This window comes from Amycolatopsis sp. NPDC004368 (genome assembly GCF_053602515.1).
The window spans coordinates 1-54244 of record NZ_JBSGDT010000049.1 but is presented as its reverse complement, the minus strand read 5'-3'; the positions used below and the strand labels follow the sequence as shown (position 1 = coordinate 54244).

The following is a 54244-nucleotide window of genomic DNA, read 5'->3' as shown; positions in this document are numbered from 1 at the left end:
CTGGACGGTGCGATCGGCCGCCAGGCCGATCCGACCGTTCAGCCGAAACGCCGGCTCAAAGGCGATCTCGCACGCCCTGCCGGAGGCGGGCCAACAACACAGCGATCTCGCACGCCCCGGCGGAGCCGGGGCCAACAACACAGCGGGGCAGACGTCACAGCTCGATGCCGAGGAGCGCGTCAGTGGCGAGTCGGAGGAGCCCCGGTGCGGTGGTGTCCGTTCCGTCCCGGCGCAAGGCCGCCGCGACCCAGGCGTCGATGGCTTCGAGAGCCTTCGGCGTGTCGAGGTCGTCGGAGAGGTGGTCGCGCAGGCGGGCGAGCGTTTCCGTGGCGTCGGGGCCCGCGGGCAGGGCCACGGCCTCGCGCCAGCGGGCGAGGCGTTCCTGGGCTTCGGCCAGCAGCGCGTCGGTCCACGGCCGGTCCTCGCGGTAGTGGCCGGCGAACAGGGCGAGGCGGATGGCGGCGGTGTCGATGCCGTCGGCGCGCAGCCGCGAGACGAAGACGAGGTTGCCGCGCGATTTCGACATCTTCTCGCCGTCGAGGCCGATCATGCCGGCGTGCACGTAGTGACGCGCGAACGGGTGCTCCCCCGCGGCCGCTTCGGCGTGGGCGGCGCTGTACTCGTGGTGCGGGAAGATCAGGTCCGATCCCCCGCCCTGCAGGTCGTAGCCGAGGCCCAGCCGGTTGACCGAGATCGCGCTGCACTCGATGTGCCAGCCGGGGCGCCCGGGGCCCAGCTCCGACTCCCACGACGGCTCACCGTCGCGCGCGGCGCGCCACAGCAGCGCGTCGAGCGGGTGGCGCTTGCCAGGGCGGTCGGGGTCGCCGCCGCGCTCGGCGAAGAACTTCGCCATCGTGGCCTCGTCGTAGTTCGACTCGTACCCGAATCGGCCGCTCGCCGCGTGGTCGAAGTACACGTCCGGGTGGTCGGCGTCGTCGACCCGGTAGGCGCTGCCGTTGGCCAGCAGCTTCGCCACGACCTCCACGATCTCGGGGATCGCCGCCACGACACTCACGAACTGCCGCGGCGGCAGCACCCGCAGCGCCTCCATGTCCTCACGGAACAGGGCCGTCTCGCGCATCGCGAGCACCACCCAGTCGTCGGAGTCGCGCTCGGCGCGCTCCAGCAGCGGGTCGTCGATGTCGGTCACGTTCTGCACGTAGTGGACCTCGTGCCCGTTGTCCCGCCAGATGCGGTTGACCAGGTCGAACGCCAGGTAGGTCGCCGCGTGGCCGAGGTGCGTCGCGTCGTAGGGCGTGATGCCGCAGACGTACATCCGGGCGGTGGCGCCGGGTGCCGTCGGGCGGATCTGCCCGGTGGACGTGTCGTGGAGCCGAAGCGGGCGGGGCGTGCCCGGCAACCGGGGCACGTCGACGGAGGACCAAGTCTGCATACCTCGACTGTAAACGGGACAGACGTCCGCTTTCCCACCCGGTGAGAAATCGAACGTTGTGACCTTGGCCCAGCTCCGCCGGCGCGATCTCGCGTGGTGTCGCTTCCAGCGGAGCCGGAGCCAGGTCAATCCCTTCGGTTGCGCAGGTAGTCGCCCACCACCGCGGCGCCCAAGCCGTCCAGGTCGGGGGCCACCACGCGGCCGCCGGAGCGGCGGGCGATGGTGTCCACGAACGCTTCCAGCCGCGGGTCGTCGCCGAGGCGGAAGACCGTGACCGACGCGCCCAGCTTGGCGATCCGGTCCACTTCGGACAGTGTCTTGTAGAGGGTGCGCGGGTCCGGCGGGTAGTCGAACACCGCTTCACCGTCGGGTTCGAGGTGGGCGGTCGGCTCGCCGTCGGTGACCATGAGCACCACGGGCTGCGCGTCGGGGTGGCGGCGCAGGTGGCGACCGGCCAGGAGCAGCGCGTGGTGGGCGTTGGTGCCCTGCTCCCACGTGCCTTCCAGACCGACGAGCTCCGGCAGCTCCACCGGCATCGCGTAGCGGCCGAAGGTGATCAGCTGCAGCGCGTCGTTGCGGAAGCGCGTGCTGATCAGCTGGTGCAGCGCGAGCGCGGTGCGCTTCATCGGCAGCCAGCGGTCCTCCTGCACCATCGACCACGACGTGTCCACCAGCAGCGCCACGGCCGCGCGCGAGCGGTGCTCGGTCTCGACGACCTCCACGTCCTCGACGTCGAGCGTCACCGCGCGGGAGCCGACTGACGTCGAGCGCAGCACCGCGTTGCGGACCGTGCGGGGCACGTCCCACGGCTGCATGTCCCCGAACCGCCACGGCCGGCTCGAGCCGGTGGGCTCCCCCGCCGCACCGGCCGACTCGGTCTCCCGTTCGCCGGCCTTGCCGCGCAGCGCGTTGACCACTTCGGACAGTGCCGTCTCCCCCAGGCGCCGCAACGCCTTGGGCGAAAGGCGCAGCGAGCCGTCGGCCGCGCGTTCGAACAGGCCCTGGCGGCGCAGCTCACGCTCCAGTTCGGACAGTCGCCGCGCGTCGACGCCGGCGTCCGGGCCGAGCTGGCGCTGCAGTGCCTCGAGATCGATGTCCTCCAGGCTCGCACCGGGGTAGGACTGGCCCAGCTGCTCGGCCAGCCCGTCGAGCTCGGCGAGGTCCTGCATCGCCTGCGCGCCCTCGCCCATCCCCAGCGGGTCCCGGCCGCGGAAGCGCTCCGAGCCCTGCCAGTCCTCACCCGGCCGCAGCGCCTGCAGCTGAGCGTCCAAAGCGGACAGCTGCTGGGCGATGCGCGGGTCACCGAACGCCTGCTGCGACAGCTCCATCAGCTCGGCACGCTGCTCGGCCGACATCGAGTTCATCATGCGCTGCGCGGCGGCCGAGCGGGCCGCCAGCGCGTCGATGAGCTCTTCGACGTTGCGCGGGTTCTCCGGGAAGAACTCGCCGTGGCGGCGCATGAACTCCGCGAACCGCTCGTCGATGTCGTCGGCGCCCTGCGCGTGGGCCGCCAGCAGCGCGTTGAGGTCCGACAGCATCTGGTTGACCTGCTCGACGTCTTCGGGCCCGGCGTTCTGCAAGGCCTGCTTCATGCCCTGGAACCGCGCGTCGAGCGCCTCGCGGCCGAGCAGATCGCGGATCTGCTCGTATTTGTCCCGGGCCTCGGACGAACGCCAGTCGTACTCGCTGAGCTCCCGCACGGCCGCGGCGGTGCCCGGAGGCAGAGCGTCGAGCTGCGCCTCGCGGAAGCGCGCCTCGTCGTCCGGGTCGGGGAACAATTCGCGGCGCTCGGCGGTCAGCGCCTCGCTCAGCAGCTGCTGCACTTCCTGCAGCGTGCCGTCGAGCCGGTGGCGGCGCTGGATCTCCGAGCGGCGCTGCCACAGCCGCCGGGTGAGCTCGTCGAGCCCCGCCGTGCGCTCGGTGCCGCGGCGAAGCAGTTCCTCCAGCGCCGAGCGTGGCGAAGCCCCGGCCATCACGTCGCGGCCGATCTCGTCGAGCGCGTCGCGCAGGTCCGCCGGCGGCGCCAGCGGGTCAGGCCCGTCGTGCCACGGGCCGTAGGAGTACCCCTCCGGAATGAGCGGCATTACTGGCCGTACACCGTGGTGTTCTCGTCGGAGTCCTTCGCCAGCCGCCTGGAGAGGAACAGCGACTCGAGCGCCAGCTCGACCGCGGCCGCGATGCGGCCCGCCGGCTCGTCGGAGGACACCCCGGCACGCTGGGCGACCTCGTGGAGCACCGGCAGCTCCGGCAGGGCGGCGAGCACGTCCTTGCCCGGCACGCGCTCGCCCGTGGCCACCAGGTGGCCGTCGGCGACCGCGTCGGACAGCGGACGCAGGTCGAGCCCGGCGAACCGCTCTCGCGCGGTCTCCGCGACGGCCCGGCGCATCAGGTGCACGAGGTGCTCGACCTCGCGGCCCTCCTCGCCCGGCTCGAATTCGATCTTGCCGCGCAGCACTGTGGGCACCGCGTCGAGGTCCACCGGCCGCGCGACGGGCGGCTCCTCCCCCGTGAGGGCCGACCGGCGCAGCGCCGCCGCGGCGACGGTTTCGGCGGCGGCCACGGCGAAGCGCGCCGACACACCGGAGCGCTGGTCGATCACCGGCGACTCGCGCAGGTTGCGCACGAACCGGGCCAGCACCTCCAGCAACGGCTCGCCGACCTCGGCGACGAGGTGCGCTTCCTGGCGCACCACGGCCACCTCGGCCTCGACGTCGAGCGGGTAGTGCGTGCGGATCTCCGCGCCGAAGCGGTCCTTCAGCGGCGTGATGATGCGGCCGCGGTTGGTGTAGTCCTCGGGGTTCGCGGTGGCGACGAGCAGCACGTCGAGCGGCAGGCGCAGCGTGTAGCCGCGGACCTGGATGTCGCGCTCCTCCATCACGTTGAGCAGCGCGACCTGGATGCGCTCCGCGAGGTCGGGCAGCTCGTTGATCGCCACGATGCCGCGGTGGGCGCGCGGCACGAGCCCGAAGTGGATCGTCTCGGGGTCGCCGAGGCTGCGGCCTTCGGCCACCTTCACCGGGTCGACGTCGCCGATCAGGTCACCGACGGACGTGTCCGGCGTCGCGAGCTTCTCGGTGTAGCGCTCGCTGCGGTGGCGCCAGGCCACGGGCAGGTCGTCGCCGAGCTCGGCCGCGCGGCGGATCGAGGCGGGGGTGATCGGGTCGAGGGGGTGTTCGCCGAGCTCGGAACCCTCGATCACGGGGGTCCACTCGTCGAGCAGGCCGGCCAGCGTGCGCAGGAGGCGGGTCTTGCCCTGGCCGCGTTCGCCGAGCAGGACGACGTCGTGGCCGGCGAGCAGCGCGCGCTCGAGCTGCGGCAGGACGGTACGGGAGAAGCCGACGATGCCGGGCCACGCGTCGCGGCCTTCACGCAGGGCGGTCAGCAGGTTGTCGTGGATCTCCTGTGCGATGGGGCGCGGGGTGTACCCGGCGGCGCGGAGCTCGCCCGCGGTACGGGGAAGTGAGTCAGGGACAACGGTCACGACATCGACGCTACTTACCGATTCGGTGTACGTCGACGTGGAGCGACTCCAGCGTGGGCGATCGTTCGCGAAGTGCGGACTACCGGTAAAATAGGGCGTCGTGTGCCGTCCCAGTGCGACCCTCGCCGTCTGGTCCTCCGCGTGGCTCAACGGAGCCGCGGCTTCCGACGATGTGCTCGACGCCCTCGCTGCCTGGGGCGAAGCGCACGACGTCGTCGCGGCCGACGCCCCCGCCGCCGAAGCCTTCGAGCTCCCCCTGGCGTTCCACCGCGCCGCGACGCCGGTCCAGCTCCTCATGGCCCTGCGCGCGCAGAGCACCAAAATGGCCCAGCTCGTGCTGCCCGTCCCGGGTGACGTCCGCGGTCTCGGCGGCGGCCCGTTCGCCGAAGCCGCCCTGCGCTGTGGAGACGCGGTGGTCCTGACCGAGCTCGGCTTCGGCCTCGTCCCCGAGCCGATCGCCGAGGGCTTGATGCGCTGGACGGTCTACTCGCTCGCCGCCCCGGTCACGCTGGAGTACCAGTCCCTGCCCGACGCCGAACACGGGCTGACGGATGCCATCCGCGCGAGTGCGGGTGCCCTGCAGGCGCTCGACGTGGCCAGCGACCGCCCCGGCGTGCGCGCCGAACTGTCCGCGCACTTGCGCTCGCGACCGCAGGTGGAGTGGCCGGCCGGCACCCCGGCTCGGGCCCTGCGCGTGTTGCAGCGGGCGGAGGAGATCTCCGCGATCCTCGCCATCGCCGGCTCGGACGACCCGGGTGGCGCCCTGTCCGCCTCGGCGGCCAGCCGTCGTGCGGAAGCCCTGCGCCCGCTGTCGGATGCCGTGCGGACGGCGCGGACGGCCTCGGTCAACGAGGCGGTGCGGGTGTTCGCGGAGCAGGCCGACCGGCAACCGTGAGGGTGTTCGCGGTCGGCTGAAGGGCGACCGACGCGAGCACCTGCGCCGTCAGCCGTGGCGAACGCCGACGACCGACCCATGCGGCTTTTGTCGGGATCTCGCGCGTTCGAGCACATCGGCTCGGCCGCACTCGTCGCCGGTGCCGCAACGGTCACCGTGCCGTCGGCCGCTCTTGCCGCGACGCCCACGTACAGCTACGCCAGCGACGCCGACAACTACCTCGGGCAAGGCGCCAGCGAGCGGTTTTCAGCGCCCGCCTATGATTTCGAGCTGCAATCGATCCCGGGCAACCGCAGCATCCGGTTCCTGGTGCTCGGTACGCCGAACGGGCCTTACGGCCCCGGACTCGTCTGGGAAGTGGTGTTCGTGCCGCCTGAGGGCGAGAACCTCCACGAGGGCCACTACGCCGACGCGACCGACAACCCGTTCGCCGACCCGTCGGTCGCGGAGCTCCGGGTCGACGGTGAAGGCCGGGGCTGCGGCACCACCCACGGCGACTTCACCATCCAGACCCTCACCTACGACGCCGCCGGCACGCCCACGCACCTGGCCGCCACCCTGACTTCGCACTGCGACTTCCCCGACGGCCCGGCCTACACCGCCTCGGTCAGCTACTGACCCGCGCGCGCCGGGCGGTTCGCCGGTTCACAACACCCGACCGCGCAAGGCGCCCCGTTCACCGTGCAGCCGGCAGCCGGGAAGGCCGACAGCTTGCGCACCGGGGCGTCCGACACGTGTTCGCGCACCAGCTCCACCACGAGCTCCGCGAAGCGCGGGTCCACGTCCGGCGTCGCGGCCCGGGCGAAGGCCATGCCGTGTTCGGCGGCGCGCTCGGCGGCCTCGTTGTCGAGATCCCAGATCACCTCGAGGTGATCGGACACGAAGCCGATGGGGCTCACCACCACGGACGTCACACCGGCTTCGTGCAGAGCGTCGAGGTGGTCGACGATGTCGGGTTCGAGCCAGGGCACCTGCGGCGGCCCCGAGCGCGACTGCCAGACCACGTCGTACTCCGCGATGCCCGCCTCGGCGGCCACGAGCCGGGCGGCTTCGGCGATCTGGCGGGAGTAGCGGTTGCCGCCTTCCGTGGGTGGGCCGGCAGCGACGTCGGCGCTCACCGGGACCGAGTGCGCGGTGAACACCGTGCGCGTGTCCGGCCGGTCGCCAAGGCTCGCGTGCGCGGCGCGCACCGCGTCGGCGACCGCGGAGACGAACAGCGGGTGGTCGAAGAACTGGCGCAGCTTCACGATTTCCGGCGCGTCGGGACCAGCCGCCGCGCGAGCGCGCTCGATGTCCTCGTCGTACTGGCGGCACGCGGAGTAACCGCCGTAAGCGCTCGTGGGGAACGCGAGCACGCGCCGGACGCCGTCGGCCTTGAGCTGCGCCACGGTGTCCTCCACCAGCGGCTGCCAGTTGCGGTTGCCGAAGTACACCGGCAGGTCGAGCCCCTCGGTGGCCAGCTGCTTCTCGACGGCGGCGATGGCCGCGCGGTTGAGCCGGTTGATCGGCGAAACCCCGCCGAAGTGCTGGTAGTGCTCGGCGACCTCGAGCAGCCGCTCGCGCGGCACCCCCCGGCCCCGGGTGACGTTCTCCAGGAACGGCATCACCTCGTCGGGCCCCTCCGGACCGCCGAACGAAAGCCATAACAACGCGTCGTAACCCACGGTGTCATCTTGCCCCTGTGGCGGCGCGCACCACGGAGCGACCCCTGGACGCGCGAGCAAAGCCGCGGTCCAGGCCGGAGTTCACGAGCGCGGGCATTGCCCGGTCTTCGGCCTGCGGTGGTCGCTCGGAAATCATCACCATCTCGTCGGCGAACCGGGGCGTGCGCGGGTCCGGTCGCCTGCGTGGTGTGCCTCGGGTGCGCCCGGGGCCGTGTCATGGCAACCGTGTAAGCCACGGATGGACCAAGATCAGGTCGCGTTCTGCGATCCAGGAAGCGCCACGGGAAGACGACCTGATCGTCGGCGCCTGCACCGAGTCCGAGATCGTGACCCTGGTCGAACGCTCCACCCGCTACGTCATGCTCGGGCACCTGCCCGGCGGGCACATCGCCGAGGAAGTCCACGACATGCTGATACCGCTGATCCAGACCCTGCCCGAACACCTCCGCGGCTCGCTGACCTCGAACCAAAGCTGCGAGATGGCCCCGAGAATCTGCCTGTCCGTTGTGGACAAAGGGGGCTTTCCGCGGGAGTGGTTACCGCTCGTCGCTGTGGATCACGGACGCGATCACGTCGTTGAACGCCTCCGTGGACGACGGGTGCGTGTAGATCGCCTCGCCGAGCCGAGCGGCCTTGATGCCGTGGCGCATCGCCAGTGCCACGGTGTTGATGAGCTCCTGCGCGTCGACGCTCAGCAGCGCGGCGCCGAGGATCTCGTCGGTGTCGAGGTCGATCACGAACTTCATCACGCCGCGGGTCTCGTCCACGACGTAGGCGCGTGGCATCGCGATGATCTCGGCGACCGGCTGACTGGACACCTTGATCCGGTGGCCCGCCTCGCGCGCCTCGCGTTCGGTCAGGCCGACCATCGCGAGCGGCGGCGTCATGAACAACGTCCGCGGCACGGCGACCCGGTCGGTCGTGGTGCGCTTGCCCTCGCCGGTCAGCTGGTCCAGCACGATGCGGCTGTCGTCGAGGGAGACGTAGGTGAACTGCGGCCCGCCGTTGACGTCGCCGAGGGCGAAGATGTGCGGCCGGCTCGTACGCAGGTGCTCGTCGACCTCCACCGCGCCGCGGGCGGTCACGCGGACGCCGGCCGCGGCGAGCCCGAGGCCCTCGGTGGCCGGTTTGCGCCCGGCGGCGGCCAGCACCGCGTCCGCGGCCAGCGTGCGCTCACGGCCGTCGTGCATGTACCGCACGATCGCCTCACCGGCCCCGTCCTCGACCCCCGTCACGTTCGCGCCGGTGACGATCTCGATGCCTTCGTCGACGAGGATCTTCTCGGCCACGGCCTGCACGTCGTCATCGAGGTGGTCGAGGATGCGCGAGGTGGACTCGAAGAGCGTGACCGCCGAGCCGAACTGCCGGTAGATCGCGGCGAACTCGATGCCGAGGTAACCCCCGCCGACGATGGCGAGGCGCTTCGGCAGCTCGGTGCGGTGGATCAGGTCCGTGCTCGTGACGAGGTACTCGCTGTCGCGCAGGCCCGGCAGATCGGGGATGACCGGGGTCGATCCGGTGTTGATGAGGATGTGCTCGGCCCGCACGGTGACAGGCCCGTCCTCGGTGTCCACGAGCACGGTGTCGGGCCCGGTGAACGTCGCGTGCCCGGTGAGCACGGTGGCGGCCTCGGCCATCCCGTCGAAGTTGCCCTTGCGGAACAACGACGTGATGGCGTGCACCTCGCCCACCGAGCGCTCGTACCACTCCTGTGGCGAGTCGGACGGTCGGCGGTTGCGGGAGCGGTGGACCAGGGCCTTGGTGGGCACGCAACCGACGTTCGGGCAGGTGCCGCCGTACATCTGCGCGGACTGCTCGACCACGATCACGCGCTTGCCGAGCCGGGCCATGGTGGCGGCGGTGATCTTGCCGCCCTTGCCGAAGCCGATCACCAGGAGGTCGGCGGTGAGTGAGTTCTCGACGGTTTCCATGATTCAGGCCCTTTGCGCACGAGTGTGGACGACACGATCCGGGCCGACCCTGCCCGCGCGAGGCGCGTCGTCGCATCGAGGAACACCTGAGCCGCGTACCCTGGCCGGTCCACGGGCGCGGCCCGGGATGTCCGGCCGGCGCGGACATCCCGGGTGCCGGGCTCAGCTCACGTCGATGCCGGCGGGGCTGCCGAGCGCGCTGAAGTCACTCGGCGCGTGGTCGCCGTTCACGGTCTGGGGCAGGCCGCCGAACTCGCCGATCTTGGTGAGCTCGCCGTTCGCGCCGATCGACCAGGCGGCGAGCTTCCCCGAGCCGGGCAGGACGTTGTAGAGGTAGTGGCCGTCGGGGCTCAAGCCGAGGTCCAGCGGCGTGCTGCCCTGCGAGTTGGCCGACTTGTCCGTGGTGCCGGCGACCTCGTGCAGGAGGGTGAGGCTGCCGTCGGGGTGCACCTGCCAGCTGGAGATCGTGCCCGAGGTGTAGTTCGACCCGAAGGCGTACCGGCCGTTGTTCACGACCCAGCAGGTGTCGATCTGGTGGTCGGCCACGGCCGTGCTGATCGGGGTGAGGTGCCCGTCGCGGCCGAGGCGGTAGCTGCCCGCGGCTCCGGTCGGGTGCCCGTCCTCAACCCCGCCGCCGACGAACTCGGCCAGGTCGACGTTGCCCGCCTTGTCGAAGGAGAACCCGAACGGACCGCGGTTGGCGAAGTCCGTGCGGACGAAGTCCTTGCCGGGCCGGCCCGTGTGGTCGACGTCGAAGGTCAGCACGCGGCCCGGACCGGTCGGGTTCGCGCCCGGGATCACCGCGTTGGTCGGGCCGTCCTTGACGGACACCAGCAGGTGGCGCCCGTCGGGGCTGAAGGCGACCTGCGTCGGGTCCTTCAAGGCGTCGGGAGCGAAGCGGTCCTGGTTCGCCCGCAGCTGCCGGGTCGAACCGGGGATCGGGGTGAGCCGGCCGCCGAGGCCGAGGCGGAAGCCGGTGATGCTGCCCTGGCCCGACGCGTTGAGCACGTAAACGACGTTCCCGTGCTGGGTGACGCTGTTCGGGAACCGCTGCGACAAGGACCCGTCACCGGTGGGCACGACGTCGACCACCTGCAGGCGATCCGGCAGGATCCGCAGCACCGAAAGGGTATTGCTGCCGGCATTGGTCACCAACAGAAAACGGTGGTCCGAAGTGAGCCGCACCGAATTTCCGGAACCGAGACCGTCACCCGCGAACCGCTGCCCCGGACCCGAGCCCTGCCCGCCGGTCGCGAAGGTGCCGACGAGCGTCAGCCTGCCGTCGCCCCCGCGGTGGTAGTAGGCGATCTGGTTGCCCGGCTGGCTCGGGTCGCTGCTGTTGTTGTGGTTGGTACCCACGAAAACCGAGCCCGGCAGGCTCGAGTGGGCGGTGGGGGCGGCCGAGGCGGCGGGACCGGTGAACACCGCGGCGAACGGCACCAGCGCCGCGGCCGCCAGAGCCGTGCGCACGACCCTGCGCGACGATGACCTGCTCATGAGAAATTCCTCCCTTGCCCACGCCACCCGAATGTTCCGGCGCGGCTGGGCCCGACTTTATGGGTGACGGGAAAGGCCGCGGAAGGTTACGAAAGGAACGGTAATATATTACCGATTCCGAAATTGTTCCAGCCCGCGTGAATGGGCGATGATTCGCACCCGAAAGACTGTGACCCGGGTCACGGAATGCCGGACGATCTTCGGCGCTACACAGGGAGAACACCTGTTCCGACCCGAGGGAGAGACATGACTGCTTCCACCGCACCCGAGCAGCCCGCGCTACCTGTGCCCGCGCTCGACGACTTCGACTTCGAGCTCACCGACGGTGCGGCGTGCCGCATCGACGACCCCGACTGCGAAGCCTGCCAGTAGGGCCGGGCCGGGCCGGCGATCCGTGGGGTTCGTGGGTCGCCGGCCCGGATCGGTGACAATGTGTCCGCGTCCGTGTCCGTCCGAACTGGGAGCCGCCCGTGCCCGAACTGCCCGAGGTCGAGTCGGCCCGATCGGTGATCGACCGGGCCGCGCTGGGCCGGTCGATCGTCGAGGTCGACGACACCGATTCGTACGTGTGCCGGCCGCACCCGCCCGGGCAGATCCGCGAAGCCCTCGTCGGGCGGCGGCTCACGGCCGCCCACCGGCGTGGCAAATCGCTGTGGTGCGACACCGGCGACGGCGGTCCCGCGCTCGGTGTGCACCTGGGCATGTCGGGCAAGATCGTGATCGCCGACGCCGACGGCACCGAGATCGACGGCGGTGACTACTGGGAAGGCCGCCGCCTGCAGGGCGACTACCGCTGGTCGCGTTTTTCGCTGACCTTCGACGACGGCGGCCTGATGATGCTCGTCGACCCGCGCCGCCTCGGCCGCATCACGCTGGACCCGCCCGTCGAGCTGCTGGGGCCCGACGCCGCGTCGGTCACGCCCGCCGAGTTCCGCGCCGCGGTCACGAAGGGCACCGCGCCGATCAAGGCGCGCCTGCTCGACCAGCACGCCCTGGCCGGCATCGGCAACCTCCTCGCCGACGAGATCCTGTGGCGCGCCCGCGTCCACCCCGCCCACCGCGTCGACGAGCTCGACCGGCCCGAGGTCGACCGGCTGCTGCGCGCCACCCGCGCCTCCGTCTCCGCCGCCCTCGACCACGGCGGCGTGCACACCCTCACGGTGATCCCCTACCGCAAGCCGGGCGCGACCTGCCCGCGCGACCACGCCCCGATGGCACGGGGCAAGGTCGGCGGGCGGACGACGTGGTGGTGCAGCGCGGAACAGCTGCTGCCCCGCTAGTCCGCCGGCGGACTCGGCAGAATGGGACCCGTGGGTGTCCTTCTGGGGTTGTTGTCCGCGCTCAGCTACGGCGCTTCCGACTTCGTCGCGGGCGTCGGGGGCCGGCGTGGCGACCCGAACGCGGTGACGGTGCTGGCGCAGCCGTGGAGCCTGCTCGCCGCGCTGGTGGCCGTGGTGGTGATGGGCCCGCGGGCCCCGCTGCCGGAGGAGCTGGTGTGGGGTGCGGTGAGCGGCCTCGGCACCGCCGTCGGCACGTTCGCGCTGTACCGGGGCCTGGCCACCGCGCGGATGAGTGTCGTCGCGCCGGTGTCGGCGGTGCTGGCCGCGGCGTTGCCGGCGCTGGTCGGGTTCGCGACCGGGGATCGGCTGACGTGGCTGTCGTGGGCGGGGATCGTGTTCGTGCTGCCCGCGATCGCGCTGGTGTCCCAGCACTCGGGCGACGACGCGGCGCGCAAGCGGTCCGGGTTGGTCGAAGGTGTGGTCGCGGGCGCCGGGTTCGCGGTGCTGTTCATCGGCCTGGACCGGGCGGGCACGGGGGCGGGCAGCTGGCCGCTCGTCGCGGGGCAGGCCGTGGGCGTGGTCCTGCTGCTGCTGGCCGCGATCTGGCTGCGGCCGAGCACGTGGCAGCGGGCCTGGTGGCCGGCCACCGCCGCCGGCATCCTCGGCGGCGCCGCCAACCTGCTGTTCGTCGCCGCGACCGGCGCGGGTCAGCTGGCGGTGGTCGCGGTGATCACGTCGCTCTACCCGGCCATCACGATCGTCCTCGCGCGCGGTCTGCTGCACGAACGCTGGACGCGCGCCCAGGCCACCGGCCTCGTGATCGCCGCGGCCGGGGTCGCGGCGATCACGCTCGGCCAGCCGTGACCCGGGCGGCCGTCGCCGAGGGCCCGCTGACGTGGGCCGGCGCGTCCCGCAGGTTCGGCGCGCAACAGGAGGAGACCTCCCGCGAGTAACCCGGCGCTGCCCCGGCCCGATTCCCTTGCGGGCGGAACCGGCCGCGTCTCTCGGCGTCAAAGGTGCCGGGGGCTTCGACGAGAGGGGTGCTGGTGCGAAGAACACGGGGTCTGGCGGTGCTCACGCTGGGCTTGCTCCTGGCAGGCTGCACACAAACCACCACCGGGCGCGCGGAACCCGGTGGCGTCAGCGACCTGGGCGAGGTGGGGCCGCCGGGCACGTCCGCCCCACCGGCGAAGGTCCCGCCGGCTTCGGCTCCGTCCTCGGCTCCCCCGCCCGCTTCGTCCGCCTTTCCCTCGACGGACGGCGTGACGGCCACCATCGCCACCATGACCGTCACCCTCCCCGCCGGCACGCAGTACGCCGTCGAATCCCGCGACCCCGGTTACGAAGGCTGCCTCCAATCGGCCACCTTCGCCTGCGCCGGCAAGATCCTGGACCTGCGCGAGGCCGCCACGTCGGGGATGATCAACCTGCCCAGCTCGACCCGCGCGTTCGGCTGGTACCCCGGCACGGACGTCCCCACGTGCGTCGGCCCGACCACCGACCCCGGCACGGGCTCCGAAGCCACCGGCGGGACCCCGCTGGATCACGGCTTCGCCTCGGTGGGCCCGAAAAAGGCCGAATACGGACGGTTCCAGGAGACGTGCAAGGACCCGTCGCAGAACAACCAGATCCGGATGTGGTGGCTGCCGCAGAGCAAGCTCCTGATCGTGGAACACGCCTCCACGCCGGCCCAGGACGCGGCGTTCGACGCGATGGTGGCGTCGGCGAAGTTCAGCTGAGGCGGGGCTGCCTCAGCCCGCCGCCAACGTCGTGTCCAGGAACGCCTGCGTTGCCGCCGTGATCGGACCCGAGCGGTGGACCAGCCACTGCGGGAGCCGTTCCGCCGGGGTGAACCGCGCCACCTCCGCGCCGGCGCGGCGGGCCAGGTCGCTCCAGCCGTCGGGCATCAGGCCGGAGCCGATGCCGCGCAGGACCATGGGCAGCACGACGCTGCGGTCGCCCACCTCGGCGGCGATGGAGACCTCCGGCACGGTTGCGGCGATGCGGTCGAAGAGGGCGCGCACGGCGGTGGCGGGTTTCGTCACCACGAAACGCATACCGCTCAGATCACTCCACGACACGGTCGAGCCGACGGCCGAGCCCGGGGGCGCGACCAGCAGGAACTCCTCGTCACGCAGGTGGTGGGTGACCAGGCCCGGGCCGGTGGGGCGTTCGGCGCTGCCGCAGACCCCGGCTTCGCAGCGGCCCTGCAGGACCATGGCCACGACCTCGGCCGCCGAGAGGGCCGAGGAGGTGCTCACGAGCACGCCGGGGTGACGTTCACGCAGGTCGGCGATGATGCTGATCACCGGTTCCAACGCCGACGACGACGTGGCGGCCACGTCGACGCGCCCGGCGAGGCCGTCGCCGACCGCGCGGGCGGCGGCGCGCAGGGCGTCGAGGTCGCGCAGGACCAGGCGGGCGCGGTCGGCCATGAACTCGCCGGCGCTGGAGAGCACGGCGTTGCGGCCGACGCGGTGGAACAGCGCCACACCCAATTCGTGCTCCAGCTTGGCGATCGCACGCGAGAGCGACGGCTGGGCCACGCGCAGCGCCCGCGCCGCGTGGGTGAAGCCGCCGTGCTCGACGATCGCGACGAAGTACTCGAGCTGCCGACGTTCCATAGCACCAGGCTATCGGAATGGTGTCATACATGTCTTTGACGTACGCCCGCACAAGCGCGACGATGCAGGGATGTTCCAGACCCGTCCCACGTTGCAAGGCACCTTCGGCATGGTGTCGTCCACCCACTGGCTCGCCTCGGCCGCTGCCATGGCCGTGCTCGAAGACGACGGCAACGCCTACGACGCCGCCGTCGCGGCCGCGTTCGTGCTCCACGTCGTCGAACCGCACCTCAACGGCCCCGGCGGCGAGGTGCCGATGATCGTCGCGCCGGCGGACGGCACCCCGAAGGTCCTCTGTGGACAGGGTGGTGCGCCGGCGGGCGCCACGATCGAGCACTACACCTCGCTCGGCCTCGAGCTCGTGCCCGGCACCGGGCCGCTGGCCGCCGCGGTGCCCGGTGCCGTCGACGCGTGGCTGCTCCTGCTCCACGACCACGGCACCAAGCCGCTGCGCGAAGTCCTGAAGTACGCCATCACCTACGCCGAGAACGGTCACCCGGCCGTGGACCGCGTCGGCACCACCGTGGAGACCGTGCGCGAGCTGTTCGAGACCGAGTGGACCACCTCGGCCGAGCTGTACCTGCCCGGCGGCCGCGCGCCGGCAGCGGGCGCGCTGTTCAAAAACCCCACCCTCGCCGGGACCTGGCGCCGCCTGATCTCCGAGGCCGAGGCCGCCGGGTCGGGCCGCGAGGCGCAGATCGAAGCCGCCCGCAAGGTCTGGCGGGAAGGCTTCATCGCCGAGGCAATCGCCGAGTTCGCCGCGAAACCCACCATGGACACCTCCGGCGAACGCCACGCCGGTACCCTGACCGGCGCCGACCTCGCGGCGTTCCGCGCGACCTACGAGGACCCCGTCACCTTCACCTGGAACGGCTGGACCGTCGCGAAAGCCGGCCTCTGGAGCCAGGGACCGGCGCTGCTGCAGCAGCTGGCTCTCCTACCCGAAGACGGCCTCGACTACGCCACGCCGGACTACTACCACACGCTCATCGAGGGCACGAAGCTCGCGATGGCCGACCGCGAAGCCTGGTACGGCGACAGCACCGACGTCTCGATCGAGACGCTGCTTTCCCCCGCCTACAACGAAAGCCGTCGCAAGCTCATCGGCGAGCACGCGTCGCACGAGCTGCGCCCGGGGCGCCCCGACGGCCGGGAACCGCGCCTGAGCAAGCACGCCCAGTACGTCGCGGGCGGCGGCGCCGTGCACTCCGCGACGGGCGCCGGCGAGCCGACCGTCGCCGAGAACGGCGCGACCCGCGGCGACACCTGCCACCTCGACGTGGTCGACCGCTGGGGCAACATGATCGCCGCGACACCCAGCGGCGGCTGGCTGCAGTCCAATCCGGTCATCCCGCAACTCGGGTTCCCGCTCGGCACCCGGCTGCAGATGGCGTGGCTCGACCCCGGCCTGCCCAACTCCCTGGCCCCGGGCAAGCGACCGCGCACCACACTTACGCCTTCGCTGGCTTCGCGCGACGGCGTGCCGGTGATGGCGTTCGGCACGCCCGGCGGCGACCAGCAGGACCAGTGGAACACGCATTTCTTCCTCGCGGTCGCACTGCGGGAAAAAGTGCGCAGCGGGCTCGATCTGCAAGGCGCGATCGACGCACCCAACTGGCACACGGACAGTTTCCCCGGTTCGTTCTACCCGCGCGCGATGGTCGCCGGAAGCGTGACCGTGGAATCGCGCATCGGCGACGACGTGATCGCGGACCTCGAGCGCCGCGGTCACGTCGTGACGGTCGGGGATCCCTGGTCCGAGGGGAGGCTGTGCGCGGTCGCCCGCGACCCGGAGACCGGCGTCCTCTCGGCCGCGGCGAACCCCCGGGGAATGCAGGGTTACGCGGCCGGGCGATAATAAATCCCTTCCCGCCGAAATGCGGGCCCGCGCGCGGGTCCGCATTTCGGCATGCCCATTTTCTCCCTATAACGATTTAACACGGATTAACGGCGAGGAAACAGAGTCGGGGAAAAACCGACGTAGTTTGTGGGCCATGTCTCCTCGGTCCCCGCTCCTGCTCCTGGCCGGGGTCGCGGTGATGACTCTCACGGCGTGCGTACCCGTGCAACACGCGAGCGCCCGCGGCGAGCATCACGACGACTTCGGCACTCCCGTCGGCAACCAAGCGGTCCAGCGTGGCGGCGACCTCGTGATGGGCCTGTCGAACGAGCCCGACAAACTCGACCCCACCACGTCCAGCTCGCTCTACACGCGCTACGTGATGACCACGATCTGCGAAAAGCTCTACGACATCGACGACACCAGCGCGGTCGTGCCGCAGCTCGCCACGGCGTTGCCGAAGATCTCCCCCGACGGCCTCACCGTGACCATCCCCGTGCGCACCGGGATCGTCTTCGCCGACGGCACACCCTTCGACGCACCGGCCGTCGCGACCAGCCTGCGCCGGCACTTCGAGCTCAAAACCTCCCAGCGCAAAAGCGAGATGGGCCCGATCAGCCGCATCGACGCACCCGACAAGAGCCACGTCGTCCTGCACTACAAGAAGCCGTTCGCCCCGATCACCGCGGCGCTCGCCGACCGCGCGGGCATGATCATGTCGCCGGCCGCGCTCGCGAAAGAGGGCGACGACTTCGGTGACCACCCGGTGTGCGTCGGCCCGTTCAAGTTCGTGAAGCGCGTGCCCCAGACCGAAATCGACGTGGTGCGCGACCCGCTCTACTACGACGCGAAGAACGTGCACCTCGACACGATCACCTACCGGATCATGGCCGACGCCAACATCCGCGCCGCGAACCTGCGCTCCGGTGACATCCAGGTCGCCGACACGATCTCGCCCCAGGACGTCGACGCGCTCACGCAGGACCCGGATCTCAAAGTGCTGCAAGGGCCTTCGCTGGGCTACCAGAGCGTCACCTTCAACACCGGCAACGTCGACGGCGTCGGCAAACCCACGAAGCACATCGACAAGCCCTTGGCCAACGACCCTCGGATCCGCCTCGCGTTCTCCCTGGCGCTGGACCGGCAGACGCTCGTCGACACCGTGTTCAACAACTGGTTCGACCCCGCCTGCTCACCCATCGCCCCGAAAACGCCCTTCTCGACCCCGGCCTCCGAAGCCTGCCCGCCCTTCGACCCCGCGAAGTCGCGGCAGCTGCTGCAGCAGGCCGGCGTGCCGATCCCGTTCCCGATCGAGCTGCAGGTGACGAACACGCAGGATCAGCTGCGCTACGCCCAGGCACTGCAGGCCAGCGTCGCCGAGGGCGGGTTCGCCGTGCAGATCGTGCCGGTCGAGTACTCCACCCTGCTGGACGTGCAGAAGCGCGGCACGTTCGAGGCACTGATGCTCGGCTGGTCCGGCCGCATCGACCCGGACGCCAACACCGCCCGCTTCCTCTCGACCGGCTCGGGCGGCAACTACGGCGGCTTCAACTCGTCCACATTGGACAACTTGCTGACCGGGGCCGCGCGCAGCGTCGACCCGAAGCAGCGCGCCGCGCTGTACGGCCAGGCCGTGCAGCTGATCCAGCAGCAGAACCCGATCGTCTACACCTACCGGGTCCGCAACCTCACCGTGCACTCCACCCGCGTCACCGGCGTGCAGGTGTACGCCGACGGAGTGGTGCGGCTCGGCAAGGCCGCGTTCCTCGCGGGTCAGGAGGGCTGAGCCATGGGACACTACCTGCTCCACCGGCTCTGGCAGTCGGCGCTGACGCTGGTGCTCGCGTCGATCGTGGTGTTCATCGGCGTCCGCCTGCTGCCGGGCGACCCGGCGACGGCGATGGCCGGCGAGGAAGCCGACCCGGCCGCGATCGCCGCGGTGCGCGCGCAGCTCGGGCTCGACGATCCCCTGCCCGTGCAGTACTTCAAGTTCGTCGGCCACGCGCTCACCGGGGACTTCGGCAAGTCCGTGCGCACGGGCACGCCGGTGCGGGAGATGATCGGCGCGACCCTGCCGGTGACGGTGCAGCTCGCGGTGTTCGCGATGCTGGTCGCGGTGCTCGTCGGCGTGCTCGCCGGCGTCGTGGCCGCGGTGTTCCGCGGGCGCTGGCCGGAGTGGGGTGCCAACGGCTTCTCTCTCTTCGCGCTGTCGGTGCCGACGTTCTGGCTCGGCATCCTCGGCGTGCTCTACCTTTCCGTGCAGCTGCGGTGGTTCCCCGCGTCCGGGTACGTCTCGCCGTTCGAGCACCCGCTGCGCGGGATCTACTACCTCACGCTGCCGGCGGTGATCCTCGGTCTCACCCACGCGGCCGTGGTGCAGCGGCAGACGCGGTCGTCGATGGTCGAGACCCTCACGGCCGACTTCGTGCGCACCGCCCGGGCGAAAGGCCTCGGGCGCGGCGCGGTGATCTTCCGCTACGGGTTGCGCAACAGCCTCATCGTGGTCACCACCATCGTCGGGCTGCAGCTCGGTGGCCTCATCGCCGGCGCCGTGGTCACCGAGCGGATCTTCAGCCTGCCGGGCATCGGCAAGCTCACGCTCGACTCGGTGTTCACCCGCGACTACCCCGTGATCCAGGCCGTGGTCCTCGTGATCACCTCGGCCTACATCGTGATCAACCTGCTCGTCGACTTCCTCTACACGGTCATCGACCCACGCCTGCGAGTCTCCGGGAGGACCCGATGACGATCGCCGCCGAAACCCCCGCGCCCCTGGCCCGTGCGCACGGCCGAGTGCTGGGGCGGCTGCTGCACAACCAGATGGGCGTGATCGGCGGCGTGCTGCTGCTGATCGTGGTGATCGCCGGGGTGTTCGCGCCGCTGCTGGCGCCTTACGCGCCGACGGCGGTGCACTTCGAGACGCCGTTCCAGCAGCCGGGCACGGTCGGGTTCGCGCTCGGCACCGACGACCTCGGCCGCGACATCCTCTCGCGCGTGTTGTACGGCACGCGCGCCTCGCTGGAGGTCGGGGTCCTCTCGGTGCTGCTCGCCGTGGTCGTGGGTGTGCCGCTCGGGCTGCTGTCCGGGTACTGGCGCTGGCTCGACGCGCTGATCTCGCGGCTGGCGGACCTGATGCTGGCGTTCCCGTTTCTCATCCTGGCCGTGGGGCTCGCCGCCATCAACGGCGGCGGCCTGACCAACGCGGCCATCGCGCTGGGCATCGCGCAGATCCCGACGATGACCCGGGTGGTGCGCGCGGACACGTTGCGGCTCAAGGAAACCGACTTCGTGCTCGCGGCGCACACGATGCACGCCGGCCCGTGGCGGGTGCTCGGCGGACACGTGCTGCCCAACGCTGCCTCGGCGATCATCGTGCAGGCCACGGTGATCATGCCGGTCGCGGTGATCGGCGAGGCGGTGCTCTCGTTCCTCGGCCTCGGCATCCAGCCGCCCGCGCCGAGCCTGGGGATCATGCTGTCCGACGCGCAGCAGTACCTGTTCCGCACGCCCTGGCCGGGCATCTTCCCGGGGATCGCGCTCGCCGTGATCTGCCTGGGGTTCAACCTGTTCGGCGACGCCCTGCGCGACGCGCTGGACCCGAAGAGCTCGCGGTGAAAGGGACCACGATGACCGAACCGCTCCTGGAAGTCGGCGACCTCGAGGTGTCCTTCGGCGCCACTGCCGCCGTGCGGGGAGTGAGCCTGCAGGTGGCGCCGGGTGAGCGCGTGGCCGTGGTCGGCCAGTCGGGCTCCGGCAAGTCGACGACCGCGCACGCGGTGATCGGCCTGCTGCCCGGATCCGGCCGGATCACCGGCGGCGCGATCCGGTGGCGCGGTGAGGACCTCACGCACGCCGGCGAGAAACGACTGCGCCGGCTGCGGGGCCGCGAGATCGGGCTGGTGCCGCAGGACCCGATGTCGAACCTCAACCCCGTGGCGCGTGTGGGCCGTCAGGTCGCCGAAACGCTGGTGGCGCACCGGATGTGCTCGCGCCGGGAAGCCTGGACCCGCGCCGTCGAACTGCTCGGCGAAGCCGGCATCCCCGAGCCGGCGCGGCGGGCCCGACAATACCCGCACGAGTTCTCCGGCGGGATGCGGCAACGCGTGCTGATCGCGATCGGCCTGGCGTGCCGGCCCGACCTGCTCATCGCCGACGAGCCGACGTCAGCGCTCGACGTGACCGTGCAGCGCCAGATCCTCGACCACCTCGAGAAGCTCACGCAGGAGCTGGGCACGGCGCTGCTGCTCGTGACCCACGACCTGGGGCTGGCCGCCGACCGGGCCGACCGCGTCGTGGTGATGTCCGACGGCGAGATCGTCGAGACCGGGCCCGCGCGCCGGGTGCTCACCGAGCCGCGTGAGGACTACACCCGGCGGCTCGTGGCGGCGGCTCCGTCGCTGACCGGCCCGCTCAACGGGGCCACGACGGCCGGGGAGGTGGTGCTCGAGGTGTCGCACGTGGCCAAGGAGTACCGCGTGCGCGGGCACGGCGGCACCCTGCGCGCGGTCGACGACGTGTCCTTCACCGTCGGCCAGGGCCGCACGACGGCGATCGTCGGCGAGTCCGGTTCGGGCAAGACCACCACCGCCCACCTGGTGCTCGGCCTGGTGCCGGCGACGTCCGGCACGATCCGCCTGGACGGCGCGGAAGTGGTCGGCCTGCGCGGCGCCCGGCTGCGAGCCGCGCGGCGGGCGATGCAACCGGTGTTCCAGGACCCGTACGCCTCCCTCGATCCGATGTGGACGGTCGAACGCCTGATCACCGAGCCCCTGCGCACCTTCGGCGTCGGCGACCGCTCGTCGCGGCGGGCGCAAGTGGCCGAGCTGCTCGACCAGGTGGCGTTGCCCGCCGCGCTGGCCCAGCGCTACCCGCACGAGCTGTCCGGCGGGCAGCGCCAGCGGGTGGCCATCGCCCGCGCCCTGGCGGTGCGCCCGCGCCTGGTCGTGTGCGACGAACCCGTGTCGGCGCTCGACGTGCTGGTGCAGGACCAGATCCTCGGGCTGCTGCGGACGCTGCAGGCCGAGCTGGGTCTGAGCTACCTGTTCATCTCCCACGACCTCGCCGTGGTCCGCTCCCTGGCCCACGACGTGCTCGTGATGCGGGCCGGGCAGGTCGTGGAGCACGGGCCCGTGGAAGAGGTCTTGTCGGCGCCGGCGGATCCGTATACGCGACAGCTGCTCGACGCCGTGCCGGGGGCGGGCAGCTTCACCCGGTGATCCACCCCGCGACGTGGCGGCGTCCTCAGCTCTTCGCGTGGTGACGCTGGTAGTGCCGCTGGACGCGGGCGCGGTTGCCGCATGCGGCCGAGCACCATTCGCGGCGCGAGCGGTCCTTCACGAAGAACAGCAGGCAGCCGGGCGCGAGGCACGCGCGCAGCTGGTGGCGCTGGTCCCCGCCGAACAAGTCGATGCCCTGGTGCGCCAGGAAAGCGAGCGCTCGTTCGGCAGGGGTGCCGGGTGAACGCAGCACGCGGGCGGGCTCGCCGGCCTCGGGCCACTCGAGCTCGGCGCGCGTGTGGGCGAGCCGGTTGAGCGTGGCCAGCGCCTCGGCCCGCGCGACCTCGACGGCGACCGGGCGGGGATCCTGCGTGGCCTCGGCGGCGAGGACACGCAGGGCGTCGCGCAGGGCCCGCAGCCGGTCGGCGACCGGGGCCGGATCGCCGTCTAGCGTGAGGCCCGCCTCGCGTTCGAGGCGGGGCGCGACCGCGGCCAGCCAGCTGACCACACCGGCGTCGTCGGCCAGCGCGTCGGTGATGCCGTCGCGGCCGACGTTCACGGTGTTCATCAGCTCCACCGCGAGGGGTTCGCCCAGCAACGCTGCGGTTGTCATGACCCCACATTAGCACTTCCTAATGGAATTCTGCGTCACAACCATTTGACGACGCCGACGGCCGCATGCCACGGTTACCTAACGGATTGAGCCCACTCATGCATTAGGAAGGTCCTCGTTATGTCGACGCTGCCCCAGATCGAGCTCGAACACGCCACCGGCCAGGCCGCCGAGCTGCTCGCGCAGGTGAAGAAGAACGCGGGGTCGATCCCGAACATGGCGAAGGCCATGGCGAACAGCCCCGCGCTGCTGAAGGGTTACCTCGGCCTGTCCGCCGCGCTCGCCGGCGGCGTGCTGCCCGCCGCGGCGCGGGAACGGCTCGCGCTCGCGACCGCCGAGTACAACGGGTGCACCTACTGCCTGTCGGCGCACACGGTACTGGGCCGCAACGTCGCCAAGCTCGACGCCGACGAGGTCGAGCGCGCCCGCCACGCGGACTCGGGTGACCCCCACGCCGCCGCCCTGCTCATCCTCTCCGACACCATCGCCCGCGGCCGCGGCACGATCGACGCGGACGCCCTGGAGACCGCCCGCGCGGCGGGCGTGACCACCGCGGAGATCGGCGAGGTGATCGGCAACCTCGCGCTCAACGTCCTGACGAACTACTTCAACCTCGTCGCCGGCACCGACAACGAGTTCCCCGTCGTCGAACCGCACCGGCACGATTCCCGGGGTGAGCACACGGGTTCCTGACAATGCTCGGCTACGGGCCCGGGCCACGCGGCTGATCATGAAGACGACGGCGCCGGCCGTCACGACGATCGTGGCGGGGTCTCCGACAGCGGTGGCGGACGGGTGGGTGGCGGACGGCGGGCCGGCCGCCACCCACCCGTGTCGAAACGGTGGCCTACCACCTCGGCGACCAGGCGTTCCGAGCAGACCGCGGCGCGCACGTGGGCCTGGCCGTGCCCGCCCGGCGCGGGTTCGTGGTCGTCTCCATCGGCGCCAACGGGATCAACGCGACGGCCGCGGTCCAGGCACCCACCGTCTACTACGCCCGCGCGGCGCTGCTCAACGCCCACCTCGCAATGTGGCAGCTGTCCGCGACCGGCTCGGGACCGCTGAGCGGCCACTTCACCGACCCCGCGAGCGGTAAAGCGCGCACGGTGGGCTTCCGCGGCCACGTGGACCTGGGCGACGTCGGCACCGTCGGTCACTCGATGGGCGGTGGCGGGGTCATGCACCAGGCCGCCGACCAGCGCCACGGCGACTGGCCCGCCGGCGTGACCGTGAAGGCCGTGCTCGCCCTCGCCCCCACCGACAACGGGAACGACGAGGCCGCGACGCAGGTTCCGTTCGCGCGGATGTGGGGCACCTGCGACCAGATCAACACCGGCAACTACTTCAAGGGGAACTCCGGCGACAACCAGGTGCCCATCTACCGCTTCACCCTCACCGGCGGCAACCACGACAACTACAACACCGAGTGGTCCCCGTCCGGCGGCCAGGTCGGCAGCCACGACGACGCCATACCCGGCTCGCGCCCGGGCACCTGCGTGCCCCAGTTCCCGGACGGCCCGCAGCAGGACCAGCGCGAACTCACCGAGAACCGGCAGCGCGCCATCACGACGCCTACGCCACCGCGTTCTTCCAGCGCTTTCTCCATGACCGCAAGGACTTCGACCCGGTGCTGACCGGCAAGCGCCGCCCGGCGGGGGTGCCGGGCGTGGTCGATGTGGGCTACACACCGGCGCACTGACCCCAGCACGCTGACCCCTGTTGCGTACGAGAGCCCGGCGCAGTGGACGCCGGACTCTCGCCGTCCGGAAGAGGCGGTTCCGGGTCGGTCCGAAGTGGAACCCGGCCGACATCGCGGGGCGGGGGACACACGACCCCGGCCGGGCAGCTTGCGAGGGGACGGCGAACCGTCCCGGTTTTCAAGGACTGGCGGGAATTCCCCGGCAGTCCAGGGGTGGCGGCTCCTGTTCACCCGGGCAGCGGGGCCGCAACCAGCCCGTCGGCAGGCCGAGCCGGGCCGCCTGGCCGCGCAGGTCGAAGGCCTCCCAACCGAGCAGGGTGTCGCTCGGCCGGTGGTGCCGCGGGAGGGCCTGGTCGGTCATGCCGCGCTCTTTCTGCTCTTCACCACGGCGACCGGCAGTTCCGCGTCGGGCTCGGGGTTCGGGAGGCGGCACAGCGGGCCGCCGCCCGGGTGGGAGACGACGCGGCTGTCGGCGAGGAACCAGAGGCGCTCGGCGGGACGGCCGCACACCGAGCAGGGGCAGCCGAACAGCTGCAGGCCCCAGCGGGCCACCGGGTCAGGCATCACTCACGCTCCCCTCGTGGAGCCAGGCCAGGAAAAGGCCTCTCGGCCGACGGCCGGACCGGGGCCGCCGGCGGGGCCCGGCCGGGGCGCGGTGGGTGCCGGCCGCGTCCCGGCCGGGCGAGCCGTGCTGGCGCATGTCGCTTGCACCTTTCGATCCGGAGTGGACTTCCGAGGAGGCGGGGCGACACCCGGTGCCGGCTACCGCCGTGGCTTTCGAGTCCTCACAGGATTGCCGGGGTGGGCGCCGGGCCGCATTCCTGCCACCTGGAGTACCCCGCCCCCGCTAACGCGACTTTCGCGGGGGCTGGCTGTGGGCCCGGTCGCGGCTTATCCTCGGCATGGGTGTTGCGCGTGTTCACGGAAAGATCGGAAACCACGGTGCCGCGCCGCCGTTCCGGAGAGCTGATGCGGCGGCGCTCCAGCGGTGCGCTCGCGGCCGCCGTGGCGGTGGGCGCCGTCACGGGGATCGCGCTGCTGCTCGAACCGTACGTCGACACCGTCACGCTGCTGATGCTGTACCTCGTCGTGGTGCTGCCGGTCGCCGTCATCTGGGGAACGCTGCTCGCGGTGATCACGTCGCTGGTGAGCGTCGCCGTCTACACGGTCCTGTTCGCCCCGCCGCCGTACGCGCTGCATTTCGTCGACGCCCAGAAAGCCGTTGCACTGGGCGTTTTCCTGATCACCGCGGTCGTGGTGGGCACACTCGCCCAACGGCTGCAGCGAGCGGCGCTGACGTCGGCGCGCCTCACCGAGGAACAGTCGGCTCTGCGCCGCGTCGCCACGCTCGTCGCCCGGACGGTGTCGCCGCAGGAGGTCTTCGAAGCCGTGACGCGGGAGGTCGGTCTGCTGTTCGGCGCCGATCTCGCCCGGCTGGAACGGTACGAAGTGGACGGTACGGTGACCGGCGTCGCCGCCTGGAGCCGCGTGCCCGTGCACCTCACCGTCGGCACGCGCATCAAGCTCGACGGGCTCAGCGTCGCCCGCGAGGTCCGCAAGACGGGCGGACCCGTGCGGCTGGCCACCTTCTGGGGTGAGACGGGCGCGATCGCGCGGGAGGCGCGCGGGCTGGGCATCCGCTCGTCGATCGGCTGCCCGATCCTGGTGTCCGGCCGGATCTGGGGGGTGATCGCCGCGTCGACCAAGAGCGCCGAGCCGTTCCCCGACGGCACCGAGGCGCAGATCGCCAGCTTCACCGAGCTCGTCGCGACCGCGATCGAGAACGCCGAGGCCCGCGCCGAGCTGCAAGCCTCCCGCGCCCGCATCGTCGCCACGGCCGACCGGACCCGGCGGCGCATCGAGCGCAACCTGCACGACGGCGCCCAGCAGCAGCTCGTCTCGCTGGCCCTGCAGGTCCGGGCGACGCAGGCGCTGCTGCCCGAGTCGAGCGAGGTGAGCGGCGAGCTCGATCGCATCGCCACCGGACTGTCGGAAGCGCTCGACGAGCTGCGGGAGATGGCCCGCGGCATCCACCCCGCGGTGCTGGCGGAACTCGGCCTGGTGGCGGCACTCAAAGCCCTCGCCCGGCGCTCGCCGCAGGCCATCGATCTCGACGTCCGCGCCGACGGGCGCCTGCCGGAACCGATCGAGGTCGGCGCGTACTACGTGGTCGCCGAGGCGCTCGCGAACACGGCCAAGCACGCGGATTCCGCCGCCGTCGACGTGACCGTCGAGACCCGCGACCACACGCTGCAGATCGCCGTGCACGACGACGGACCGGGCGGCGCCGACTTCACCCGCGGCACCGGGCTGGCCGGGCTCAAGGACCGTGTGGAAGCCCTCGGCGGCCGGATCTCCCTGCACAGCCCGCCGGGCGACGGCACGACCGTGCGAGTGCAGTTCCCGCTGGCCGAACCGGCCGGCTGAGCGCCAGTACCGGCCAGCCGGTAGATCGTCTACCCACTGGCCGGGCCCGGGGATTCCCGTTCGCCGTGACGACGGCGACCCCCGCCGAGCGCCACACTGGACGGCGAGACGGGGGCACCAGAGTTCCTCGGGAAGAAGTCCGGTCATGACAGTCCATCACCACGCCAGCAACAAGTACTGCACCCGATGCGGCCGCTGGCACAGCCAATGTGACGCTTGCGGTTGGTTCTGGTACGGAGCGTGCACTTTCTCGGAGGCGCTTCGGCGCATTCGGCTGCATCAGCTCGACCAGGTGTACGCGGACGGAGTGACGGGTCGTGGTCGTACCGGTTAGCGGGAATGCGCGTACTGCGTGGTTCTGGGAGGGTGAACACGTGCGGTGCCTGATCGTCGACGACAGCCCGGGTTTCCTCGCCGCGGCTCGTCGGTTGCTTGAGCGCGAAGGTGTCACGGTGGCGGGGGTCGCCCGGGGTGGGGCGGAGGCCTTGCGGTCCGTTGCGGAGCTGCGCCCTGACGTCGTACTGGTAGACATCGACCTCGGCGGGGAAAGTGGTCTCGACCTCGTGGGCCGCCTGGCCCGCACCGAGGCCGGCGGGTCCTCGCGCATCATCGTGATCTCGACCCACGAGGAAGAGGACTACCGCGACGTGATCGCCGAAGGTCCCGCCGTCGGGTTCCTGCCCAAAGCCGTGCTGTCGGCCCGGGCGATCCACGGCCTGCTCGGCACCATCGGCTGACCGGCCCGGGTGGCCGACCGTCGCGGCTAGCGGTTGTCCAGGTACGCGAGCACGGCCAGCACGCGGCGGTGGTCGTCCGTGGTCTCCGGCAGGTCGAGTTTCGACAGCACGCTGCGCACGTGTTTCTCCACGGTCCCCTCGGTCACCCAGAGGCGCCGCGCGATCCCGCCGTTCGACCGGCCCTCCGCCATCAGGCCCAGCACCTCGCGTTCCCGGGCGCTGAGCGCGGCCAGCGGGTCGTTGCGGCGACGCGACCCGACCAGCTCCTGCACCAGCGCCGGCTCCACGACCGAGCCGCCCTTCGCGATGCGCCTGAGCGTCTCGAGGAACTCCCCCACGTCGGCGACCCGGCTCTTGAGCAGGTAGCCGATGCCGCGGCCGCCGGCCAGCAGCTCCATCGCGTGGTCCACGTCGGCGTGGGCCGAGAGCACCAGGATGCCGACCTCGGGCAGCTCCTCACGGATGGTGCGCGCGGCCTCGAGCCCCTCGACGGTGTGGGTGGGCGGCATCCGCACGTCGACCAGCACCAGGTCGGGCCGGTGTTCGCGCACGAGCTCGAGCAGCGCCGTCGCGTCGCCTGCCTGCCCCGCCACGGCGAACCCCGAGCGGTCGAGCAGGCTGGCCAGGCCCTCGCGCAGCAGCACGTCGTCCTCGGCCAGAACCACCCGCGGCACCGTCATCGCCACCACCGCTTTCGCCGCGGTGCTGCCCTGTTGCCGCGGAAGTCACACGGACAAATCGTGCCATAGCGCCGCGGCGGGCACCAACCGTCGGCCGTTCACGCGCCGACCAGCACCACGTGCAGCGTCCGCGGCCCGTGCACACCCTCGACGCGGTCGAGCTCGATGTCGCTGGTGGCGCTCGGGCCGCTGATCCACGTCTGCGGCCGGCCCGGGTCCAGGAGCTTGATCGCCTCGGGCACACCCGCCACGATCCGATCTTCGCGGACCACGCACACGTGCACGTCGGGAACCAGGCTCAGCGCGCGACGGCCCTGGCCCGGGCCGTGGTCGAGCACGAGCGTGCCGGTGCGTGCGATGCCGACGGCCGCGGTGGTCACCACGGCGTCGCACGAATCGAGGTCGGCCGCGTCGGGCACCCCACCGACGTCGGCGGGGAAACCCTCCGGCACCAGCACGGTGCGGGCCGGTCCGAGCGCGGCGCGGACGGTGTCGGCCACTTCGTCCGGCCGGCAGCGGCTGAGCGTGGCCCGGTAGTCCACGACCCGGTCGGCGAACAAGGCCACCACGTCCTCGGGTGCCGGTGCCGTGCGGTAGCCGCGCGGCACGGGCGCCTCGGTCCGGTCGGCCGTGTGCAGGGCTGCCCGCACGGCCGCGAGGACCTCGTCGCGGGCGCTCATCGGCGGTCTCCTTTTCGCCACCAGGCGCGGAACGACTCCGGCGGGGGTGCGGGCAGGTCGCGGGCGCCGGTCCACAGCGACGCGGGCCACGGCAGCCGGCGCAGCGCGCGGCGCCCGCCGGGCAGCACGGCGCGGCCGAACCGGTTCAGCGCCTTGCCCGCCGCGCCCATCCCCCGCTCGGCCAAGGTCAACCTGCGGGCGTCCGCGAGCACCCACGACGCGGATTTCATCGCCAGAGCCTCGGGTTTCGGGGTGCCGCCGCGGTGGGCGTCCACGACCTTCGCGCGCAGGTGGACCAGTACCTCGGGGATGTCGATGCGCACCGGGCACGCCTCGAAACAGGCGCCGCACAGGCTGGAGGCGTACGGCAGCGAGTCGGTCTGGTCGTCCACGCCGACGCCCTTGAGCAGCGGGTTGAGGATCGCGCCGATCGGGCCCGGGTACACCGACCCATACGCGCGGCCGCCGGTGCGCTCGTAGACCGGGCACACGTTCAGGCACGCCGAGCAGCGGATGCAGCGCAGCGCCTGCCGGCCGACCTCGTCGGCCAAGGCGCGGGTGCGGCCGTTGTCCAGCAGCACCACGTGCATCTCCTGCGGCCCGTCGCCGGGCGTGATCCCCGACCAGGTCGAGGTGTAGGGGTTCATCCGCTCCGCCGTGCTGGAGCGCGGCAGCAACTGCAGGAACACGTCCAGATCGGCCCACGTCGGCACGATCTTCTCGATGCCCACCACCGACACCAGCACCTCGGGCATGGTCAGGCACATCCGGCCGTTGCCCTCGGACTCAACCACGACCAGCGTGCCGGTCTCGGCCACCGCGAAGTTCGCGCCCGACACGGCCATCTTGGCCCGCAGGAACTTCTCGCGCAGGTGCAGGCGCGCGGCGTTCGCGAGCTCCACCGGTTCGTCGGTGAGCTCGACGGGTGCCGGCCGGCCCGCCGCGGCCATGCGGCGCAGGAACAGCTCCCGGATCTCCGCGCGGTTGCGGTGGATCGCGGGCACCAGGATGTGGCTGGGCAGATCGTCACCCAGCTGCACGATCAGCTCCGCAAGATCCGTCTCCCACGCCTGGACGCCCTCGGCGGCGAGCGCCTCGTTGAGCCCGATCTCCTGCGTGGCCATCGACTTGACCTTCACGATCTCGTCGACACCGTGGCCCCGCGCGATCCCGGCGACGATCGCGCACGCCTCGGCCGCGTCCCGGGCCCAGTGCACGGTCGCGCCGCGCGCCTGCAACGCCGCCTCCAGCGTCAGCAGATGCTCGTCCAGCCGCCGCAGGGTGTTGTCCTTGATCGCCGCGCCCGCCAGCCGCAGCTCCTCCCACTCGGGCACCTCCGCGACCACAGCAGTGCGCTTGGCCCGGATGGTGCTGGTGGCGTGCGCGAGGTTGCGCCGCAACTGGGTATCGGCCAGCGCCTCCCGCGCGGCTGTCGGAAAGGCGGGCATCCCGACGAACGTGGCACTCACGCGTCCTCCTCGGTCGAGGCCAGTACGTCGGCCAGGTGCAGCACGCGGACGCCGGAGCGTTCGCGCGAGAGCAGGCCGCCGATGTGCAGCAGACAGGAATTGTCACCCGCGACCAGCACCTCCGCGCCCGTGTCGCGGACGTGGCGGGCCTTGTCCGCGCCCATCGCGGTGGACGTCTCGGCGTTCTTCACCGCGAACGTCCCGCCGAACCCGCAGCACTCCTCGGCGGCCGGCAGCTCCACCAGGTCGAGGCCGCGCACCGCACGCAGCAGCCGCAGCGGCTTGTCCCCGACACCGAGCATGCGCAGCGAATGGCACGTCGGGTGATACGTCACGCGGTGGGGAAAGTACGCGCCGACGTCGGTCACCCCGAGCACGTCGACCAGGAACTCACTCAGCTCCAGCACCTTCGGCCCGGCCTCGGCGAGCCGTGGCTCCCCCGCCCGGCGGGCGACCAGCGAGTGCTGGTGGCGCGCCGAACCCGCGCAGGAGCCCGACGGCGTGACGATGTAGTCGTACCCGGCGAACGCGTCGGCGAAGGCCCGCACCACGGGCACCGCCTCGTCCAGGTACCCGGTGTTGACCATCGGCTGCCCGCAACACGTCTGGGCCTCCGGGAAATCCGCGTCCACACCCAGGCGCCGCAGCAGCCGGAACACCGCCTTGCCGGTGTCGGGGAACATCGTGTCGTTGATGCACGTCACGAGCACGGCCACCTTCACGCCACCACTCCCGCCCCGCGCAGCCGCGCCTGCGCGCCGTCCCAGTCCCCGCCGCCGGGCTCGTACCGGCGCAGCGGCTGGGTTTCGGCCACGAGCCTACGCATGGCCGCGAGGTCCGGCAGGGCGGCGCCGTGGGCGCGCGCCTGCACGAGGACGTTGCCCAGCGCCGCGGCCTCCACCGGACCGGCCAGCACCGGCACGCCGCACGCGTCGGCGGTCAGCCGGCACAGCAGCTCGTTGCGCGCACCGCCACCCACGATGTGCACCACGTCGACCGGGCGGCCGGTGACCCGCGAGGCCTGGCGCACCGCCCGGCGGTACGCGAGCGCGAGACTGTCCACAATGCACCGCACGAGCTCACCTCGGCTTTCCGGCGGGCGCTGGCCCGTCGTGCGGCAGGCCGCCGCGATCCGCGCCGGCATGTCGCCGGGCGGCAGGAACTCGGGGGCGTCGAGGTCGACCACGGCCGCCAGCGCGGGCGCGGCGGCGGCCTCGGCGAGCACCGTGGCCAGGTCGACCGGCGAGCCGTGCGCAGCCCACGTGCGCAGGGTTTCGGTGAGCACCCACAGGCCCATCACGTTGCGCAGGAAGCGGATCTTGCCGTCGACGCCGGTCTCGTTCGTGAAGTTCGCCGCCAGCGCCGCGTCCCCGAGCTCCGGCTCGTCGAGTTCCAGCCCGACGAGCGACCAGGTGCCCGAGGAGACGTAGGCGAAGTTCGTCCCCGGCTCGGCCGGCACCGCCACCACGGCCGACGCCGTGTCGTGCGAACCCACGGCGACCACCGGCAGCTCGGGTGTCCCCAGCTCGGCCGCCAGTCCGGGCAACAGCGTCCCGATCTCCTCGCCCGAGTCGCGCAGCGGTGGCAGCAGCCGCGCCGGGATCCCGGCCCGCTCGGCGAGCCCGGCGGCCCAGGTTCGCGCGCGCACGTCGTAGAGCTGCGTGGTCGACGCGTTGGTGCGCTCGGCGCCGACGCCACCGGTGAGCCAGTAGCCGAGCAGGTCCGGGATCAGCAGCATCGTTTCGGCCGCCGCGAGCCGGTCTCCTTCCGCGGCCAGCTGGTAGAGCGTGTTGAACGGCAGCTCCTGCAACCCGGTCACGGCGAACAGCTCCCGTGCCGAAATCGCCTGGTGCACCCGCGCCGCGACACCGTCGGTGCGGGCGTCGCGGTAGTGCACCGGATTGCCGAGCAGCCGGCCCTCGGCGTCGAGCAGCCCGTAGTCGACGGCCCACGAGTCGATGCCGACGCCCACCACCTCACCGGCGTCGCCGAGCCCCGACAGCACCTCCCGGTACAGGCCGAGCACGTCCCAGTGCAGGGTCGAGCCACCGGTGGTCGCGACGCGGACACCGCCGTTGGGGAACCGCCGCACCTCCGCCAGCTCCAGCCGCCCGGGCCCGACGGTCCCGGCCATCACGCGTCCGCTGGTCGCGCCCAGGTCCACGGCGGCCAGGCGCATCACAGGAGCACCCATCAGCGCACCACGGTCAGCCCGAGCCCCAGCAGGTCCGCCACCGCCTCGAGCTCGGCGACGCGGTGGCCGGTCCCCAGCGCCCAATGGTGGTTCACTCCGGTGGCCGACCACTCGTCGGTCCACTCGCCGGGGTCGCGGCCGAAGTCGACCCGCGACGTCGTGTTCCCGATCCGCAGCAGCGGCCCGGGCACAACCTCGCCTTCCGAGGCGACCAGCACGAACGTGCCGTCGCGCTGCTGCCCGAGCCCGCACAGCGTGACCGGGCCGTGTCGCACGTCGAACTCCACCGACACTCCCCAGCCGCGTTTGCCGTGGTACACGCCCAGCCCGCGCAAGAGCGGTCTGCGTGCGCTGATCGCCAGGTGCGCCGGGCCGTCGTGGCCCATCTCCACCACGCCGTCGCGGAAGTTCAGCGCCTGCAGCTCGGTGAACGAGCCACCGGCGCCGAGGCGGTCCAGGAGCAGCATCGCCAGCGACGCGCGCAGCTCGTACTCGCCCACGGCGGGCACCCCGCGGGCGGTGAGCAGCGAGGCGCCGAGGATGAACCCGGCGCCCACCCGTTCGTGGGTCTCGCCGTCGAGGCCGCGGTGGTAGTACGCCAGGGAGTCGAGCCCGAAGTCGCCGACCAGCCGGTCCAGTGCCACGGAAACCCGGGCGCCCCAGGCGAAATCCTCCTCGACCACCGATTCGTCCACAGTGAACACTTCGCGCGCGAGCGCCATCCGCGCCGCCGTCTCGGCCTCGGTGACCTTCTCCACCCGCACGCGCAGGTCGTCGACCTCGAGGATCTCGACGTGCCCGCCGAGCTGGGCCGAGACCAGCGTCGGATCGGTGGACACGTCCATCATCCCCGGGTACAGGTGCCCGAGCAGGCCGTGGCGCCCGTGCCGGAACGCCGCGCGCACCCCGGCCGCCTTGATCCAGCGCGCGATCTTCACCCAGGCCCGCTCGTCCTCCAGGAACCCCGACACCGAGCGGAACTCGACACCGACGCGGCGGAACGCGTTGGCCATCTCCGGCAGCGGGCAGGCACCGCAGTAGGCCAGCCACGCGCCGGTGTCGAACGATTCGTGGTCCATCGCCTCGGTGGGCTGCAGGTTCAGCAGCAGCACCGGCGAACCCGACCGCTGCGCGATCGGCACCAGCATGCTGGAGGTGAGGTACGTCGTGAGGAACCCGATGATGAGGTCGCAGTCGGCCAGCCGCAGCTTCTCCGCGGCAGCCGCGCCTTCGGCCGCGTCGGAGATGAACCCGACGTCGACGACCTCGCACTCCAGTCCCGACAACCGCTCGGCGACCCGGCGGGCCGAGTCCCGCAGCTGCGGCAGCAGTCCGGGGAACTGCGGCCAGTACGCGCCGAGCCCGCCGGCGACGAGGCCGACGCGGGTGCGGCGCGGGGTGATGCGGTCCAGGCCCGGAGAGCCGGGCCGCGCGAGCGTGTCGGTCATGGAGTCCGTTCCTAACGCAGGAAGGCCGCGGCCACCCCGGCGTCGACCGGGATGTGCAGGCCGGTGGTGTGGGTCAGGTCGCCGGCGGTCAGCGCGAACACCGCGGCGGCGACGTGCGCGGGCAGGACCTCGCGCTTGAGGATCGTGCGCTGGGCGTAGAACTCGCCCAGCTTCTCCTCCGGCACTCCGTAGACCGCGGCGCGCTGCGCGCCCCAGCCGCCGGCGAAGATGCCGGAGCCGCGCACGACCCCGTCGGGGTTGATGCCGTTCACCCGGATACCGTGCTCACCCAGCTCGGCCGCGAGCAACCGGACCTGGTGGGCCTGGTCGGCTTTCGCCGCGCCGTAGGCGACGTTGTTGGGGCCGGCGAACACCGCGTTCTTCGACGAGATGTACACCACGTCCCCGCCGAGCCCCTGCGCGATCATCGCCTTCGCCGCCGCCTGCGAGACCAGGAACGAGCCCTTGGCCATCACGTCGTGCTGCAGGTCCCAGTCGCGTTCGGTGGTTTTCAGCAGCGGCTTCGAGATCGACAGGCCGGCGTTGTTCACCACCAGGTCGATCCCGCCGAACGCCAGCACCGTGGCATCGACCGCCGCCGCCACGCCCGCCGCGTCGGTCACGTCCGCGGCGACCGCGATGGCCTTGTCCGGGCCGCCGATGCCACTCGCGACTTCCTCGGCCGCCTCGGTGTTGAGATCGGCGATCGCCACACACGCGCCTTCCGCGGCGAGCCGCTCGGCGATCGCGCGGCCGATGCCCGAACCCGCGCCGGTGACCAGCGCGATCCGGCCGGCCAGGGGCTTGGGCTTGGGCATCCGCTTGAGCTTGGCCTCCTCCAGGGCCCAGTATTCGATGCGGAACTTCTCACTCTCCGCGATCGGCGCGTACGTCGACACGGCTTCGGCGCCGCGCATCACGTTGATCGCGTTGACGTAGAACTCCCCCGCCACCCGCGCGGTCTGCTTGTCCTTGCCGAAGGAGAACATGCCGACACCCGGCACGAGCACGATCGCCGGGTCGGCGCCGCGCATCGCCGGCGAGTCCGGCGTGGCGTAGCGCTCGTAGTAGGCCCGGTAGGACTCGCGGTACTCGGCGTGCAGTTCCTTCAGCCGGGCGATCACGTCCTCCAGCGGCGCGGTCGCGGGCAGGTCCACCACCAGCGGACGCACCTTCGTGCGCAGGAAGTGGTCCGGGCACGACGTGCCCAGCGCGGCCAGCGGCGCGAGCTTCTCCCGCGCCAGGAACTCCAGCACCACCTCGGAGTCGGTGAAGTGCCCGACGTGGCGCTGGTCCGTGGACACGAGCCCACGGACCAGCGGCGCCAGCGCCGCGGCCCGTGCGCGGCGCTCATCCTCCGGCAACCCCTCGAAACCGGGGACGACACTGCCGAACGGTTCGGCTTTCCCGCGTTCGGCCAGGAACTTCTCCGCGGTGCGGATGATCTCCAGCGAGTTCCGCTGACACTCCTCGGACGTGGCGCCCCACGCGGTGATCCCGTGTCCACCCAGGATCACGCCGATCGCCTGCGGGTTGGCCGCCTTCACGGCCGCGATGTCCAGGCCCAGCTGGAACCCCGGCCGCCGCCAGTCCACCCACGCCACACGATCGCCGAAACACCCCTTCGTCAGCGCCGCGCCGTCGGCCGCGGTCGCCAGCGCGATCCCGGAGTCCGGGTGCAGGTGGTCGACGTGCGCCGCCTCCACCAGCCCGTGCATCGCCGTGTCGATCGACGGCGCCGCCCCGCCCCGCCCGTGCAGGCAGTAGTCGAACGCGGCCACCATCTCGTCCTCGCGCTCGACGCCCGGGTAGACGTCCACGAGCGCGCGCAGCCGGTCCAGGCGCAGCACGGCCAGCCCGGCCTCGGTCAGTGTGCCCAGATCACCGCCGGAACCCTTGACCCACAACAGGTCCACCGGCTGGGCCGTGACCGGATCGGTCACTGAACCCTTCGCGGAGGTGTTGCCGCCGGCGTAGTTCGTGTTCCGCGGATCGGCGCCCAGCGCGTTGCTGCGGGCGATGAGCTCCTCCGGCACGGTCATGCTCATGCTCCCCATCCGGCCGGCTGGCCGTCGGCTCGTTCGGCGATGATCTTTTCCTGGTACCCGCTGCGGTGGTAGGCGGCGACCGGGTCGGGGTCGAGCCCCGCCTCCTCGCGCAGCTCGGCCAGCAGCGGCCGCACGTCGGTGTTGTAGGCGTCCATCAGCGCGGCGTTGGCGCCGAGCACATCACCCGACTGCTGGGCCGAACGCAGAGCGGAGCGGTCCACCAGCAGGGCCTTCGCCGTGGCTTCCTGCACGTTCATCACCGAGCGGATGATCGCGGGGATCTTGGCCTCGATGTTGTGGCACTGGTCCAGCATGAAGTTGATGCCGTAGGACGGGTCCAGCGCGTCGGCGCGCACGATCTCGCTCATGATCCGGAACAGCTGGAACGGGTCCGCCGCACCGGCCATCAGGTCGTCGTCGGCGTAGAAGCGCGAGTTGAAGTCGAACGCGCCGAGCTTGCCCGCCCGCAGCAGGAACGCCACGATGAACTCGATGTTCGTGCCCGGCGCGTGGTGGCCGGTGTCGATGCACACCGTCGCCTTCTCACCCAGCTCGATGCAGTGCGCGTACGAGGTGCCCCAGTCCGGCACATCGGTGGCGTAGAACGCCGGCTCGAAGAACTTGTACTCCAGCAGCATCCGCTGGTTCTCACCGAGCCGGTCATACGCCTCGCGCAGCGCGGCGGCCAGGCGGTCCTGGCGGTCGCGCAGGTCGTCCTGACCCGGGTAGTTGAGGCCGTCGGAGAACCACAGCTTCAGATCACGCGAACCCGTGGCGTCCATGATGGAGATCGCCTCGAGCAGGTGATCCGTCGCCTTGCGCCGGATCCCCGCGTCGGGGTTCGTGACCGAGCCGAGCTTGTAGTCCTCGTCCTGGAACACGTTGGTGTTGATCGCGCCGATCTCCACACCGAGGTCCTCGGCGTAGGCGCGCAGCGCGGCGAAGTCGTCGACCCGGTCCCACGGGATGTGCAGCGCCACACTCGGCGCCACACCGGTGAACCGGTGCACGGTGGCCGCGTCGGCGATCTTCTCCTCGGCGGTGCGCGGCACCCCCGGCTGCGGGAAGACCTTGAACCGGGTACCGGAGTTGGCGAACGCCCACGAAGGGGTCTCGATCCGCTGCGCCCGCAGAGCGGATTTCACAGCTGCCACGTCGGGCAAGTCGATCACGTCTTTTCCTTCTCACGCGCTCGCGCGCTCGTCGTCCAGATGGAAAACCTCGGTGAGCAGCGCGAACCCCTCGTCGGGCCCGCGGCCGTCGAGACCGGTGAAGAACTGCGCCATCTCGGCCTGCCACCGGGCGTTCACCTCGGTCTCGGCCATCGCGGCCTGCGCCGCGGCGAGGTCGTCGGCCTCGACGTAACCGATCAGCAGCCCGTCGTCACGCAGGAAGAGCGAGTAGTTGCGCCAGCCGGTCTCGCGCAGGGCCGCCTGCATCTCCGGCCACACGGCGCGGTGGCGTTCGGCGTACTCGGCCCGGCGTTCCGGCCGGACCTGCAGGCAGAAGCAGTATCGCGCCACGATCTCCGTCCTCAGTGGACTCTTCGCCGGAGCCGGCCGGGCCACGCGGGCCCGGCCGGCGCCTGCTCAGAAGTTGAACTTGTCGATGTTGTCGGCGTTGAACACCGTCGGCGGGCCGAGCACGATCTCGCCGTCGGCACCGATCGTGTACTCACCGAGCTTGCCGGCCTTGAACTTCTGGCCCTGCGCACCGGTGATCTGGCCCGAGCTCAGCGCCACACCCGCGTAGGCGGCGAGGTAGCCGATGTCGGCCGGGTTCCACAGCGCGAACTCCTTGACCGTGCCGTCCTTCACGAACGCGCGCATCTGATTCGGCGTGCCGAGCCCGGTGATCGCGACCTTGCCCTTGTAGCTCGACGAGCTGACGTAGCGGGCCGCGGCCGCGATGCCGACGGTGGTCGGCGACACGATCACCTTGAGGTTCGGGAACGACTGCAGCAGACCCTGGGCCTCCTGGAACGACTTCTGGTCGTCGTCGTTGCCGTAGGCGACCTTGTCCAGCTTCAGCTTCGCGTATTCAGGCTTGGCCAGTTCTTTCTTCATCACGTCGATCCACGCGTTCTGGTTCGTCGCGTTCGGCGTCGCCGACAGGATCGCGATCTCGCCTTCACCACCGGCCAGCTCTCCTGCCATCTTCGCCAGCTGCTCGCCGATGCCCTGGGTGGTGGCCTGGTTGATGAACACGTCGCGGCAGCTCTTCGCCGCGTCGGAGTCGAACGCCACGACCTTGATGCCGGCGCCGCGGGCCTGGTTCAGCGACGGACAGACCGCGTTCGGGTCGTTCGCGGCGATCCCGATCACGTCCTGCTGCTGCTGGATCAGCGTGTTGATGTAGCTGACCTGTGAAGACGCGCTGGCGTCGTTCGGCCCGACCAGTTTGTACTCACCCTTGAGCTCGTCCAGCGCCGCCTTGCCACCACCGACCTCGATGTCGCTGTAGGGGTTGTTCAGCTGCTTGGGCAGGAACGCCATCTTCACGCCCTGCTTGCTCGCCGCGTTCGGGTCCGCGGACGCGGTGGACGCGGCGGGACCGGAGCCCGTGCTGTCGTTCTTCGTGGTGCCTCCACAGGCGGTGAGGCTCAGGACCAGGCCTGCCGCACTCACCACCGACACGACGCCGGTCAGGATTCGTCGGGACATCTTCGTCACCTTTCTGGGTTACTGCTCGGCGCCGGCGAGAGCTCCGGCTTTCGGGGACGGGGATCGCCGCCTGCGCCGCTGCAGCGCGGCGCGGGAGGAGGAGAGGATGTTGGGCAGCAGCACGGAGATGATCAGCAGCACGCCGGTCACGATGTTGAGTGCCTCGTTGGACACGTCCTGCAGCCGCAACGCGTTCTGCAGCACCGAAAGCAGCACCACACCGCCGAGCACGCCCGGCAGCGTGCCCTTGCCGCCGAAGATCGAGACGCCGCCGAGCAGCACGGCCGCCACCACGGCGAGCTCGAGACCGAAGCCGTTGTCGGCGCGGGCGCTGGAGTAGCGCAGCGTCCACAGCACCCCGGCGAGACCGGCGACGGCGCCGCTCACGACGTAGAGCCAGAACTTCGTTCGCCCGGTGCGGATGCCGGCGAACCGGGCGGCGGTGTCGCTGGCCCCGGCCGCGAACACACCGCGCCCGATCGGGGTCGCGTGCAGCACCACGCCGAACACGACGGCCAGCACGATGAGCGGGATGAGCACGTTGGGGATCGAGCTGCCGCCGAGCGTCCCGGTCACCCACGACGTGTAGGACTGCGGGAAGTCGGCCACCGCGCTGTCGCCCAGCACCACGAACGCGAGCCCGCGGTAGAGCGCCATCGTGCCGATCGTGACCGCCAGCGACGGCAGCTTCAGCACCGTGACGAAAAAGCCGTTCACCGCCCCGAGCACCGCGCCGAGCACGATGCAGAGCGGGATGATCGACTCGATCGTCAGCCCGGAGTCCCACAGCGAGCCCATCACCGCGGACGTGAGCCCGAGTGTGCTCGCCACCGACAGGTCGATCTCGCCGGTCACGATGATGAACGTCATCGGCAGCGCCATCAGCGCGATCGGCAGCAGGTCCAGCAACAGGAAGGTGTAGTTGCGGCCCGTGCCGAAGCTGTCGATCGTGCCCGACGCGACGAGCAGCACCACGACCGTGATGGCGATGACGGCGACGTCCCAGCTCGCGAGGCGGGCCAGCCACGCGGGCCGGCGGTGCGCGGTACCCGGTTCGGGCACCGTCGTGGGATCAGACATGGGAGTCCCTCTTCTTCAGTGCCTTGGCCACGCGCACCGCCACGAGCCGGTCGGCGCCGATGGCCAGCAGGATCAGGGCGCCGACGATGGCCTGCTGCCAGAACTGGTTGATGTCCAGCACCGCCAGCGCGCTGCCGATCACCGTGAGCAGCAGGGCGCCGAGGCTCGCGCCCCACACCGAACCGCTGCCGCCGAACACCGCGACCCCGCCCACCACGGCCGCGGCCACCACGTTCAGCTCGTACCCGGTGCCGGCCGCGGCGTCGACCGTGCCGAACCGCGCGGCGAACAGCACACCCGCGAGACCGGCCAGCGCGCCGCTGACGAGGAACGCGACCGTCGTGTTGCGCCCCACCTTGATGCCGGCCAGCTGCGCGGCCTGCGGGCTCGACCCCATCGCGTACAGCTCGCGGCCGCCGCGGTAGTTGCGCAGCACCACGCCCGCGATCACCATCACCAGCACCGCGATCAGCACCAGCCACGGCACGCCGAGCACCGAGGCGTCGCCGAAGTCGAGGAACGACCGCGGGAGCTTGTCCGCGTTGATCTGCTGACCGCCGGCCCAGAAGTACACGGCGCCGCGGAAGGCGTAGAGCGTGCCGAGCGTGACGACCAGCGCCGGGACCCGGCCGAACCGCACCACCGCGCCGTTCATCAGCCCACACGCCGCGCCGACGACCAGCCCCGCGAGCAGCGCCACGATCACCGGCAGCCCCGGGTTGTCGCGCAGCATCGTGCCGACGGCGAACGCCGACAGCCCGAGCACCGAGCCCACCGACAGGTCGATGTTGCGGGTGATCATCACGACCGCCTGGCCCACGGCCAGCACCGCCAGGATCGCCGTGCCGAGCAGGATGTCGCGGATGCTCTGCCCTGACAGGAATCGCGAGTTCTGCGTCGCGGTGAACACCACGAGCACCACCAGCGCGAGCACGATCCCCGACTCGCGCGCCTTGAACACGGTCCCGAACACCGAACGCCGCTCCCCCGCACTCACCCGCGGCGGCGGTGCGGCCACCTTGGTCGCGTTCACGCCGCCTCCTGCAATGTCGACGCGCTACCGCGCGACAGCACCATCACGTCGGCGAGCGTGGCGCTCGATGATTCGGACCTGCAAGCAGTCCTCATGCCGCGGCTCCTTGTCCCATGGCCGCGAACATCACCGAGTTCTCGTCGGCCTCGGTCCGCGGGATCTCCGCCACGATCCGGCCCTCGCGCATCACCAGCACGCGGTCGGCCATGCCCAGCACCTCGGGCAGCTCAGAGGACACCATCACCACCGCGACCCCCTCGGCCGCGAGCGCCGACATGAGCCGGTGCACCTCGGCCTTCGTGCCGACGTCGATGCCGCGCGTCGGCTCGTCCACGATCAACACCCGCGGCGCCATCGAAAGCCACTTGGCCAGCACCACCTTCTGCTGGTTGCCACCGGACAACGTGCCCACCGCGTCGCAGAGCCGGCCGTACTTCGTGCGCAGCCGCTCGGTCCAGCGCAGCGCCTCGCGGCGCTCACCAGGCCCCAACAGCAGGCCGAGCTTCGACAACGCCCGCGCCCGCGGCAGCGTCACATTGCGTTCGATCGACAGGTCCATCACCAGTCCCTGCTGGCGGCGGTCCTCCGGCACCAGCGCCATGCCCGCCGCCATCGCCGCGCGCGGCGAGTGGGCCTTGAGCTTCTTCCCGTTGAGCCGCACCACTCCGGCATCGCGTTCGTCCACACCGAACACCGCCTGCACCACTTCGGACCGACCGGCGCCCACGAGCCCGGCGAACGCCACGATCTCGCCCGCGCGCACGGAGAACGACACATCGCGGAACACGCCCTCGCGCGTCAGCCCCTCGACTTCGAGCACCACGGCGCCGGGTTCCACGTCCTGCTTGGGAAAAAGCGCGTCGAGGTCGCGCCCGACCATGCGCCGCACCATCTCGTCGACCGTGACGTCCTCCCTCGCATCGGTGGACACGTGCTTCCCGTCGCGCATGATCGTCACGCGCTGGCACAGATCGGTGATCTCCTCGAACCGGTGCGAGATGAACATGATCGCCGCGCCCTCGTCACGCAGCGCTCGCGCCACGGAGAACAGCCGCTCCACCTCCACCAGGCTCAGCGCCGCGGTCGGCTCGTCCATCACCAGCACCCGCGCGTCGGCGCTCAATGCCTTGGCGATCTCCACGATCTGCTGGTCGGCGATCGACAGCCCGCGCGCCGGACGGCTCGGGTCGATGCGCACGCCGAGGCGGGCGAAGAGCCGTTCGGCCTCCTCGCGGATCGCCGCGCGGTCGATCATCCCCAGCCGGCCGCGCGGGTGGCGGCCCATCACGATGTTCTCGGCCACCGTGAGGTCGGGGAACAACGTCGGTTCCTGGTAGATCACCGCGATCCCCGCGGCTTTCGCGTCGGCGGGCGAGGAGAACGCAACCTCCTCGCCGTCCAGGAGCAGCGTCCCGGTGTCGGGCCGGTGCACCCCGGCCAGCATCTTCACGATCGTCGACTTGCCCGCGCCGTTCTCGCCGACCAGCGCGTGGGCTTCGCCGGCGTAGAGGGGGAACGAAACGCCCGCGACCGCCGCGACCGCGCCGAACGACTTCGTGACCCCGCGAACCTCGAGCAGTGGCACTCGGTCGCGCTCCTGCCGCGTCATCGCGACCTCCGGGATTGAAAGGTTTCACAAACCTGGCGCGGTGACGCTACTATGCGTTCGAACGGGAAGTCAACGGAAAAGGTGTTGCAGCGACATCTCGACGTGGTCGCGGTTTTTCAAGCGGCGATACGCGATTGTCACGTTTCAACACGTGAGGTCAACAGATTCGGTCGACAGCGCCGGTCACCAGAGCCGGTCACCACAGCCGGTCGACACGGCAGTCAAAGCAGGGAGCGGCAGTGGAAGACTCGCACGAGGTCGCGCCCCCCACACCCCGCGCGGCCGGGATCAAGGATGTGGCCGCCGCGGCGGGCGTCTCGCTGGGCACGGTGTCCAATGTGCTCAACCGGCCCGAGCGCGTGAGCCCGAAGACCCGGGCCAGGGTGGAGGCAGCGATGACAGCGCTGGGATTCGTGCGCAACGAGTCCGCGCGCCAGCTGCGGGCCGGGCACAGCCGCGTGCTCGCCTACGTGATGCTCGACGGGCGCAACCCGTTCTTCACCGACGTCGCCGCGGGCATGGAGGACGCGGCGGCCGAGGACGACCTGTCGCTGTTCGTGTGCAACAGCGCGAACCTCGCCGAACGCGAAGCCGCCTACCTCAGCCGGCTCGAACAGCAGCGCGTGCAGGGTGTGCTCATCACGCCGGTCGACCCCGACTCCCCCGCGCTGGCCGAGCTCGTCCGGCGCGGCACCCCGGTGGTCGTGGTCGACCGCACCCGCCCCGGCGCCGACCACTGCTCCGTGGCCGTCGACGACGTGCGCGGCGGCGAGATCGCGGTGCGCCACCTGCTCGACCAGGGCCATGACCGCATCGCCTTCGTCGGCGGACCGCACACCCTTGGTCAGGTCCGCGATCGCCGCGAGGGCGCGCTGCGGGCCCTGGCCGAGGCCGGCCTCGGCCCCGAGCACCTCGTCGACCTCACCACGCCCCAGCTCACCGTGGAGGACGGCAGCAACGCGGGCCAGCGCCTCGCCGGCCTGCCCGCGGCGACCCGCCCGACGGCCGCGTTCTGCGCCAACGACCTGCTGGCGCTGGGCCTCCTGCGCAGCTGCGCCGCGCTGCGCATCGCCGTGCCCGACGACCTCGCCATCGTGGGTTACGACGACATCGATTTCGCGGCGGCCGCGACCGTGCCGCTCACGTCGGTGCGCCAGCCCCGCCACCGCCTCGGGCGGACGGCGGCGGAGCTGCTGATCCAGGAGACGGCGGATCCCGGGCACGTGCACCAGCAGGTGACCTACCTGCCGGAGCTGGTGGTGCGGGCCTCGACCCTGCGCGCGAAGTGATCCGCTGTGGACGGCTCTGGCCACAGTGGACCGATCACACCGGCACGCGGGCCAGCTCCGGTTGCTCGGCACCGTGTGGGATGTCGAACGACTCCTCACCCGTGCGCAGCAGGCGCAGGATCACACCGGCCACGTAGTCCGGGCTCTGCACGACCATGCCCGGAATGGGTGACTCGCCGAGCACGAACCGGCCGTCGGCGAACTCCGTCGCGGTGATCGAGGGCAGCAGCAGCGACACGGCGATGCCGTCGGCCGCGAGTTCACGGGTGAGCACGGAGCTGAGCATGTTGACGGCGGCCTTGCTCGCCGCGTAGGCGCCGACGCCGACCGCGGCCCGCCGGGTGGTGCCCGAGCTGACGTTGACGATGCGGCCGAACCCCTGGCCGCGCATGGCCGGCAACACGGCCTGCGTCACGGCGAGCAGGCTCACCACGTTGAGCCGCAACGTCTCGCCGAACTCACCGGCGTCCACCGCGTCAAGCGGGCCGTGCAGGCTCGCGCCGGCGTTGTTGACCAAGCCGTCGACCCGGCCGTGGCGATCGAGGGTCGCGGCGACGAGTTCGGCCACCTGACCGGGGTCGGTCACGTCGGTGGGCACAGCGAGGGCGCCGCCGAGCTCGTCAGCGAGCGCGGCCAGGCGATCGGCACGGCGCGCCGCGAGCACGGGGTGGGCGCCGGCGGCGTGCAGCCGCCGGGCCGTCGAAGCGCCGATCCCGGAGGACGCGCCGGTGACGATGACCGCTCTGCCGGCCAGGTCGATGAGGTCTGCCATGCCTCGACGTCTACCAGACGCGACCGCACACCCGGCAGTTGACATGCTGGTCTTATGAGCATAAGAAATACCAACCACCGAGTCCGCCCCCCGCGGGCCGGTGCCCTGGAGGGAGCTATGGCAGCTCTGCGGATGCACCGGGTCCCGGCCGCGACCCGTCGCGCCCGGCGGTCTCGCCGGCAGGCGCGTCGGTGCGGGGCTGAGGCCTACGGCGACCAGCTCGCGACCACGATGACCGACGGCACTTTCCTGCGCCGGCACGACGAGTACTTCCCGGGCGAGCCGCACCCGGACCAGATGTTCACCTCCTGGCCCCAGCTGAGAGACCAGATCCGGAAAGGCAGTTGAGAAGATGCGTTCGAGACTCAGCACCGCGTTCGCCGTGTTCGCGGCCGGCGGGCTGCTGGCCCTGTCCGCCTGCGGCGGTGGGGACCCGGCGGCCAACGACCCCTACGGCCTCGCGGTCCCCGGCACCATCACGGCGGGTGTGCCGCAGGGTGACGCGCCGTTCGTCTCCCCCGACGCGACCGGCAAACCGGCCGGCATGCTCATCGACCTCAACGACCTGATCGCGAAGCGCATGGGCCTCAAGATCACCTACAAGCTCTCCACCGTCGGCGCCGGACTGCCCCTGGTCACCGCCGGGCAGTACGACATGATGATCGCCGACCTCACGATGTCCGAGGAACGCAAGCGCAACGTCGCCTTCACCACGCCGTTCTACGTGGACGCCAACGACGTGCTGGTGCGCGCCGACTCACCGGTGAAGACCGTCGCCGACCTCGACGGCAAACGGGTGGGCGTGGGCATCGGCAGCGCGCAGGCCGATTTCGCCGCGAAGACCTTGCCCAAGGCGACCATCGTGAGCGTGCAGACCAACGCCACCGGCATCGATCAGCTGCTGGGCGGCAACGTCGACGGCTTCATCGTGAGCTCCGTGCAGGCCATCACCGTCTTCGCCCAGCACCCGGGAAAGCTCAAGACCGGCGTCTCGGTGCAGAACCCGCTGCGCGAGGCCATGGCCGTCCGAAAGGACTCGACCGGTTCCTCGCCGACTACGACAAGCAGCTCGCGGCCGCGGTCGACGACGGTACCTTCCTGAAGCTCTACCACCAGTACTTCCCGGGACAGGACTACCCGAGCTCGCTGCTGCGGTACTGGCCTTCGCTGCAGGCTCAGATCCAGAAGGAACCCGCGGCCAAGTGAGGGGTGGCGGGCGGCTGCGGGCCGCCCGTCACCCGCGGGTCAGGCGCGCCACCAGTCCTCGAGCGGGCTGACCGGCACGGTCCGCTTGTGCCGCGTCGCGAGGAAGACCGACTCCACGCGCCGCGCGACCTCAGGGGTGACGTCGAGACCTTCGAGGTAGTCGTCTATCTCGCTGTACTTGAGGCCCAGGGCGACCTCGTCGGGCAGCGCCGGGCGGTCGTCCTCGAGGTCGGCGGTCGGCACCTTCTCCCACACGCTCGGCGGCGCGCCCAGCTCCTGCAGCAGCGCGGCGCCCTGGCGCTTGGACAGCCCGGTCAGCGGCACGATGTCGACGCCACCGTCGCCGTACTTGGTGAAGAAGCCGGTGACGGCCTCGGCCGCGTGGTCGGTGCCCACCACCAGCAGGTTGAGCTGCCCGGCGATCGAGTACTGGATCACCATGCGCTCGCGGGCCTTGATGTTGCCGCGCACGAAGTCACGCAGACCGGACGCTTCGCCCATCCCGGCCGCGGCCTCGGCGGCCACGGCGTCGGCGCCGGGCTTCACGTTGACCGTGATCGACCGGTCGGGCTTGATGAACTCCAGGGCCACCTGCGCGTCGGCCTCGTCGGCCTGCACGCCGTAGGGCAGCCGCACCGCCACGAACGTGGCCTCGTGCCCCTCCTCGCGCAGCTCCTCGGCGGCGAGCTGGCACAGCCGGCCGGCGAGCGAGCTGTCCTGACCGCCGCTGATGCCGAGCACGAAGCCCTTGGCCGGGGTCGCGCGCAGGTAGTCCTTGAGGAACTCGACCCGCTCCCGGATCTCGGCTTTCGGCGTGATGACCGGTTTCACGCCGAGCTCGGCGAGAATCTGCTGCCGTAGGTTCTCCATTCGCGTACTGTACTGGCGGCCCCGGCCCACAACGAGTTCCGGGCCCGGCGACCGGCCGTCCACTCAGGACGCGAGCACGACGTCGGCATCGTAGGAGTAGATCCACGCATTCCGGGCCAACGGGTCGTCAGCCGCGAACGCGGCGTCGCGAGCCCGCTGGTCGGGGCCGTCGGGCAGGTGGTTGGTGTGGGCGCGGTCGCGGCTGAGCTCCTGCAGCTTCGTGGCGCGCGGGCGGCGCAGCGCTTCGTAGCGCAGCAGTGCGGCCGGCGGGTCGGCGAGATCCGCGGCGAGGCAGCCGGCCAGCACCGCGGCGTCTTCGAGGGCCTGGGCCGCGCCCTGGCCGAAGAACGGGAACATCGGGTGCGCGGCGTCGCCGAGCAGGGTGATCGGGCCGCGGCTCCAGCTCTCGCGCGGATCGCGGTCGAGCAGCGCCCACCGACCGGTCGAGTCCGCCGCGGCCAGCAGGTCGGTCAGCGGCGGTGCCCAGCCCGCGAACTCGGCCCGCAGGTCGTCGACGTCGCCTTCGGCCGTCCACGACTCGACCTGCCAGTCGTGCGCCGGGCCGAAGGCCACGATGTTGACCAGGCGCCCGCCCGAGATCGGGTAGTGCACCAGGTGGTGGTCGGGTCCGAGCCACAACGTGTGCGCCGGGCGCAAGGCGAACTCCGGAGCTCGGTCGGCGGGCACCAGGCACCGGTAGGCGCAGACGCCGGAGAACCGCGGCCGGGCCGGGGCACCGAAGGCCCGCGCCACGGTGGAGTGCAGCCCGTCGGCGCCGATCACGACGTCGGCCGTGGTCACGGTGCCGTCGGCGAACACCAGCTCGGCCTCGGTCTCCCCCGCCCGCACCTCGACGCACTTCGAGCCCAGCCGCACGGCCGACTCCGGCACGGCGCGGCGCACCACGTCGAGCAGGTCCGCACGGTGCGCCACGTAGGAGGCTTCCCCGAACCGCTCCTCGACGCCGGCGCCGAGCGGCTGCGCCGAGAGGACCCGTCCGTCGCTCCAGCGCCGGAACTCCCAGCCCACCTCCATCCGCACGGCGCGCTCGCGGAACACGTCGAACTGCCCGAGCGCCCGCACGAGCCGTGCCGCGTTCGGCGAGACCACGAGCCCCGCGCCGACCTCCGTCAGCGCCCGCGCCTGCTCGTGCACCACCACGTCCAGCCCGGCCCGGTGCAGGAACGCCGCGGCCCCCAGACCGCCGATCCCGCCTCCGACCACGACCACCCTCGGCCGACCGCTCACGAGTGACCCCTTCCGCGCCGCCGGCTTCAGGTTGTACCCGAGACCGGGCCCGCAAGGGAATCCGCACCACGAAACCGATTGTGGGGCAAGGACTCTTCCACCCGGTGGAAGCCCTACACGTCGATGTGGGACCCCATGATCACCGTCCGCTCGCGGGGCAGCGCGAAGTACTCCGCCGCGTCCGCGGTGATGTAGGACGTGGCGATGAACAGGCGCTTGCGCCACGCCGCCATGGTGGGCTCGTCGCCACGGCGGAGCTCGATCTTGGACAGGAAGTACGAGGCGTCGTCGATCTGCAGGCGGCCCTCGGTGTCGGCCGGGTCGACGAGCGCCAGCGTCCGCCGCACGTCGGGGGTTTCCATGTAGCCGAAGCGCGCCGTGACGTGGGTGATGCCGTCGTCGGCGTAGCCGAGGGCGTCGACGGAGATGCGTTCGGCGTCCGGGATCCGCGGCTGCGGCTCGGTTTCCAGGGAGAGGATCACGACGTGCTCGTGGCACACGTGGTTGTGCTCCACGTTGGCGCGCAGGGCCAGCGGCGCGCTGTCGGCACCGCGGTTGAGGAACACCGCCGTGCCGGGCACGCGCCGGACCGGCGACTGGCCGCTGCCGAGCTCGGCGACGAACTCGCGCAGCGAGCCTTCCCGCCGGTTGCGCTCCGCGGTGACGATCTGCCGGCCGCGCTGCCACGTGCTCATGACCGTGAACGCGGTGAGGCCGATGAGCAGCGGCAGCCACGCCCCGTGCACGAGCTTGGTGAGGTTGGCCGCGACGAACAGCAGGTCGACCAGCAGCAGCACGCCACCGCCGCCCCAGATCAGCCACGCCGGGGTGCGCCACTTCGAGCGGGCGATGTACAAGAACAGCAGCGTGGTGATGGTGATCGTCGCGGTCACCGCCATGCCGAACGCGTAGGCCAGCGCCGCCGAGCTGCGGAAGGCGAACACCAGCGTGAGCACCGAGATCATCAGGACCCAGTTGATCCACGGCACGTAGATCTGGCCACGCTCGGTCTCCGACGTGTGCGCGATCCGCAGCCGCGGCAGGTACCCGAGCTGCGCGGCCTGCGAAGCGACCGAGTACGCGCCGGTGATCACCGCCTGCGACGCGATCACCGTCGCCGCGGTGGCCAGCACCACCAGCGGCAGCCGGGCCCAGCCGGGCACGAGCAGGAAGAACGGACTGCTGAGGTTCGCCGGGTTCTCCAGGATCAGCGCACCCTGCCCGAAGTAGTTGAGCACCAGCGCGGGGAACACGAGGAAGAGCCAGCCGCGCGTGATGGCGCGGCGGCCGAAGTGACCCATGTCCGCGTACAGCGCTTCGGCGCCGGTGACCGACAGCACGACCGCGGCCAGCGCGAAGAACGCGATGTCGAAGTGGCCGACCATGAAGCCCAGCGCGTACGTGGGCGAGAGCGCTTCGAGGATCGACGGGTGCTTGAGGATCCCGGTCACGCCGCACACGCCGATCACGGTGAACCACGTGATCATCACCGGCCCGAACACCCGCCCGACCGCGGCGGTGCCCCGGCGTTGCACCAGGAATAGCACCACGATGATCACCGCGGTGATCGGCACGACCCAGTCCGCGAACCCGGCGTCGACGACCTTGAGCCCTTCCACCGCCGAGAGCACCGAGATCGCCGGGGTGATCATGCTGTCGCCGAAGAACAGCGACGCGCCGAAGATGCCGAGCCCCGCCAGCACCACGGCCACCCGTCGCCGGCTCTGCCCGCCGCGGCGGCGCAGGAGCGTGATGAGAGCCATGATGCCACCCTCACCGTCGTTGTCCGCGCGCATGGCGAGCAGCACGTAGGTGACGGTGACGATGATCATCACCGACCAGAAGATGAGCGACACGACCCCGTACACGTTCTGCGCGCTCACCGGCACCGGGTGCGGGTCGCTGGGGCTGAACACCGTCTGCAACGTGTAGATCGGGCTGGTCCCGATGTCCCCGAAGACCACACCCAGCGCCCCGACCACCACCGCCGGCTTCACGGAGTCCCGCGCGAGCCGCGCCCGGCCCGCCGGCCCCTCCGTCGTGGTCGTGCTGCCGCCCTCGGTCACGGTCTCTCCTCCTCGGCGCGAGCCCGCGCGGCCCGGCGTCGGGCGAACCCTACCGGCCCACGGAGAACGGCACCGCAAGATCGGCCGCCGTGTCCCCCGCCGTCCGCCTTCCCGGACGGCGGGGCGCCAGGCCCTCAGCCCTGCGGTGGCTCCGCGGGCAGCCAGGCGTAGCCCTCGCCGTCGCGGCGCAGGCGCCCGAGCCCGGGGAACGGGAAGTGGTAGGCGAACACGGCGTGCCGCTCGCGGTCCACGAGGTCGTAGATCCGCCGTCGCTGCGATCCAGCTGCCGACGCTCGGTCCGGACGCCGACTTCTACCGCCTGTTCGCCGACTCCGACCAGATCGCGCAGACGGTGTCGAACGGCAGCATCCCGTTCTCCATCGGCTACGACGAGTTCGGCTACGCCAAGAAGTACAACGCGCCCACCGCGTGGGTGGAGAACCAGGCGGGCAAGTACACGCTGCCGTTCGCGGCCAACATCGCGGCCGCGCTCACGAAGGCGAACCTGCGGCCGGACCTGAGCCAGGAACTGTCCGGGGTGTACACCAACCCCGACCCGCTGACGTACCCGCTCTCGGCGTACTCGTACCTCATGACACCCTGTGCTTCGGGCCGCTCGACGTGCAAGGGCGGGTACCCGGACCAGTCCAAGACGGACACGATGGCCGCGTTCATCGACCACATCGCGTGCGACGGCCAGATCAACATGGCCCGCGTCGGGTACTCGCCGCTGCCGCCGAACCTGTCGCAGGAGATGATGAACGCCAACGCCCGCCTCACGGGCAAGCCGGCCAAGCAGCTCAACGCCGGCAACTGCGACAACCCGACGTTCAAGGGCAGCCTCGGGTCCGGATCCACGGCACCGAAGGACCCGTTCGTGGACCTCGGCGGCGTCGACGCGCTCACCCACGGCGGGTCGGGTGGCGGTCCGAACGACAACCACACGGGCGGCGCCTCGAACGCGCCGACCACCACGAGCTCGTCGGCCGCGGGCGGCAGCCCGTCGTCGGAATCCCCCGACGCGACCGAGGCCAACGGCGGCTCCGGCGACTGGCGCAACGCCGAGCCCACGTCGTACCAGGGCAGCGGCTTCGGCGGGTTCGGCGCGTGGGCGGCGCTGGTGCTGTTCGCGGCGATCTGCCTGCCGCTGCTGATCCGCGGAGTGGTCCGGCGGCGCCGGCCCTAGCTCCACTGTGGATGGTCGGACGCAGCCGGCTCTTGTGGTCCGACCCATCGACGCCGGCACGCTCGCCCGGCTGTGGGCCTGCCGAGACGTCCGGACCCGGATGTTTCACCGGAAGCCGCGGTGCAGTCGGTGGTAGGCAGGCGATTCGGTGCACCGGGCCTTGCCGGCGGGGAGGACTTTTTGCGTCGCTGTTGACACTCCGCGCCGCAGCGCCGCACACTCGGCCCCTCAGCCGCCGAGGCACACCGGAGCCCGCGATGACCGTTCACCACCTGAACCCCGAGACCACCCCGGCCGACCTCGTGGTGTACACGAGCCGCGTCGTCGACTCGTCGCCTGGCCTCATCGAGCCGATCTTCGCGCGGCGCGTGTTCGGCGCCGAGTACCCGAAGGTGGCCGGCACGTGGGTCGGCGTGTCGTCGCTCGGGCTGCCGGCCGTCGCGCCGGCGCCGCGCTGAGCGGGTGCACTGTGGCCGGTCCGATGCGCTTCGGTCTGCACGCACTGGGCATCGGCTCGGGCGCCCGCCGGGCCGTGATCGACGCGGTCGCCGTGACGGCGCAGGCGTGCGGGTTCACGACGCTGTGGTCCGGCGAGCACGTGGTGATGGTCGACCGCACGACCTCGCGCTACCCGTACTCGGCCGACGGCCGCATCGCCGTGCCCACGGCCGCCGACTGGCTCGACCCGCTGATCGGCCTGAGCTTCGCCGCGGCGGCCACGTCGACCATCCGCGTCGCCACCGGGATCCTGCTGCTGCCCGAACACAACCCGATCGTCGTCGCCAAGCAGGCCGCCACCCTCGACGCCCTCTCCGGCGGCCGGCTCACGCTCGGCGTGGGCATCGGCTGGTCCCGCGAGGAGTTCGACGCTCTCGGGGTGCCGTTCGCCCGGCGGGCAGCGCGGACCGAGGAGTACGTGGCCGCGATGCGCACGCTGTGGCGCGACGAGGTCGCGTCCTACTCGGGCGAGTTCGTGCGCTTCGACTCCGTGCGCGTGAACCCCCGCCCGACCCACCCCGTCCCGATCCTGCTGGGCGGCAACAGCGACCCGGCGCTGCGCCGCGCCGCCGCCGTGGGCGACGGCTGGTACGGCTTCAACCTCGCCGACGTCCGCGAGGTCGCCGAGCGCCTGGCCTTCCTCGGAGCGCAGGGCCGTGATCTCTCGGAGCTGCACATTGCCGTCGCCCTGCGGGACCCCGCTCCCTCGGACGTCCCGGCGCTCGCCGCACTGGGTGTCGACGAGCTCGTGATCGTCGCCGCTGCACCCGAGGACCCGGCGCTCGCCGCGGGGTGGGTGAAGGACCTCGCGGCCCGGTGGCTGCCGGCTACTCCGGGTACGTGAAGCGCGTCAGCAGATCCATCAGCTTGGCCGGCTCCCCCGGCCGCAGGTGCGCCACCAGCTCCCGCGCCGGCGCGACCGCGTCGTCGTGCGCCGCGTCGAACGCCCGCAGCCCCGCCTCGGTGATCTCGACCTCCCGCACCCGCCGGTCCCCGGGGACCGCGTTGCGCACGGCGAACCCCTTCTCCTCCAGATCATCGACGACGCGCATGATCCCGGCCTTGTCCTGCCCGGTCGCCTCCACCAGATCCCGCTGCGCCGTCGGCCCCCGATCCACCAGCACGATCAGCACGGCGAAATGCCGCAGGTCCAGCCCGTGCGGTCGCATCGCCGCCGTCATCGTCGCCGCCACCCGCGCGTGCGCCCGCCGCAACAACAACCCCAGCGCGAACGGCGAGCCGTCCCCGGGCCGATCGGTCGCCCGCGACTTCCCAGTCATGGCCGCAGAGTACCGGAGTCGACCTCGGTCGATACGGTTTCAGCCGAAACGGTCGCCTCACAGCCGGGCGACGTCCGGCACCCGCTCCCCCAGGTCCGCCACGGTGCCGAGCGCGATCAGCGCGGTTTCGCCGGGCATCCGCCCATCCAATCCCCTCGGCGTGCCCCCGGGACACGGCCAGGCGCCAGGTCGACCCGAAAGCACCGAGGAAGAGCCCAATGTATTTCTACCGAGGAATTGTACAAGAATCGTACAAACTCGTTCGGACCAGCAATTTGACACGTTCTCGAAAATCGTGCGGAAATGGCCGGCATGCGAATTTTCCGAGTACTCCTGCTCGTCCTCGCCGTGGCCGCCGGCGCGCTGGCGATCCCGGCCACCGCGGGCGCCGCCTACAGCGACCCGCTCACGGCCACGACCAAGCAGAACCTCGTCTGGCACGCCACCCCGACGGCCGCGCTCACCGCGCTCGACAACGCGCTGCCCAACGTCAGCCTCAACACCGTCGTCAACGACCCCAGCTACCCGACCACCGGCTGCACCAGCGCCGAGAAAGCGGCGCTGCCGAAGACACCGGCCGCTACCACGGCGTTCTGCTGGGACACCGATCGAGCGAACAGCGCCACGTGGGTCCCGCAGGGCATCACGACCTCCGGCGACGCCGACGACGACGGCCTGTGGGGCGCCGACAAGATCATCCTCTCCGGCTGGCACAGCACCGACGCCCTCGGCCGCTACGACGACGCCCGCATCATGGCCGTCAACTACGACAAGCCGGCGGCCCCGACCACCCGCATGGTCTACCTCGCCGTGCCCACCAGCACCGGCTCGAGCTTCACCGCCGCGAAGGCGCACTTGGGCGGCATGGCGTGGTACGGCGACAAGATCTACGTCACCGCGGTCGGCAACACGTCCACGGCCATCCGGGTCTTCAGCACGAAGCACATCCTGCAGATGACCGACACCACCTCGAACGCGATCGGCAAGACCTCGGGCGGGTACGCCGCCTACACGTACAAGTACGCGATGATGCAGATCGGCTACTACACTTACGCCGGGGGCACGTGCAGCATGTCCTCGGACGCGGGCGTGCCGTGCTTCTCCTCGATGTCACTGGATCGCACCACCTCGCCTGCCACGGTCGTCACCACGGAGTACTTTGCCGACCAGTCGCTGCACGGGCGCCTTTACCGCTACGCCACCGGCACGGACTACCTCCTCGCCACCACCTCGGGCACCGCGCTCGCGACCGAGGCGCTGCGCAGCTCCGTCGGCAACATGCAGGGCGTGCTCTCCCACGGCGGCAAGTGGTACGTGGCCCACAGCTCCGCCACGCTCAACGGCCAGCTCTGGACCCAGACGACCACCCACAGCGCGTCGGCCTCGTGCGGCTCCCCCGCGACCGCGGCCTGCTGGGCCGTGCACCCGGAAGCTCTGACCTACGACTGGTCCACCGGCCTGGTGTGGTCGCAGTCGGAATGGTCCACATCGGACTGTGCCGCCCAGGGGCAGACCTGCGGTCGCGCGGTGTTAAGGACGGCCTCGCCCACGTGTCGGCGCTGTCGAAGACTTTCGTGAAGGACCCGCGCGACGTCGTGAAACCCGGCGACATCGTGAAGGTGAAGGTG

The 54244-nt window shown here is 71.5% G+C and carries 50 protein-coding genes and 2 pseudogenes; 24 read left to right on the top strand and 28 right to left on the bottom strand.

The features are described from left to right. Positions 1-154: 154 nt before the first annotated feature. The 3 genes from mshC to ACWEOE_RS38705 form a co-directional block, all read right to left on the bottom strand. Entirely contained in the window at positions 155-1393 is a 1239-nt protein-coding gene (mshC, locus tag ACWEOE_RS38715) for a cysteine--1-D-myo-inosityl 2-amino-2-deoxy-alpha-D-glucopyranoside ligase (protein WP_452018233.1), read from the bottom strand. Between the two features lie 125 nt (positions 1394-1518). After that, entirely contained in the window at positions 1519-3477 is a 1959-nt protein-coding gene (locus ACWEOE_RS38710; protein ID WP_452018231.1) for a hypothetical protein, read from the bottom strand. Further along, the gene (locus ACWEOE_RS38705) at positions 3477-4874 is read right to left on the bottom strand and encodes an ATP-binding protein (protein ID WP_452018229.1); all 1398 of its coding nucleotides are present in this window, start codon (positions 4872-4874) and stop codon (positions 3477-3479) included. The genes ACWEOE_RS38710 and ACWEOE_RS38705 overlap by 1 nt, the downstream gene beginning before the upstream one ends. Positions 4875-4974: 100 nt before the next feature. Here ACWEOE_RS38705 and ACWEOE_RS38700 point away from each other — a divergent pair, with 100 nt between their 5' ends. Both ACWEOE_RS38700 and ACWEOE_RS38695 read left to right on the top strand, forming a co-directional pair. After that, positions 4975-5769, top strand: a complete 795-nt coding sequence (locus ACWEOE_RS38700) for a hypothetical protein (RefSeq protein ID WP_452018227.1) — start codon at positions 4975-4977, stop codon at positions 5767-5769. A 78-nt stretch (positions 5770-5847) separates the two neighbouring features. After that, positions 5848-6387 (top strand): hypothetical protein, encoded by a 540-nt coding sequence (locus tag ACWEOE_RS38695; protein WP_452018225.1) that lies wholly within the window; start codon positions 5848-5850, stop codon positions 6385-6387. On the opposite strand, the gene ACWEOE_RS38690 is transcribed toward ACWEOE_RS38695, so the two are convergent. Further along, entirely contained in the window at positions 6381-7433 is a 1053-nt protein-coding gene (locus ACWEOE_RS38690) for a ferrochelatase (RefSeq protein WP_452018223.1), read from the bottom strand. The two genes, ACWEOE_RS38695 and ACWEOE_RS38690, sit on opposite strands and share 7 nt — an antisense overlap. Positions 7434-7717: 284 nt before the next feature. Between ACWEOE_RS38690 and ACWEOE_RS38685 the strand changes: the two are divergent. Continuing rightward, positions 7718-7918, top strand: a pseudogene (locus ACWEOE_RS38685) (IS30 family transposase); the annotation flags it as partial. A 51-nt stretch (positions 7919-7969) separates the two neighbouring features. Here ACWEOE_RS38685 and ACWEOE_RS38680 read toward each other — a convergent pair. Both ACWEOE_RS38680 and ACWEOE_RS38675 read right to left on the bottom strand, forming a co-directional pair. Continuing rightward, complete coding sequence (locus ACWEOE_RS38680) at positions 7970-9364, bottom strand: FAD-dependent oxidoreductase (RefSeq protein WP_452018221.1); 1395 nt, start codon at positions 9362-9364, stop codon at positions 7970-7972. 162 nt (positions 9365-9526) lie between these two features. Continuing rightward, positions 9527-10861: a lactonase family protein gene (locus ACWEOE_RS38675; protein WP_452018219.1), complete on the bottom strand. Its 1335-nt coding sequence runs from the start codon at positions 10859-10861 to the stop codon at positions 9527-9529. A 246-nt stretch (positions 10862-11107) separates the two neighbouring features. Here ACWEOE_RS38675 and ACWEOE_RS38670 point away from each other — a divergent pair, with 246 nt between their 5' ends. From ACWEOE_RS38670 to ACWEOE_RS38655, 4 genes are all read left to right on the top strand, one after another. Further along, complete coding sequence (locus ACWEOE_RS38670; protein ID WP_452018217.1) at positions 11108-11233, top strand: hypothetical protein; 126 nt, start codon at positions 11108-11110, stop codon at positions 11231-11233. A 98-nt stretch (positions 11234-11331) separates the two neighbouring features. Continuing rightward, positions 11332-12141 (top strand): Fpg/Nei family DNA glycosylase, encoded by an 810-nt coding sequence (locus ACWEOE_RS38665; protein WP_452018215.1) that lies wholly within the window; start codon positions 11332-11334, stop codon positions 12139-12141. Between the two features lie 30 nt (positions 12142-12171). Next, entirely contained in the window at positions 12172-13005 is an 834-nt protein-coding gene (locus ACWEOE_RS38660; RefSeq protein WP_452018213.1) for an EamA family transporter, read from the top strand. Between the two features lie 419 nt (positions 13006-13424). Then, entirely contained in the window at positions 13425-13880 is a 456-nt protein-coding gene (locus tag ACWEOE_RS38655) for a hypothetical protein (protein ID WP_452018211.1), read from the top strand. Positions 13881-13892: 12 nt separating this feature from the next. Here the strand turns inward: ACWEOE_RS38655 and ACWEOE_RS38650 are convergent, their stop codons facing one another. Continuing rightward, positions 13893-14765 (bottom strand): LysR family transcriptional regulator, encoded by an 873-nt coding sequence (locus ACWEOE_RS38650; protein WP_452018209.1) that lies wholly within the window; start codon positions 14763-14765, stop codon positions 13893-13895. A gap of 70 nt (positions 14766-14835) precedes the next feature. Between ACWEOE_RS38650 and ACWEOE_RS38645 the strand changes: the two genes are divergently transcribed. From ACWEOE_RS38645 to ACWEOE_RS38625, 5 genes are all read left to right on the top strand, one after another. Next, on the top strand, positions 14836-16623 hold the full coding sequence (locus ACWEOE_RS38645; protein ID WP_452018207.1) for a gamma-glutamyltransferase family protein: 1788 nt from the start codon (positions 14836-14838) through the stop codon (positions 16621-16623). A gap of 136 nt (positions 16624-16759) precedes the next feature. Beyond that, positions 16760-18391, top strand: coding sequence for an ABC transporter substrate-binding protein (locus ACWEOE_RS38640; RefSeq protein WP_452018205.1), 1632 nt, complete (start codon positions 16760-16762; stop codon positions 18389-18391). 3 nt (positions 18392-18394) lie between these two features. Next, complete coding sequence (locus tag ACWEOE_RS38635; protein WP_452018203.1) at positions 18395-19351, top strand: ABC transporter permease; 957 nt, start codon at positions 18395-18397, stop codon at positions 19349-19351. Beyond that, positions 19348-20220 (top strand): ABC transporter permease, encoded by an 873-nt coding sequence (locus ACWEOE_RS38630; protein ID WP_452018201.1) that lies wholly within the window; start codon positions 19348-19350, stop codon positions 20218-20220. The genes ACWEOE_RS38635 and ACWEOE_RS38630 overlap by 4 nt, the downstream gene beginning before the upstream one ends. Before the next feature lie 11 nt (positions 20221-20231). Then, on the top strand, positions 20232-21821 hold the full coding sequence (locus ACWEOE_RS38625) for an ABC transporter ATP-binding protein (RefSeq protein ID WP_452018199.1): 1590 nt from the start codon (positions 20232-20234) through the stop codon (positions 21819-21821). A gap of 25 nt (positions 21822-21846) precedes the next feature. Here the strand turns inward: ACWEOE_RS38625 and ACWEOE_RS38620 are convergent, their stop codons facing one another. Continuing rightward, positions 21847-22434, bottom strand: coding sequence for a CGNR zinc finger domain-containing protein (locus ACWEOE_RS38620; protein ID WP_452018197.1), 588 nt, complete (start codon positions 22432-22434; stop codon positions 21847-21849). 120 nt (positions 22435-22554) lie between these two features. Between ACWEOE_RS38620 and ACWEOE_RS38615 the strand changes: the two genes are divergently transcribed. Both ACWEOE_RS38615 and ACWEOE_RS38610 read left to right on the top strand, forming a co-directional pair. Then, on the top strand, positions 22555-23127 hold the full coding sequence (locus ACWEOE_RS38615) for a carboxymuconolactone decarboxylase family protein (protein ID WP_452018195.1): 573 nt from the start codon (positions 22555-22557) through the stop codon (positions 23125-23127). 149 nt (positions 23128-23276) lie between these two features. Further along, positions 23277-24068 (top strand): hypothetical protein, encoded by a 792-nt coding sequence (locus tag ACWEOE_RS38610; RefSeq protein ID WP_452018193.1) that lies wholly within the window; start codon positions 23277-23279, stop codon positions 24066-24068. 243 nt (positions 24069-24311) lie between these two features. Here ACWEOE_RS38610 and ACWEOE_RS38605 read toward each other — a convergent pair whose 3' ends face one another. Then, positions 24312-24494 (bottom strand): hypothetical protein, encoded by a 183-nt coding sequence (locus tag ACWEOE_RS38605; RefSeq protein ID WP_452018191.1) that lies wholly within the window; start codon positions 24492-24494, stop codon positions 24312-24314. Further along, complete coding sequence (locus ACWEOE_RS38600) at positions 24491-24697, bottom strand: hypothetical protein (RefSeq protein ID WP_452018189.1); 207 nt, start codon at positions 24695-24697, stop codon at positions 24491-24493. Before ACWEOE_RS38600 ends, ACWEOE_RS38605 begins: the two co-directional genes overlap by 4 nt. A gap of 351 nt (positions 24698-25048) precedes the next feature. Between ACWEOE_RS38600 and ACWEOE_RS38595 the strand changes: the two genes are divergently transcribed. Together ACWEOE_RS38595 and ACWEOE_RS38590 are read left to right on the top strand one after the other, a co-directional pair. Then, a complete protein-coding gene (locus tag ACWEOE_RS38595) occupies positions 25049-26560 on the top strand; it encodes a sensor histidine kinase (protein WP_452018187.1) in 1512 nt (503 codons plus the stop codon). A gap of 374 nt (positions 26561-26934) precedes the next feature. After that, positions 26935-27297: a response regulator gene (locus ACWEOE_RS38590; protein WP_452018185.1), complete on the top strand. Its 363-nt coding sequence runs from the start codon at positions 26935-26937 to the stop codon at positions 27295-27297. A gap of 26 nt (positions 27298-27323) precedes the next feature. On the opposite strand, the gene ACWEOE_RS38585 is transcribed toward ACWEOE_RS38590, so the two are convergent. From ACWEOE_RS38585 to ACWEOE_RS38525, 13 genes are all read right to left on the bottom strand, one after another. Continuing rightward, complete coding sequence (locus ACWEOE_RS38585) at positions 27324-27977, bottom strand: response regulator (protein ID WP_452018183.1); 654 nt, start codon at positions 27975-27977, stop codon at positions 27324-27326. A 98-nt stretch (positions 27978-28075) separates the two neighbouring features. Next, positions 28076-28657, bottom strand: coding sequence for a LutC/YkgG family protein (locus tag ACWEOE_RS38580; protein WP_452018181.1), 582 nt, complete (start codon positions 28655-28657; stop codon positions 28076-28078). Beyond that, complete coding sequence (locus ACWEOE_RS38575) at positions 28654-30105, bottom strand: lactate utilization protein B (RefSeq protein ID WP_452018239.1); 1452 nt, start codon at positions 30103-30105, stop codon at positions 28654-28656. Before ACWEOE_RS38575 ends, ACWEOE_RS38580 begins: the two co-directional genes overlap by 4 nt. 17 nt (positions 30106-30122) lie before the next feature. Beyond that, positions 30123-30848 carry a (Fe-S)-binding protein gene (locus ACWEOE_RS38570; protein ID WP_452018179.1) on the bottom strand — a complete coding sequence of 242 codons (726 nt, stop codon included), beginning with the start codon at positions 30846-30848 and terminating at the stop codon, positions 30123-30125. Further along, on the bottom strand, positions 30845-32305 hold the full coding sequence (locus ACWEOE_RS38565; RefSeq protein ID WP_452018237.1) for a rhamnulokinase: 1461 nt from the start codon (positions 32303-32305) through the stop codon (positions 30845-30847). The genes ACWEOE_RS38570 and ACWEOE_RS38565 overlap by 4 nt, the downstream gene beginning before the upstream one ends. Before the next feature lie 14 nt (positions 32306-32319). After that, positions 32320-33768, bottom strand: a complete 1449-nt coding sequence (locus ACWEOE_RS38560) for an arabinose isomerase (protein WP_452018177.1) — start codon at positions 33766-33768, stop codon at positions 32320-32322. A gap of 11 nt (positions 33769-33779) precedes the next feature. Next, the gene (locus ACWEOE_RS38555; protein WP_452018175.1) at positions 33780-35810 is read right to left on the bottom strand and encodes a bifunctional aldolase/short-chain dehydrogenase; all 2031 of its coding nucleotides are present in this window, start codon (positions 35808-35810) and stop codon (positions 33780-33782) included. 2 nt (positions 35811-35812) lie between these two features. Continuing rightward, positions 35813-36988 (bottom strand): L-rhamnose isomerase, encoded by a 1176-nt coding sequence (gene rhaI / locus ACWEOE_RS38550; protein ID WP_452018173.1) that lies wholly within the window; start codon positions 36986-36988, stop codon positions 35813-35815. A gap of 12 nt (positions 36989-37000) precedes the next feature. After that, entirely contained in the window at positions 37001-37339 is a 339-nt protein-coding gene (locus ACWEOE_RS38545; RefSeq protein ID WP_452018171.1) for an L-rhamnose mutarotase, read from the bottom strand. A gap of 66 nt (positions 37340-37405) precedes the next feature. Next, positions 37406-38479, bottom strand: coding sequence for a rhamnose ABC transporter substrate-binding protein (gene rhaS, locus ACWEOE_RS38540; RefSeq protein ID WP_452018169.1), 1074 nt, complete (start codon positions 38477-38479; stop codon positions 37406-37408). A gap of 18 nt (positions 38480-38497) precedes the next feature. Continuing rightward, positions 38498-39559 (bottom strand): ABC transporter permease, encoded by a 1062-nt coding sequence (locus ACWEOE_RS38535; protein WP_452018167.1) that lies wholly within the window; start codon positions 39557-39559, stop codon positions 38498-38500. After that, on the bottom strand, positions 39552-40592 hold the full coding sequence (locus ACWEOE_RS38530) for an ABC transporter permease (RefSeq protein WP_452018165.1): 1041 nt from the start codon (positions 40590-40592) through the stop codon (positions 39552-39554). Before ACWEOE_RS38530 ends, ACWEOE_RS38535 begins: the two co-directional genes overlap by 8 nt. A 91-nt stretch (positions 40593-40683) precedes the next feature. Continuing rightward, a complete protein-coding gene (locus tag ACWEOE_RS38525; protein ID WP_452018163.1) occupies positions 40684-42201 on the bottom strand; it encodes a sugar ABC transporter ATP-binding protein in 1518 nt (505 codons plus the stop codon). Between the two features lie 287 nt (positions 42202-42488). Between ACWEOE_RS38525 and ACWEOE_RS38520 the strand changes: the two genes are divergently transcribed. Then, positions 42489-43490, top strand: coding sequence for a LacI family DNA-binding transcriptional regulator (locus tag ACWEOE_RS38520; protein WP_452018235.1), 1002 nt, complete (start codon positions 42489-42491; stop codon positions 43488-43490). 34 nt (positions 43491-43524) lie between these two features. Here the strand turns inward: ACWEOE_RS38520 and ACWEOE_RS38515 are convergent, their stop codons facing one another. Continuing rightward, positions 43525-44262: an SDR family NAD(P)-dependent oxidoreductase gene (locus tag ACWEOE_RS38515; RefSeq protein WP_452018161.1), complete on the bottom strand. Its 738-nt coding sequence runs from the start codon at positions 44260-44262 to the stop codon at positions 43525-43527. A 117-nt stretch (positions 44263-44379) separates the two neighbouring features. On the opposite strand from ACWEOE_RS38515, the gene ACWEOE_RS38510 reads away from it, so the two are divergent. After that, positions 44380-44610, top strand: a complete 231-nt coding sequence (locus tag ACWEOE_RS38510; protein WP_452018159.1) for a hypothetical protein — start codon at positions 44380-44382, stop codon at positions 44608-44610. 4 nt (positions 44611-44614) lie between these two features. Continuing rightward, positions 44615-45364, top strand: coding sequence for a substrate-binding periplasmic protein (locus ACWEOE_RS38505; RefSeq protein WP_452018157.1), 750 nt, complete (start codon positions 44615-44617; stop codon positions 45362-45364). Between the two features lie 143 nt (positions 45365-45507). Here ACWEOE_RS38505 and nadE read toward each other — a convergent pair whose 3' ends face one another. From nadE to ACWEOE_RS38490, 3 genes are all read right to left on the bottom strand, one after another. Then, positions 45508-46338 carry an ammonia-dependent NAD(+) synthetase gene (nadE, locus tag ACWEOE_RS38500; protein WP_452018155.1) on the bottom strand — a complete coding sequence of 277 codons (831 nt, stop codon included), beginning with the start codon at positions 46336-46338 and terminating at the stop codon, positions 45508-45510. A gap of 63 nt (positions 46339-46401) precedes the next feature. Then, positions 46402-47586 (bottom strand): FAD-dependent monooxygenase, encoded by a 1185-nt coding sequence (locus ACWEOE_RS38495; RefSeq protein ID WP_452018153.1) that lies wholly within the window; start codon positions 47584-47586, stop codon positions 46402-46404. Between the two features lie 113 nt (positions 47587-47699). Beyond that, complete coding sequence (locus ACWEOE_RS38490; RefSeq protein ID WP_452018151.1) at positions 47700-49652, bottom strand: potassium transporter Kup; 1953 nt, start codon at positions 49650-49652, stop codon at positions 47700-47702. Positions 49653-50004: 352 nt separating this feature from the next. Between ACWEOE_RS38490 and ACWEOE_RS38485 the strand changes: the two genes are divergently transcribed. The 3 genes from ACWEOE_RS38485 to ACWEOE_RS38475 all read left to right on the top strand — a co-directional run bounded on the left by ACWEOE_RS38485 (position 50005) and on the right by ACWEOE_RS38475 (position 52180). Then, the gene (locus ACWEOE_RS38485; RefSeq protein WP_452018149.1) at positions 50005-50838 is read left to right on the top strand and encodes a hypothetical protein; all 834 of its coding nucleotides are present in this window, start codon (positions 50005-50007) and stop codon (positions 50836-50838) included. 257 nt (positions 50839-51095) lie between these two features. Next, positions 51096-51296: a hypothetical protein gene (locus tag ACWEOE_RS38480; RefSeq protein ID WP_452018147.1), complete on the top strand. Its 201-nt coding sequence runs from the start codon at positions 51096-51098 to the stop codon at positions 51294-51296. 11 nt (positions 51297-51307) lie between these two features. After that, entirely contained in the window at positions 51308-52180 is an 873-nt protein-coding gene (locus tag ACWEOE_RS38475) for an LLM class F420-dependent oxidoreductase (RefSeq protein WP_452018145.1), read from the top strand. On the opposite strand, the gene ACWEOE_RS38470 is transcribed toward ACWEOE_RS38475, so the two are convergent. Next, on the bottom strand, positions 52164-52616 hold the full coding sequence (locus ACWEOE_RS38470) for a MarR family winged helix-turn-helix transcriptional regulator (RefSeq protein WP_452018143.1): 453 nt from the start codon (positions 52614-52616) through the stop codon (positions 52164-52166). The two genes, ACWEOE_RS38475 and ACWEOE_RS38470, sit on opposite strands and share 17 nt — an antisense overlap. A 303-nt stretch (positions 52617-52919) precedes the next feature. On the opposite strand from ACWEOE_RS38470, the gene ACWEOE_RS38465 reads away from it, so the two are divergent. Continuing rightward, positions 52920-54194 carry a hypothetical protein gene (locus tag ACWEOE_RS38465; RefSeq protein WP_452018141.1) on the top strand — a complete coding sequence of 425 codons (1275 nt, stop codon included), beginning with the start codon at positions 52920-52922 and terminating at the stop codon, positions 54192-54194. Further along, positions 54149-54244 (top strand): annotated as a pseudogene (locus tag ACWEOE_RS38460) (S1 RNA-binding domain-containing protein); the annotation flags it as partial. The gene ACWEOE_RS38465 and the pseudogene ACWEOE_RS38460, both read left to right, overlap by 46 nt.

What these genes read in the sequence shown, in the direction of transcription:
- ACWEOE_RS38695 (WP_452018225.1), top strand. Translation starts at nt 5,848, where the DNA reads ATGCGGCTTTTGTCGGGATCTCGCGCGTTCGAGCACATCGGCTCGGCC.
- ACWEOE_RS38565 (WP_452018237.1), bottom strand. Translation starts at nt 32,305, where the DNA reads ATGCGCCTGGCCGCCGTGGACCTGGGCGCGACCAGCGGACGCGTGATG.
- ACWEOE_RS38710 (WP_452018231.1), bottom strand. Translation starts at nt 3,477, where the DNA reads ATGCCGCTCATTCCGGAGGGGTACTCCTACGGCCCGTGGCACGACGGG.
- ACWEOE_RS38580 (WP_452018181.1), bottom strand. Translation starts at nt 28,657, where the DNA reads ATGAGCGCCCGCGACGAGGTCCTCGCGGCCGTGCGGGCAGCCCTGCAC.
- ACWEOE_RS38625 (WP_452018199.1), top strand. Translation starts at nt 20,232, where the DNA reads ATGACCGAACCGCTCCTGGAAGTCGGCGACCTCGAGGTGTCCTTCGGC.
- mshC (WP_452018233.1), bottom strand. Translation starts at nt 1,393, where the DNA reads ATGCAGACTTGGTCCTCCGTCGACGTGCCCCGGTTGCCGGGCACGCCC.
- ACWEOE_RS38675 (WP_452018219.1), bottom strand. Translation starts at nt 10,861, where the DNA reads ATGAGCAGGTCATCGTCGCGCAGGGTCGTGCGCACGGCTCTGGCGGCC.
- ACWEOE_RS38620 (WP_452018197.1), bottom strand. Translation starts at nt 22,434, where the DNA reads ATGACAACCGCAGCGTTGCTGGGCGAACCCCTCGCGGTGGAGCTGATG.
- ACWEOE_RS38630 (WP_452018201.1), top strand. Translation starts at nt 19,348, where the DNA reads ATGACGATCGCCGCCGAAACCCCCGCGCCCCTGGCCCGTGCGCACGGC.
- ACWEOE_RS38505 (WP_452018157.1), top strand. Translation starts at nt 44,615, where the DNA reads ATGCGTTCGAGACTCAGCACCGCGTTCGCCGTGTTCGCGGCCGGCGGG.
- ACWEOE_RS38560 (WP_452018177.1), bottom strand. Translation starts at nt 33,768, where the DNA reads ATGACCGACACGCTCGCGCGGCCCGGCTCTCCGGGCCTGGACCGCATC.
- ACWEOE_RS38575 (WP_452018239.1), bottom strand. Translation starts at nt 30,105, where the DNA reads ATGCCCGCCTTTCCGACAGCCGCGCGGGAGGCGCTGGCCGATACCCAG.
- ACWEOE_RS38555 (WP_452018175.1), bottom strand. Translation starts at nt 35,810, where the DNA reads ATGACCGTGCCGGAGGAGCTCATCGCCCGCAGCAACGCGCTGGGCGCC.
- ACWEOE_RS38510 (WP_452018159.1), top strand. Translation starts at nt 44,380, where the DNA reads ATGGCAGCTCTGCGGATGCACCGGGTCCCGGCCGCGACCCGTCGCGCC.
- ACWEOE_RS38680 (WP_452018221.1), bottom strand. Translation starts at nt 9,364, where the DNA reads ATGGAAACCGTCGAGAACTCACTCACCGCCGACCTCCTGGTGATCGGC.
- ACWEOE_RS38605 (WP_452018191.1), bottom strand. Translation starts at nt 24,494, where the DNA reads ATGACCGACCAGGCCCTCCCGCGGCACCACCGGCCGAGCGACACCCTG.
- ACWEOE_RS38470 (WP_452018143.1), bottom strand. Translation starts at nt 52,616, where the DNA reads ATGACTGGGAAGTCGCGGGCGACCGATCGGCCCGGGGACGGCTCGCCG.
- ACWEOE_RS38635 (WP_452018203.1), top strand. Translation starts at nt 18,395, where the DNA reads ATGGGACACTACCTGCTCCACCGGCTCTGGCAGTCGGCGCTGACGCTG.
- nadE (WP_452018155.1), bottom strand. Translation starts at nt 46,338, where the DNA reads ATGGAGAACCTACGGCAGCAGATTCTCGCCGAGCTCGGCGTGAAACCG.
- ACWEOE_RS38650 (WP_452018209.1), bottom strand. Translation starts at nt 14,765, where the DNA reads ATGGAACGTCGGCAGCTCGAGTACTTCGTCGCGATCGTCGAGCACGGC.
- ACWEOE_RS38655 (WP_452018211.1), top strand. Translation starts at nt 13,425, where the DNA reads ATGACCGTCACCCTCCCCGCCGGCACGCAGTACGCCGTCGAATCCCGC.
- ACWEOE_RS38585 (WP_452018183.1), bottom strand. Translation starts at nt 27,977, where the DNA reads ATGACGGTGCCGCGGGTGGTTCTGGCCGAGGACGACGTGCTGCTGCGC.
- ACWEOE_RS38465 (WP_452018141.1), top strand. Translation starts at nt 52,920, where the DNA reads ATGGCCGGCATGCGAATTTTCCGAGTACTCCTGCTCGTCCTCGCCGTG.
- ACWEOE_RS38615 (WP_452018195.1), top strand. Translation starts at nt 22,555, where the DNA reads ATGTCGACGCTGCCCCAGATCGAGCTCGAACACGCCACCGGCCAGGCC.
- rhaS (WP_452018169.1), bottom strand. Translation starts at nt 38,479, where the DNA reads ATGTCCCGACGAATCCTGACCGGCGTCGTGTCGGTGGTGAGTGCGGCA.
- ACWEOE_RS38525 (WP_452018163.1), bottom strand. Translation starts at nt 42,201, where the DNA reads ATGACGCGGCAGGAGCGCGACCGAGTGCCACTGCTCGAGGTTCGCGGG.
- ACWEOE_RS38480 (WP_452018147.1), top strand. Translation starts at nt 51,096, where the DNA reads ATGACCGTTCACCACCTGAACCCCGAGACCACCCCGGCCGACCTCGTG.
- ACWEOE_RS38535 (WP_452018167.1), bottom strand. Translation starts at nt 39,559, where the DNA reads ATGTCTGATCCCACGACGGTGCCCGAACCGGGTACCGCGCACCGCCGG.
- ACWEOE_RS38600 (WP_452018189.1), bottom strand. Translation starts at nt 24,697, where the DNA reads ATGCCTGACCCGGTGGCCCGCTGGGGCCTGCAGCTGTTCGGCTGCCCC.
- ACWEOE_RS38670 (WP_452018217.1), top strand. Translation starts at nt 11,108, where the DNA reads ATGACTGCTTCCACCGCACCCGAGCAGCCCGCGCTACCTGTGCCCGCG.
- ACWEOE_RS38515 (WP_452018161.1), bottom strand. Translation starts at nt 44,262, where the DNA reads ATGGCAGACCTCATCGACCTGGCCGGCAGAGCGGTCATCGTCACCGGC.
- ACWEOE_RS38645 (WP_452018207.1), top strand. Translation starts at nt 14,836, where the DNA reads ATGTTCCAGACCCGTCCCACGTTGCAAGGCACCTTCGGCATGGTGTCG.
- ACWEOE_RS38640 (WP_452018205.1), top strand. Translation starts at nt 16,760, where the DNA reads ATGTCTCCTCGGTCCCCGCTCCTGCTCCTGGCCGGGGTCGCGGTGATG.